Origin of the sequence: Microbacterium sp. UBA3486 (assembly GCF_002377845.1) — a bacterium.
GTDB lineage: Bacteria > Actinomycetota > Actinomycetes > Actinomycetales > Microbacteriaceae > Microbacterium > Microbacterium maritypicum_A.
In genome coordinates this window covers 1-56,148 of record NZ_DFQP01000085.1, presented here as the reverse complement: position 1 = coordinate 56,148, position 56,148 = coordinate 1, and the positions used below count along the sequence as shown (strand labels likewise).

Below are 56,148 nucleotides of genomic sequence, written 5' to 3'. Positions count from 1 at the left end.
CCGACGTCGGCCGACGAGATCATCATCACCTCCGGTGCTCTCAACGCGGTGAACCTGATCCTCACGGCGATCGGGCGGCGCGGTGAGCGAGCCCTGGTCGAGCAGCCGACGTTCCCTCACGCTCTCGAGGCGCTGAACCGCCACGGGTACCGGCTTCTCCCCACGCCGGTGGACGCCGACGGGTGGGACACGCGGCATCTGAACGAGACGCTGATGAGCTCCCGGCCTCATGTCGCGTATCTCATCCCCGACTTCCACAATCCGACCGGCGCGACCCTCCCCGACGACGAGCGGCCGCGCATCGTGACCACCGCGCGCAACGTGGGCACTCACCTCATCGTCGACGAGACGACGACCGAGCTCGACATCGACCGGGGCTGGGCACCGATTCCCATGGCCGCGGGCGGCCCCAACGTGATCACCGTCGGATCGATGTCGAAGATCGCATGGGGCGGGATGCGCATCGGCTGGGTCCGCGCGGAGCGTTCCGTCATCGCGCGGCTGCTCGCGGTGCGCCCCTCGTTCGAACTCGGTACGGCGCTGCTCGAGCAGTGCATCGCCGTCGAGCTGCTCTCCGACATGCCGGCGCTCAGCGCGCACGTCCGCCGGCGCCTGCGCGCGGGTCGTGGGGCGGTCGAGGCGGGTGTGGCCGGTATCCCCGGGTTCCGGATGCCGCCGACGCCCGGAGGCCTCTCCGCGTGGGTCGACATCGGCGCGCCACTGTCCACCTCGCTCTCCCTCGCTGCGCGCGAACGGCGCCTCGTTCTTCCGCCCGGCCCCCGCTTCACGACGGGCGGCGTGCTCGAGCGCCGGGTGCGCATCCCGATCACGCTCCCACCCGAGCGGATGGCGGAGGCGATGCGGCGATTGACCCTCGCCTGGGGAGACGTGCGCGAGGGAAGCGCATCGCGCACTGCGGAACTCCAACACTCCGCGGTCATCTGATCCGGATGACGAAGACGCCGCCCCGTTCCCGGGGCGGCGTCTTCGTGGGAGCGGGGATACGTCTTCTCAGCGTCCGGGATGACTCACCGGCATCCGATACTCACGCCTCCCCCGTTCCGGTCTGTGGTGTCGGCTCAGCCGACCTTGTGGAGCCAGACGACCCTGGCATCGTCACTCGCGTGACGGAAGGGTTCGAGCTCCTCGTCCCAGGCGGAGCCGAGGGCGATATCGAGCTCGCGCTGCAGCTCGACCGCGCTCCCGGCGGCGATCTCCATCGCGTAGCGGATGCGGTCTTCACCGATCACGATGTTGCCGGCGGCATCGGTCTGGGCGTAGTGGATGCCGAGATCGGGCGTATGCAGCCAACGGCCGCCGTCGCTGCGGGGTGTCGGGTCCTCGGTCACCTCGAAACGGAGGTGTTCCCAGCCGCGAATGGACGTCGCGAGAGCCGCTCCGGTGCCGACAGGGCCGTCCCAGTAGAACTCCGCGCGTCGTGCGCCGTCCAGGACGGGCTGCTCGGCCCAGTCGAAGTTCACCGCACGCCCGATAGCGCGACCCACCGCCCATTCGAGGTGCGGGCAGAGCGCGCGAGGCGCAGAGTGGATGAACACCACTCCGCGTGCGTAAGCCGTCGCCATGATCTCTCCGTTTCATCAGGTGCGTCTTCCCCAACGACCTGAACCACGAAGTGGCGAGAATATGCGGTTGTGCGCCCATTCTCGCCGAGATCCACAGAAATCACAAGCATGTCATTCCATGACGAAGGCCCCGGTCACGGGGACCGGGGCCTTCGGACCGCAATCGGTCGTGGATCTGACGAGGATCAGGCCTCGCTCATGGCCTGCTTGACCTGCTGGCCCTTGGCGGCGTAGTACGCCGCACGAGCGGCGTCCTTGCGCGCCTGCTCGGCATAGCCGAACTCCAGCGTCTCCTGGTCGACCTCATAGTTGGGCACATCGTCGGTGCCGTGGTACTTCTCGATGTAGGCGTCGAGCTCCGGGCCCGAGGTCCACGAGGTGATGAGGCAGTAGCGCGGCTCGGTGCCGTTGTGCGTGGCCGCGTGCCAGAGGCGCTGCGTGTCGACGATGAGCTGCGCACCGGCCGGAAGGGCGATGCGGTACTCGATGCTGGGGTCGGTGCGGTTCTCGCGCAGGACGAAGTAGCTGTCCTTGTCGTCCGTCAGGTTGAAGAAGCCGCGGACCACCCAGCCGGTGCCGTCGGGGTTCAGACGGTTGTTGTCATCCTGGTGCAGGTTGTAGAGGCAGTCGCCGTACGGGGTCGGCTGCAGCTCGATCACGCGGCAGCGGCCGACGTTGGCACCCGGCTCCTGCGCGCGGCGCGTCAGGTTCGGGGCCTTCTCGGTCTGCGAGTCGATCCAGACGCCGTCCTTGTCGGTGCGCGGCGGCTTGTGGTTCCAGAAGCCGTTGCACTCGATGTCACCGAAGGCACTGGCGAGAGGGGCGAAGCGGGTGTCACCCGACGACTTCCAGTCGTTGTACTCGATGTCGAGCCATTCCTTGGGGTCGAGCTCCTGGTTGTAGCTGTCGAGGACGACGAATCCCTTTTCCTCGAGGGCAGCGGACTTGATGTAACCCATGATCGAGTCATGTTCCTTTCATCGGGGGCCAGCACGTTTTAACAGGCCCTGATAAGGCAAGCCTAACAGCGTGGTCCGTGAGCCCTTCGGAGGTCGGCCGTGCATAACCGAATAGACTGATGGGGGCGCCCGGCGAGTCCTCGGCGCCCGTCGCTACGGGAGGACGAGACACCAGCATGAGCACCGCGACCAACGTCGAGGCGACAGCAGTCAACACGATCGAATGGCTCGCGGCAGGGAGCACGACCATCGTCGTCCCCGTGTATCAGCGGCAGTACCGGTGGGACATCGGCGGCTGCGAACGTCTCCTCTCCGACATCCGCGCGGTCGCCGGCGAAGACGATGCCCACCGTCACTTCATCGGCTCGATCCTGTCCGCCGAAGACGGCTCCGCAGCCGACTCCGACCTGATCCTCATCGACGGCCAACAGCGCATCACCACTCTCATGCTGCTGGTGGCCGCCCTGCATCATGCGATCCGCGATACCGACAGCGCCATGGCCGCAGCGCTCGAACGAGTGCTGGTGCGCTCCGACGCTCCGGACCGCACCAAGCTGCGCCCGCACGATGCCTGGGCCGACCTATACGAGTCCGTGGTCCTGGATCGACGCGATGACGCAGACAGAGAGTCGCGCTTCGACGACAACTACGCCTTCTTCCGCAGCCAGATCCACGTCGACGAGGTTCCGGCCATCTGGCGCGGGCTGCAGAAGCTCGAGCACGTGTCGATCACCCTCGGCGCACAGGCGAACGCGCAGCAGATCTTCGAGAGCCTGAACTCGACGGGCGAGCCGCTGCGCGACCACGAGCTCATCCACAACTACATCCTGATGGGCCTGAGCCACGCGGAACAGGTCGACGTCGAGGCCCGGTTCTGGGTTCCGATAGAACGGCACACCGGCGAGGCGATCGGTGCCTTCTGGCGGCATTACCTCGTACTCGTCACCGGACGCGAGGTCGCCGCGAACGGCGAGCACGGCGTGTACAGCGCCTTCCGGCAGTCGTTCCCGCGCGTCGACGTCGACCATCTGCAGGCGGACGCGGCCGAGTGGCGGCACTACGCCGAGATCTACGGCACCCTGCTGGATCCGTCGCGGGAGCAGGACCCGGAGATCGCGCGACAACTGCGCCACGTCAACACGTTCGGCCGCTCCTCTTACCCGCTCGTAATGAGCGCCTACAGCGATCATCTGCGCGGCGTGATCGACCGTGCAGAGCTCATCGAGACGTTGGAGTGGTTGCAGGCCCTCTTCCTCCGCCGCGCCCTCGTGAACCTGCCCGCGGAGAGACTCGTCGCCAGACTGTGCCGAGCGCGCCGCGACGGTCGCGATGCGCTCGCCCGGGCGTTCGCGCGCATCACGCCCTCCGACGAGCGCGTCAGCGCGGTCGTGAAGTACAGCGAGCTCCCCCACCCCGCGTATGTGCTGGGACGGCTCGAAGGTGTCGACGACGTCGACGACTTCGACGTCGAGCACATCGTCCCGACCGTACCCGGAGATGCGTGGTCGGGCGACGGGGAGCGATCGTGGATCGACTATTCCGAAGACGAGCAGAACAGCCACCGCGCCCTCGCTCCGACCCTCGGCAATCTGACCCTGCTCGAGCAGTCGCTGACGGAGCGGGTTTTCGGTGCCTCCTTCCCCGTCAAGCGCTCGGAAGCCTACGCGCACAGCTCCGTGCCGGCCACGCGCGATCTCACCGACCTCGGCTCCTGGAACACGGCGGCGATCACCCGCCGCACGATCGCGCTCACAGCCGACCTCATCCGCATCTGGGCCCGCCCCGCGCTGCCGGAGATCGATGACGACGGCCTGACGCCGATCCTCGATGCGGTCCGTCGCCGCGGATGGCCGACGGGCTGGGAGCGGGAGTTCGACTACGTCGAGTATCGCGGTGAACGCTGGGAGGTTCCCGACGTCAAGTATCTGTTCAACCGGGTCTTCCGTCGCGCCTGGACCGACACGAGAGAGGCCGCCCTGGCCTACTGCGCCGCGCACGGCGGTCCGATCTACCAGGACATGGCCTGGAAGGGACAGTGGGATGAGCTCGACGAGGGTCATTTCCTCTACATGGGCTGGGATTCCAACTACATGATGACCGCGGTGCAGGGCGTGCTCGAGGAGTCGGGCATCGCCTCGGAGGTCTTCGTCAAGTACTCCTATATCGGAAATGTGATGTGAACATGAGCACCATCGTCCGCACGCTGCAGGATCTCACCGTCGAAGAGCACACGCTCACCGTCCCTCTGGTGTGGGACGACCCGGCCGATCACCGCACCATCGAGATCTTCGCCCGCGTGGTCACCCGCGAAGGCGGCGACGCCCTCCCTTACCTGGTCTTCCTCCAGGGCGGGCCAGGGCATGAGGCTCCGCGCCCCTTCCACTCCTCGACATCGCCGGCCTGGCTCGACGAAGCCCTCGCCCACTACCGCCTGGTGCTTCTCGACCAGAGAGGGACCGGCCGGTCCACTCCTGTGGGGGACGGCGACCTCGAGCGCGGCTCGGCCGCCGTCGCCGAGCACCTCACGCATCTGCGCGCCGACGCGATCGTGCGCGACTGCGAGGCCGTGCGCGAGCACCTGGGCGCCACCACCTGGAGCGTGCTCGGACAGTCGTTCGGCGGCTTCACGACCTTGGCGTACCTCTCCACCGATGCCTCCTCCCTCGAGGACGTCTTCATCACCGGAGGCCTCAGCGCCGTGGGGCGGCACCCTGACGACGTGTATGCGCTCTGCTACGACAAGATGCGCGACGCCTCGGAACGCTACTACCGCCGTTTCCCAGAGCACCGCGATGTGATGCGACGGCTCGTCGAGCTGGCGGATGCCGGAGGCATCGTCCTGCCCGACGGAGAAGTCGTCTCCCGCTCACGCCTCCGATCTGTGGGATCGGCACTCGGCACCGACGATGGCTGGCAGACCCTGTGGTCGATTCTGGAGCGCGATCCCTCCTCAAACGCCTTCCGATACGACCTGATGCACGCGATGCCCTACGACGGCCGCAACCCGCTGTACTTCGCCTTCCACGAATCGAGCTACGCCGACGGGCACGCGACCCGGTGGTCGGCCGAGCGCACTGAACCCTCCGACTTCCGCGACGACCCCACGCTGTTCACGGGTGAGCACATCCGGCGCGAGTGGACCGAGACGGTGCCCGCATTCCGGCCATGGCGCGAGGTCGCCCTCGAGCTCGCCGAGTTCGAGTGGCCGAGCATCTACGACGCGTCCGCGATCGCCGGGTCGGAGGCGACCGGTGCGGCCGCGGTCTACGTCAACGACGTCTACGTGCCTTACGAGTTCTCTCTCGAGACGGCGAAGCTCATCCCGGGGGTGCAGCTCTGGCAGACGAGTGAGCACGAGCACAACGGTCTGCGTTCGGGACCGGTGCTGTCACATCTCATCGACCTCACGCACGGTCGCCGCATCCGCTGAACATCTCCTCCTGACGGAGGATGCTCTCGCCTCACCCGACGCCTACTCTGGAGCACATGGAACAGGGAGTGGGCGTGCTCGTCACGGTCGGAGTGCTGCTGCTCCTGGTCTCGGCGGTGATCGTCGTGATCGCCTTCGGCTTCTCGAGGGTGCCGATCGAGAAGAAGTACGAGACCAGTGGAGGGGGACTCGGCGGCGCATTCGACGCCGTCTGGTCTCCGTCTGCGCACGAGGCGGGTATCGAACGCGACCGCCAGACGCAGCGGACGGCCCCGGCACCATCGCCGGGCGATCCTCCGGACACGATCGACGACGGCCGGATCCGACTCGACCTCTGAGGCTTCGGGCACGGCTGCGAACGCAGCGCCCGGGGAACGAAGAAGGCCCCACGCTCGGAGGAGCATGGGGCCTTCTTCGTTGGCGATCGTTACTTGGACGAGCCGCCGAAGCCCTTGAAGCGCTGGTTGAACTTCTCGACGCGGCCGGCCGAGTCCATGATGCGCTGCTTACCCGTGTAGAACGGGTGCGAGGCCGAGGAGATCTCGACGTCGATGACGGGGTACTCCACGCCGTCCAGCTCGATGGTCTTGTCGCTCGACACGGTCGAACGGGTGAGGAACGTCTCGCCCGAACCGAGGTCGCGGAACACGACAGCCTTGTACTCGGGGTGAATGTCAGTCTTCATGGGATTCCTTAGTTGCTGCCCTGGATTGTGCCAGGGACGAGGGAAGTCTGCGGTGCAGAGAGCACCAAGGGTCGATTCTATCAGACCCGGATCAGGATGCTGCGCGGGCGGCGTAGCGGCCGTCCTCGCCGCTGAGCACGATCGGCATGCCGAACGTGTCGCTGAGAGCCTCGGCCGTGAGCGTCTCCGCGATCGGGCCCGCCGCGACCACGGCACCGTCCCGGATCAGCATCACGTGGGTGAATCCCACGGGGATCTCCTCCACGTGGTGCGTCACCATCAGCATGGCCGGGGTGGTCGGCGAGGACGCGTACCCGCTGAGGAGCGCGAGGAGCTCTTCACGAGAGCCGAGATCGAGCGAAGCCGTGGGCTCGTCGAGAAGCAGGAGCTCGGGGTCTGTCATGACGGCACGCGCGATCTGGACCCTCTTCTGCTCGCCGTCGCTGAGGGTGCCGAAGGTGCGGTCGGCCAGATGGTCGAGACGCCAGTCGCCGAGGACGCGGAGCGCGCGGCGCTCGTCGATGGCCTCGTAGCTCTCGTTCCAGCGGCCGAGCACGGAGTACGCGGCCGTGAGCACGGTGTTGAGAACCGTCTCGTCCCGGGGCACACGCTTGGCCATGGCCGACGAGGCGAAGCCGATGCGCGGGCGCACCTCGAACACGTCGGTGCGGCCGAGCGTCTCCCCCAGCACCGTCACCGTTCCCGACGTCGGGTGCATGAGAGTGTCGGCCAGCTGCAGGAGCGTGGTCTTTCCCGCGCCGTTCGGGCCGAGGATCACCCATCGTTGATCGTCGTCGACCTTCCAGGTCACGTGATCGATGATGTTGCGCCCCTCACGGCGCACGACGACGTCGGTGAATTCCAGAGCGCTCGGCATGCCTTCAGCCTATCGGCTCAGGCGGTCAGCTCCGCGTAGAGCGCGCGCGTCGTCTCGGCGATCGCCGCCCAGCTGAACTCCTCGCGCGCCCGCTCCCGTCCGGCCTCGCCGTACGCGCGTGCCCGATCCTGATCCATCGCCACCTCCGTGAGCACGGCGGCCAGATCCGCGACGTAGCGGTCAGGGTCCACCGGCGTGCCGGTGCCGTCCTGAACCTGCTCGATCGGGACGAGACGCCCGGTCACACCGTCGGCGACGACCTCGGGGATCCCGCCGGTCGCGGTCCCGACGACCGCCGCCCCGCACGCCATCGCCTCCAGGTTCACGATCCCGAGGGGCTCGTAGACGGACGGGCAGACGAACGTCGTCGCGGCCGTCAGGACCGCCGACAGCTCGTCGCGCGGCAGCATCCGCTCGATCCAGATCACCCCGTCCCGCTCCTGCTGGAGCAGTCGGACACCTTCTTGGACCTCCGCCATGATCTCCGGTGTGTCCGGCGCTCCGGCGCAGAGCACCAGCTGCACCTCTGGCGGCAGCAGACGCGCGGCCTGCAGCAGAAACGGCAGCCCCTTCTGCCGCGTGATGCGACCGACGAAGACGACCGACGGTCGAGCAGGGTCCATTCCGATCGATCGCAGGAACTGGTCGTCGCGTACCGGACGCCAGCGTTCGACGTCGATCCCGTTGTGGATCACCCGCACCTTCGCCGGGTCGACCTGCGGGTAACTGCGCAGGATGTCGGCACGCATCCCCGCGCTCACAGCGATCACCGCTGCGGCGTTCTCATAGGCCAGGCGCTCGATCCCACTGGAGACGGCGTAGCCGCCGCCGAGCTGCTCCGCCTTCCATGGTCGAAGGGGTTCGAGGCTGTGCGCCGTGAGCACGTGGGGGATGCCGTGCAGCTGCGAGGCGAGATGCCCGGCGAAGTTCGCGTACCAGGTGTGGCTGTGCACCAGATCGGCCTCGGCGATGGCCGACACGATCTCCAGATCCGTGCCGAGCGTCTGCAGAGCGGCGTTCGCCCCGGCGAGCTCGGAGGGCGTGCGGTAGGCGAAGGTGCCCGCCTCGTCACGGGGTGCGCCGAACGCACGGACCCGGACGTCGACGTGCTCCCTGAGGGCCGCGACGAGCTCGGCGACGTGCACGCCGGCACCGCCGTAGACCTCCGGCGGGTACTCCTTCGTGATCATTTCAACTCGCATGTCTGAACGCTAGTACAGCGACGATGATGGCATCTATGGTGGAGCCATGTCCGCTCCAAAGAAGGTCTTCGGGATCATCCTCGCCGGCGGCGAGGGCAAGCGCCTCATGCCTCTCACGGCCGATAGAGCGAAACCCGCAGTGCCCTTCGGCGGACAGTACAGACTCATCGACTTCGCGATCTCGAACCTCATCAACTCCGGGTTGCGGCAGATCGTGGTGCTGACGCAGTACAAGTCGCACAGCCTCGACCGACACATCTCGCAGACCTGGCGGATGTCGGCGCTCCTCGACTCCTACGTGACCTCCGTGCCGGCCCAGCAGCGCCTCGGCAAACGGTGGTTCTCGGGCTCCGCCGACGCGATCCTGCAGAGCATGAACCTCATCAACGACGAGAAGCCCGACATCGTCGTCGTGATCGGCGCCGACCACGTGTACCGGATGGACTTCCGCCAGATGCTCGAGGCGCACATCGAGTCCGGTGCCAAGGCGACCGTCGCCGGCATCCGTCAGCCGCTCGCGCTCGCGTCGCAGTTCGGCGTGATCGACGCCGACGCGGAGTCCGGACGGATCAAGCAGTTCCTCGAGAAGCCGACCGACATCGCGGGCCTCGAGGATTCGCCCCACGAGGTCCTCGCCTCGATGGGCAACTACATCTTCGACGCCGACGCGCTGATCGCCGCCGTCGAGGCCGACGGGGAGTCTCCCGTGTCCGGGCACGACATGGGGGGCGACATCGTCCCCTACTTCGTCGAGCGCGGCGAGGCCGGCTACTACGACATGAAGCAGAACGAGGTCCCCGGTTCTTCTCCACGCGACCGGTCGTACTGGCGGGACGTGGGGACGATCGACTCGTTCTTCGACGCACACCGGGACCTCATCTCGACGCTTCCCGTCTTCAACCTCTACAACATGGAGTGGCCGATCCACTCGCAGGCCGTCAACTCCCCGCCGGCGAAGTTCGTCAGGGACTCGGTCGGACGGATCGGCAACGCGATCGACTCGATCGTCTCCCTCGGCTCGGTGCTGTCCGGAACGCACCTGGAACGCAGCGTCGTCGGTCCGTGGACACTCGCCGGAGGAGGATCGACCATCACCGACTCGGTCGTGTTCGACCACGTGCACGTCGGCCAGGGGGCACGCATCCACCGGGCGATCCTCGACAAGAACGTGGTGCTGGCTGATGGAGCGACGGTCGGTGTGGACCGTGAACGCGACCTGGCGCGCGGCTTCACCGTCACGGAGTCCGGCATCACCGTCGTGGGCAAGGGCATCTTCATCGACCGCTGAGCACGTCACGCCGCACACCGACCCCTCGAGCGATCGCTAGGCTCGACGGGTGACCAGCGCGCGCTTCCTCGTCGTCCTCGATGCCGATTCCACCCTCATCCGCAACGAGGTGATCGAGTTGCTCGCCGACGAAGCCGGACGGCGTGCCGAGGTGCAGGCTGCCACCGAAGCGGCGATGCGCGGTGAGGTCGACTTCTCGACGAGCCTGCGCTCGCGGGTCTCGGCTCTGAAAGGTGTACCGGTGTCGGCCTTCGAGCGCGTCCGCGCGCGCATCGAGCCCACGCCCGGCGTGCGAGAGCTGACTGCGGCCGTCCACGACCGCGGCGGGGTGGTGGGCGTCGTCTCCGGAGGATTCCACGAGATCCTCGACAGCGTCGCGCCGGCCCTCGGCGTCGATCGCTGGCGAGCCAACCGCCTCGACGCCGCAGAAGGCGTGCTGTCCGGCCTGGTCGACGGTGACATCGTCGACGGCGCGGCGAAGGCATTGTCGCTCCGGGAGTGGGCGGCGGAACTCGGGGTCGCTCCCCGGGCGACCATCGCGATCGGCGACGGTGCGAACGACCTGCCGATGATGGCGGTCGCCGGTCTCGGTCTCGCCTTCAACGCGAAGCCCGCCGTTCGGGAGGCCGCGAGCCTCGTCATCGGCCCGCAGGACTTGGCGGAGGTCATCGCCCTGCTGCCGTAGGGGGAACGCTGTGGTGAAAGTCCGACGCCACCGCTAGCGTCAGCTCATGGACATCATCCTCGTCCCGGGACTCTGGCTCGATGCGTCCAGTTGGGAAGAGGTGATCCCTGCCCTCGAACAGGCTGGGCATCGCGCACATCCCCTCACCCTCCCCGGCCTCGGCGCGCCCGCCTCCATCTCCGCGGGGATCGGCATCGCCGAATGGATCGACGCCGCCGCCCATGCCGTGGACGCCCTGCAGGGACAGATCGTGGTGGTGGGTCACAGCGGCGGGGGCAACGTGGCATGGGGAGTCGCCGATGCCCGTCCCGAGCGCCTGAAGCGGGTCGTCTTCGTGGATACCGTGCCACCCCCTCCCGGAAGCGGCATCAGCGAGTTCGGGATCGTGGACGGGGTCGTGCCCTTCCCCGGTTGGAACTTCTTCCCGGACGAGGATGTGAGCGACCTCGACGACGCGACTCGAGCGCGCACGGCTCCCCTCACCCGCAGCGTTCCCGCGAGGGTGCCGACCGACGGCATCGTCCTGGAGAACCGCTCACGCCATCGGGTTCCGGTGACGCTGCTGATGGCTGGCCTCGATCAGGCGGCGTTCGACGAGATGATCGACGAGTGGGGTGCGTACGCCGACGAATACCGGTCGATCGATGACGCCGAGGTCGTGCGCATCGGCTCCGGCCACTGGCCGCAGTTCTCAATGCCCGAACGGCTCGGTGCGCTGATCAACGCGGCGATCGCGCGCTGAACACCGGTCTCGGGGTCAGTGCCCCATCCCGAGGCCGCCATCGACGGGGATGACCGCACCGGAGATGTACCCGGCGTCGTCGCCCGCGAGCCACGTCACGACGCCCGCGACCTCATCGGGGGTGGCGAAGCGTGCGGCGGGGATGCTCGCCTTGTACTGCTTCTGTGTCTCCTCAGGGAGCTCCGCGGTCATGTCGGTCTCGATGAACCCGGGAGCGACGACATTGGCGGTGATCCCCCGAGCGCCGAGCTCGCGGGTGATCGAACGGGCGAAGCCGACCAGAGCGCTCTTCGACGCCGAGTAGTTGGCCTGGCCTGCGGAGCCGTAGAGTCCGACGACGCTCGAGATCAGGATGATGCGGCCGAAGCGCGCGCGGAGCATCCCTTTCGAGGCACGCTTGACGACACGGAACGTGCCCCCGAGGTTCGTCGCGACCACACTGTCGAAGTCGTCCTCGCTCATGCGCATCAGCAGGGTGTCCTTGGTGATGCCCGCATTCGCGACGACGATCTCCACCGGGCCCAGCTGCTGCTCCACCTCGGTGAACGCCGCATCGAGCGCGGCCGCATCCGTGACATCCGCCCGGACCGTGAGAGTCCCCTCCGGCCCCTCGCCGCTGCGAGCGGTGACCGCGACGCGGTATCCGTCCCGCACGAAACGCTCCGCGATCGCGCGGCCGATACCGCGGTTTCCGCCGGTGACGAGGACGACGCGCTCAGCGCTCATGGGGACACTCCTGCTCTGGCCGGTGGCTCGGGGTTCCGAGCCGTCATCGATCCTACCGACGATGCCCGCGACGACCGTCGTGCCTCGTTTGACAGGTCTGGACGCTGCTGGGACTCTGTTCGAGACGAAAGGCTTCCTCGTGAGCGAAAACCACATCCCGTCTCCCGGTGCCGAGCCGCCGTTCACACCGCCACCGCCCCCGGTCCGGATTCCCGCAGCCCCTGCGTCCGCCGCTGCGCTTCCCGCGTACCCGATGCAGCCCCCGCCGCAGCCGACGCAGAGCTATCCCGGTGCCCCGCCCACCTATGCACCCCCCGGCGGACTCCCGCCCGCACAAGCGGCATACGCCCCGTACGCTGCACCGACCTACCCCGCCGTCGCGCCGCGTCCCACGAGTGGACTCGCCGTCGCAGCGCTGATCTGCGGAATCGCCGGGGTCGTCCTGTTCTGGGCCCTCATCCCGGTCCTCGCGTCGATCGCGGCGGTCATCACCGGTCACATGGCGCTCGGACAGATCAAGCGCGACCCCGGGATCGGCGGGCGCGGACTTGCCATCGCCGGCCTGATCCTCGGGTACGCGGTGATCGCGCTCAGTGCCATCACGCTCGTGGGCACCATCATCAGCTTCCTGTTCGTCGGCGCATTCAGCCTGCCTTTCCTCTTCTCGACCTGAGCGGGAGCAACGGCACGCCGGGAGGCTCGTACCGGCGTAGGCTTGAAGCATCGTGAAGAACGCGCGTCAAGTCCCGGCCGTCACCTCACTGCCGCAGTCTCCGCGGGATGAGGCAGACCATCGTGTGCGCCGTTACGTACTGACGATGTCCATCCGCATCGCGTGCTTCGCTCTGATGGTGCTGGTCCAGCCGTACGGGTGGTACACCTGGGTCTTCGGGATCTCCGCCGCCGTGCTGCCGTACATCGCCGTGGTCTTCGCCAACGCGGGCAGCGACAGCACCGAGACCGGTGCCGAGTCGCCGGTTCAGGAGTTGGCCGCCCCGGGGCCCGCACCGATCGAGAGCCAGCCCGCGACACCCCCGGTGTTCACGATCCACGAAGGCCCGAAGGACCGATGACAGACCTCGAATGCTCGCGTGCCGGTTGCCGGAGCGCGGCGACCAGACAGGTCGTGTGGCGCAACCCCCGCATCCATGCCGCCGATCGGGAGAAGATCTGGTTGGCGTGCGATGAGCACGTCGCCTACCTGCGCGACTATCTGGCGGCACGTGACTTCCCTGTCAGTGTTCGGGATGGGATCCCCGCATGAGCGGACGTCTGACCCGATGGGCCGTCTACGTGCTCATCGCGATCGGTTTCGCGGTCGCGTGCGTCTTCCTGTCGAACTGGCAGTTCGAGCGCAACGAGACCAGAGCCGCTCAGATCGAGCTCGTTGAAGAGAACTACGACGCGAAGCCTGTTCCCCTCTCCGACCTCATCGGGGAAGACGGTGCCCTCGATCCCTCCGACGAGTGGCGACCGGTGATCCTGCAGGGCGAATACCTCGCCGACCAGCAGCTCCTGGTGCGCAACCGCCCGCACGGCGGGACGAGCGCCTTCGAGGTGCTCGTGCCGTTCCGCGACGTCGATGGTCGCATCTTCATCGTCGATCGCGGCTGGGTGCCACCGGGTGACGGGGACGCGCCGGATTCGGTGCCAGCGCCGCCGGAGGGCGAAGCCGAGGTCACCGTGCGTCTTCGCCCGGGTGAGCAGGTTCCGGCATCGGGCCGTGGCGCGCCCGAAGGTCAGGTGCCGACCATCAATCTGCCGACCATCGCCGATCTCGTCGACGGTGACGTGATCACCGGAGCCTACGGACGGATGATCAGCGAGGACCCGGCCGGCACAGGGACGCTGGGGGGATTCGACTCCCCCACCGACGATCCGGGTCCGCACCTGTCGTATGCCATCCAGTGGATCCTCTTCGCGCTGATGGGCTTCATCTTCATCGGATACATCATCCGGACGGAGATCGTGAAGCACCGCGAGGAGGTCGAGGGAGTCCAAGCCCCCGTCAAGAAGTCGCGCCGCAAGGACCACGACGCCGACGTCGAGGACGAACTGCTCGACGTGCGGTGACTGTTCAGCCGGTGCTCGCTCGGTCCGACCATGGCATCGGGCGCTCCGGCAGCCGCGAGCTGTCGTCCGGAAGGTGCGGCAGTTCCTCGCCGCCGGCGCGGAGACAGAGCCAGCGCAGTTCGCCCGGACTGTCCGGTCGCGCCCGCCACGTGCGAGCGGCGCCCTGACCGACGCGGATCACGGTACCGGGGCCGACCGCGCGATCGTGCGGCATCGAAGCCACCATGGTGGGTGCGCCACTCGTCGAGCGACCCGATCTCGAGCACCTGATAACCGCTCATGTCCGCTCCCCTGCGACTCTATATCTCGCCACACCGGCGGCCTCGCCCGTCACGCTGCGGCTCCAGCCGCCCTCCGCGCGCTGAAAGACGATCCGGCTGTGGTTCCGGTCCGCCGATCCCTGCCAGAACTCGACGCGCGCCGGGACGATCCTCCAGAGCACCCATTCCCCCGGCGCGACACCGCGACGAGCGTCAGCCGACCGCGCGGCGAGATCTGCGGCGCTCTCCGCCTCGGACGCTTCCTGGATCATTCCCCGGACCCGCACGGCCCGTCGGAGCGGCTGCCACCAGAAGTTCAACGCCGCGGCAGGGCGTGCGGCGATCTGCTCGCCCTTGCGGGACGAGCGCGTCCCGGCGAACGCCCATCCTCGCGCGTCGACGCCCTTGAGGATCAGTGTCCTCGCATCCGGCACGCCGTCATCGTCGACCGTCGCCAGGGTCGCCGCGTGCGGTTCCGCGACCCCGCTCTCGGCGGCCTCCCCGATCCAATCGACGAAGAACGGCACGGGATCTTCGGGAAGCCCTGCGAGATCGAGCGGCGGCGCGACTCCGGTGAGGGAAGGCTGCGCACGCAACCAGTCGCTGATGTCTGACGAGGACGGGGGATGCGCGAACGGCATGCTCTCGACTATGCCATGGGTCCGCCCCGGGCAGGGCCGAGTGGTCAGGCGAGTTCGGCAGAGGCGGAACCCACCGGGAGCGGCCCCAGGAGGTCGATCAGCTCGCCGAGCGTCGAGACCCGGCGGGTGTCTCCCGCCCACTTCTGGTGCCCGCCGTCGAAATGGACGAACTCCGCGCCGAGATCGTCCGCGATCTCTCGATCGTGATTGGTGTCGCCGACGACGAGCACATCATGCGCAGCCATCCCGGATGTCGCCAGCCATCGCGAGATCACATCGTGCTTGGAGGCGCGGAAGGGATCGTCGATCGACAGCACCGCTTCGAACGCCTCGCCCAGGTCGTGCGGGGCCATCTGCCGAGCGAGGGCATCCGGAAGAGTCGCCGAAGCGAGGACCTGGCGGATCCCTCGCTCACGGAGCACCGCGAGCGTGGCCCGCACGTCGGAGTGGAGCGGCGCCTCGCCGACGCGCTGGGCGAGCAGGTCGAGATACGTGGTTGCGGCCGACACGAATCGGTCGTCCCCGAGTCCGAACGAGCGGTAGAAGTCCCGGATCGGGAAGCGGAAGACGGATCGGTACGCGTGCTCGTCGGCGAGCGGTTCGAGCGCGTGCTCCTCGAGCACGGCGTTCATGACCTGACGGCAGATCTCGGCATCGTCGAGCAGCGTGCCGTTCCAGTCCCAGCAGATCGCGCGGATGTGACCCAGCTCCATGTCCGTCACGATATCCCGGGCCGCCGACACGGAACCGACCCCCTAGGCGAGCTCGATGAGGTCCTGGTACTCCTGGCTCCAGATGTCCTCGACCCCGTCCGGCAGGATCAGCACACGTTCGGGGTTGAGTGACTGCACGGCACCGGGGTCGTGCGAGACGAGCACGACTGCTCCCTCGTAGTGCGCGAGCGCACCGAGGATCTCCTCGCGCGAGGCAGGATCGAGGTTGTTGGTCGGCTCATCGAGCAGCAGCAGGTTCGCCGACGACACGACCAGCGTCGCGAGCGACAGACGGGTCTTCTCACCACCGGAGAGGACGCCGGCGGGCTTGAGCACGTCGTCACCCGTGAACAGGAACGACCCGAGCACCTTGCGCGCTTCGGTCTCCGTGATGTGCGGAGCCGCCGAGACCATGTTCTCGAGCACCGAGCGGTTCACGTCGAGGTTCTCGTGCTCCTGCGCGTAGTAGCCGACCTTGAGGCCGTGCCCCGGCTCGAGCTGTCCCGTATCGGGCTGGTCGACGCCGGCGAGCATCCGCAGCAGGGTGGTCTTTCCTGCACCGTTGAGTCCGAGCACGACGACCTTGGAACCGCGATCGATCGCCAGGTCGACGTCGGTGAAGATCTCGAGCGAGCCGTACGACTTCGAGAGGCCGGAGGCCATCATCGGCGTCTTGCCGCAAGGAGCGGGCTTCGGGAAGCGCAGCTTCGCCACCCGGTCCTCCTGACGCACCTCGTCCAGTCCTGCGAGCAGCTTCTCGGCGCGCGCGATCATCTGGTGAGCAGCAGCGGCCTTCGAAGCCTTCGCACCGAAGCGGGCGGCCTGGAGCTGCAGGGTCGTCGCCTTCTTCTCGGCGTTCGCGCGTTCCTTCTTGCGACGCTCCTCATCAGCCACCCGCTGACGCAGGTAGTTCTTCCAGTTCATGTTGTATGTGTCGATGATCTGGCGGTTCGCGTCGAGGTAGAACACCCGGTTGACGGTCTCGCCGACGAGCTCCACATCGTGACTGATCACGATCAGCCCGCCCTTGTAGCCCTTGAGGAACTCGCGCAACCACACGACGCTGTCGGCGTCGAGGTGGTTGGTCGGCTCGTCGAGGATCATCGTCTGCGCGTCGGAGAAGAGGATGCGCGCGAGTTCGATCCGACGGCGTTGACCGCCGGACAGCGTCGACAGCGGCTGGTCGAGGATACGGTCGGGAAGCGACAGGTTGTTGGCGATGGACGCGGCTTCGGCTTCGGCCGCGTAGCCGCCCTGCGCCTCGAACTGCTCGGTGAGTCGGGCGTAGCGCTTCATGGCCTTGTCGGCCACCGCGGGGTCGTCGGAACCCATGGCGAGGGCCGCCTCGGTCATGCCGAGGTTGAGCTGACCGAGCCCGCGGGCATCGAGGATGCGCGTACGCGCGAGGTCTTCGGGATTGCCCGAACGAGGGTCCTGCGGCAGGTAGCCGAGTTCCCCGGAGCGGGTGACGCTTCCGCCCGACGGGAGCACGTCACCGGCGAGCACCTTGGTGAGCGTGGTCTTCCCGGCCCCGTTGCGGCCGACGAGTCCGATCTTGTCTCCGTCGGCGACGCGGAACGAGACGTTCTCCATCAGCAGGCGCGCGCCAACGCGGATCTCGAGGTCGTGCACGGCAAGCACAGCGGACGTCCGTTCTTTCGGGGAGGTTGTCGGCCGATCGGCCAGCCTCCCAGTATAAGCGGCGTCGCCGGGAGTCGCGCTCAGCAAGATCACTCCGAAGGGTGAGGGTTCCGATACCCGAGAGGGATGCCCGGCTCGGGGTCCGCTGCATAACGTACGGGAGTGGACATCCTCAACGAGCTCATCATGCAGGCGATCGCCTCGCCCTGGCTGTACCTGGTCCTGTTCGCCGTCACCGTCATCGACGGCTTCTTCCCCCCGGTTCCCAGCGAGACCGTGCTCGTCGCCGCGGCGGCGGTCACCGCCTCCACCGGCGAGGGAAACCTGGTGCTCCTCGGGCTCGTCGCCGCGATCGGTGCGGCGATCGGAGACAACCTCGCCTTCGTCATCGGGCGAGCGGTGGGCACGACGAGGTTCGCCTGGATGCGACGCCCCCGGGTGGCGGCGGCATTCGCTCACGCCCAGCGCGCACTCGACCGTCGGAGCGCGACGCTCATCCTCGGTGCCCGCTACATCCCGGTCGGTCGGGTCGCCGTCAACATGAGCGCGGGCGCTCTCCACTTCCCCTGGCGGCGCTTCCTCCCCTTGAGTCTCATCGCCGGGGTCAGCTGGAGCGTGTTCAGCCTCGCGATCGGTCTGCTCGCCGGCGCCTGGATCAAAGACCAGCCCCTGCTCAGCGCCGGGCTCGGCATCGTCATCGCCCTCGTCATCGGGTTCGTGATCGACCGGATCGCCGCGGCCCGTCGCCGCCGTGCGCCGGCGCCCCAGCTGGCAGGATGACAGTCATGGCACGACGCCGGGAGCGCACACCGCTCCGCCAACGGATCAACCGCCGCACCTCCGCCCTCGTGGCGCTGGGTGCGGCGGTCGTGGCGCTGTACGCGGTGCTCGTCCCGCTGCAGACCCTCCTGTACGGCACACCGCTGCCGCTGTCGTTCATCCTCGGAGCTGTGCTGTGCGCTTCGCCGCTCCTCGCGATCTCACGTCCTCGCTGGGCTCTCATCCTGTTCACGGCGAGTGCGTTCACCCTGCCGCTCACGGTCGTGCCGGAGCTGGCGATCCAGTCTCCCTGGCCGTGGTCCGTTCCGGCACTCCTCGTCTTCGTCCTCTTCGTCGGCGTCGTCACTTTCCTCCATGGGACGAGGATCGGTGCCTTCGCCCTGATCCTCGGGGCGATCGCCTCGCTTCTCGCCCCCGTGCTCCGGCCCGACATGGTCGCCCTCCCGGCGTCATCCGCCAGTGCGACCGCCGACCTGATCGTCACGACTGCAGTCGCCTCCGCGATGTTCCTCATCGCAGCGCTGATAGCCGGGCGGGTCCGCGTCGCCGCCGAGCTGACGCGCGAGAAGGAGCACAGCGCGCTCGAGGAGGCCAGGCGCGCGCTCGTCGAAGAGCGCACACGGATCGCCAGGGAGCTGCACGACGTCGTCGCCCACAGCATGTCGGTGATCCAGGTGCAGGCCTCGACGGCCAAGTATCGGATTCCCGAGCTCGGCACCGCCGCCATCACGGAGTTCGACGACATCGCCGCCACCGCCCGGACCTCGCTCACGGAGATGCGACGCATGCTCGGGGTGCTCCGCACGGAAGACCAGAGCGCCGAACTGGCCCCGCAGCAAGGTGTCGACGACATCCCCGCCCTGGTCGACAGCATCCGCCGCGCCGGTGTCGACGTCGGACTCGTCCTCGAGGGAACCGAAACTGCCTCCGCCACACCTGCTGTCCAGATCGCCGCGTTCCGCATCGTGCAGGAGGCACTGAGCAACGCCGTGCGACACGCACCCGGTGCGCGCATCGCCGTGCGCGTGCGCGCAGAGGCGCGCAGCATCCACATCCAGGTGCACAACGACGCACCGCCGCACCGCGCCGAGAGTCACGGCACCGGTTACGGGCTCCGGGGTATGCGGGAGCGCGCCGAGATCCTCGGCGGCAGTCTCTCCGCCGGCCCCGCGTCCGACGGAGGATGGGATGTCGACGCCGTCCTCCCCCTCGACGCCGCCCCGGCCGGCACGCCTTCATCCCCTTCCCCTGACAAGGAGAGCCTGTGACCATCAGCGTCCTCATCGCCGACGACCAGGCCATGGTTCGAGCGGGGTTCGCCGCGCTCCTCGACGCCCATGACGGCATCCGCGTGGCCGGGCAGGCGGCGAACGGTGCGGAAGCGGTCACCCTCGCCGCGCGTCTCGATCCCGATGTGATCCTCATGGATGTGCGCATGCCGGAGCTCGACGGGATCGAGGCGACGAGGCGCATCCTCGGCCCCTCCTATCCAGCCGCGCACGTACCTCGAATCCTGATGCTCACCACATTCGACATCGACGACTACGTGTACGACGCGCTCGAGGCCGGCGCCAGCGGCTTCCTGCTGAAGGATGCTCTACCGGAGGAGCTCGTGCACGCGGTTCGGGTCGTCGCGGACGGCGATGCGCTGCTCGCGCCCAGCGTGACGCGCCGCATGATCGAGCAGTTCGCCGGCCGCCGCCCCCGCGCACCGCGCTCGGCGACGGCTCTCGCCGAGCTCACGGATCGCGAGCGCGAGGTGCTCGTGCTCATCGGTCGAGGTCGTTCCAACACCGAGATCGCCGCCGATCTCTTCATCGCAGAGCAGACCGTCAAGACGCATGTCGGCAAGGTGCTCGCCAAACTGAGCCTGCGAGACCGCGTGCACGCCGTGATCCTCGCGTACGACACCGGACTCGTCGAACCGTCGTCCTGACTCACCCCGTCGTAGGGGGTCGTGACGGCACCCACGGGTGATGCCCTCGCCGGCACCACCTCCATAGTCTCCTGGAACACCGCTTCCGAGGAGGACTCATGGCCATCGTCCAGGCACCGCGCGCCGTCAGCACCACGGCTCCCCCACGCGCATCCCGCGACACCGGGATCGACTTCCTCCGGGCCCTCTGCGTCCTCGGGGTCGTGCTCCTGCACGCCATCATGGTCGGCGTCACCGTGACCGATTCCGGACCGGTCTTCGCCAATGCCAGCGACGGGACCGGATGGATCGCGCCGCTCAGCTGGTTCCTCCAGGTGATGCCCCTGTTCTTCGTCATCGGAGGGTTCTCGGGTCTGCTGGCCTACCGGCGGATGCATCAGCGCGGAGGCACGGCCATCGGCTTCGTCGCCGGCCGTGTGCATCGACTGCTGCGTCCGGCGATCTTCACGATCGCGGTCATCGCACTCGCACTCGCGCTGCTCACGGTCTTCGGCGTTCCCGCCGACCTCATCGCGACGGCGGGATTCCGATACGGGCAGCCGCTCTGGTTCCTGGGCGTCTTCCTGCTCTGTCAGGCTCTGCTCCCTCTTCTCGCCTCCGCCCACGAACGCGCACCGCTGCGCACGATCGGCGCGCTGGTGCTCGCCTCGATCACCGTCGACGTGCTGCGCACAGCCACCGGCATCGACGGGCTGGGGTTCCTGAACCTCGCTTTCGTGTGGATGACCCTCCAGCAGCTCGGGTTCTTCCTGGCCGACGGCAGCATCGACCGCCTCGCCAGGCGCGTACGCGCCACCGCCGGGCTCACGGCCCTCCTTCTGCTCGTCGCGACCTTCGCCTTCGGCATCTACTCCCCCGACCTCATCGCGAACATCAACCCGCCGACCGCGGCGCTCCTCCTCGTCGGAGTTGCGCACACCAGCCTGCTGTCACTGCACCGCGAGCGTCTCGAACGGTTCAGCCGTCGGCCGCGGGTCGCCGCGTTCACCGCCTTCGTGACGGTGCGCACCATGACGATCTACCTCTGGCACATGCCGGTACTGCTCCTGATGGCCGGTGTCACCGCGGTGTACGCACTCGTCGCCGGAGCCAGCCTGCCGGCGTTGGACAGCGCGGGATGGTGGGCCGGGCGTCCCCTCTGGCTGGCGACGGCTCTCGCTCTCACCGCTCTCGTCGCCGTCGCCTTCACGCGATTCGAGTCGCAGCCCGCGCCCTCGGCGACGACCTCGATGCACCGCATCGTCATCGGAACCTTGAGCGGCCTGGTCGGGATCGTGCTCCTTCTGGTGCTCGGCACCTCGGTATCGACCGCGCTGATCGCGATCGCGCTGATCGGCGCCGCGCTGCGACTCTCGTCGCTGTCGGCTTCTCAGCGACCGACACAGCGAGCACGAGTCGCAGTCAACGCGCCAGTGCCGGCCTGAGTCAGACGATGCCCCGGGCCGCCAGCGCTTCGCCGACGTCATCCGCGTGCCGCAATGCGAGCACCAGCAGCGGCACGACGGTGCGGATCCCCAGGCGCACATCGCGGGCCTGCTCGGCTTCGCGCACGCGTGCGGCGAACCCGGCGATCACCGGGACTGTCGTGAGGGTGAGCGATATCGTCAGCGCCACCGCCTCCGGATCGACCCCCATGCTGCGAAGCGGACGGAGGAGACGATGGAGCACCGCGAGAAGGTCCGACATCCGAGTGGTCAGGGTCAGCAGGCTCGCCAGGAGGAGCACCGCCACGACCCTCCCTGTGCTGATCCACGCGGCGACGGGCGACACGAAGATGAGCAGCGCCGCGGCGAGGACGAGGACGATCCAGCGCAGACGCCAGGCCTCCGTGACGAGCACACGGAACGGCAGTCCGCTCAGGCCGTACAGCCCCACGACGATCGCGAGCGAGACGCCGATGCTCAGCGAGTCGTGCGGATACAGCGAGAGCACGAGGGCGCCGACAGCCAGGGCCGCGAGTTTGAAGCCTGCCGGCGCTCGATGGATGAGCCCCGTTCCCGGACGGTAGAGCGGGATCATGCGCACGCCCGCCGGTAGGCGTCGATCACGCGCGCCGGCTCACCGGAGGCGGCGATCCTCCCGTCCTCGAAGAGCAGCGCGGCGTCGCAGCGGGCAGCGAGGTCGAGGTCGTGCGTGACCACCACCACTTGCGCCTGCTGTGCGAGCAGGAGGTCGCCGATGCGGCGGGCGTTCCGTAGATCCAGCAGCGTGGTCGGCTCGTCGGCGACGATCACGCGCGGTTGCGCGATGAGCACCGACGCCAGCGCGAGCATCTGCTTCTGCCCACCGGACAGCATCGATGCCGGGACCTCGGCGTGCGCGCCCAGTCCGTTCGTCTCGAGGGTCTCCTGGACGCGCGCGGCCACTTCCGCCTTCGGGCGACCGCGCAACGACAGCGCGAGATCCTCGGCCGGTGTCGGCATGAGGATCTGCGCATCCGGATTGGTGAAGACGAAGCCCACGAGGCGGCGCACCGCTGCACGCTCCTGCACGGTGTCATGTCCGTGCACACGCACGGTGCCGCTGTGGGGTGTGACGAGTCCGTTCAGCAGCCTCGCGAACGTCGACTTTCCCGAACCGTTCGCCCCGATCACGGCGATCGTGGAAGCCGTGAGCTCGACGCTGATGTCATGCAGCACCGAACGTCCGTCGAGTTGCACCGACACCCGCTCGAGCGTGATCGGAGCCCCGGCGACCTGAGGGCACCCCGTCATCTGATCTCCCCGTCACGGTCCTGAACACTGTTCACCTGAACGTCGTTCACTATAATCGGAGCATGAGTCCCGAGCACAATCCGGCACGTCACGACCGCGACAGCGTGGCCAGGCGCGCTCTCGCCCTGCTCGACGAGGTGGGACTCGCCGATCTCTCGATGCGGCGCATCGCCGCAGGGCTCGACGTGCAACCCAGCGCGCTCTACTGGCACTTCGCGAGCAAGCAGGAGCTGCTGGCCGAACTCGCCGACCGGATCACCGCATCGATCCCTCACGGGAGCACCGACGTCCTCACGACCGCGCGCGGCATCCGCGACGCACTCTTCGCCTACCGTGACGGCGCCGAACTGGTCCTCAGCACCTATGCGCTCCAACTCGGCTCGTCGCAGGCGCAGACCGCGCTGACCGATGCGCTCCGCGCGCAGGGAGCCCCCGATGCGGATGACCGTGGAGCCGCGATCCTGCATTTCGTGCTCGGACACGCAACGCTCGTCCAACAGCGCATGCATGCCGACAGCCACGGCGCTCTGCCCGACGCCGGCGCTCTCGACGTCACCGCCGGACTCGATGGCGTGTTCGACCTCGGGGTGACCGCCCTCGCGGGAGCCCTCAGCGCGCCGGCGCCTCCGCCGCGTGCCCGAGCCTGAGCCCGGGTACGACAGCCAACGCGACGAGAGCGATACAGAACGCGAAGACCGCGCTGAACGCCCCGGCCTCGCCGCCGAGCGTCGCGACACCGAGACCGGCGAGTGCGATGGCGACGGCCGATCCGGCCGCGTCCGAAATCGACAACGCGGAGGAGTTGAACCCCTGATTGGTCTCGTCCGAGTAGGCCAGGGTCAGGACGGTGAGGCGTGGATAGAGCAGTCCCATCCCGCCGCCGGCGAATGCCCAGCCCACCACCACGACGGCCGCCGAGACGTCGAACACGGCGGCGGTGAGCACGCACAGCATCGCGACCAGGAGTGACCCCAGGCTGATCGTCGTGATGCGGTGATTGCCGAGTCTCTCGCCGAACCGCCCCTGCAGGGCCGAGGCACCCGCCCACGCGAGGGCCGCGAGCATGAGGGCGACGCCCGCCCAGGTCGCGCTGAAGTCGAACTTCTTCATCAGCAGATAGGGGATGTAGGCCTCCGCAGCGAAGAAGGCTCCCGCCACGATTCCTCGCATGAGCACCACGCTGGGAAGCCCCAGCCCTGCCCGCAAGGTACGCCGCGGCAGCAGTGGCAGCACGGCGAAGCCGATCGCCAGCACGGCGCCGAGCGCCACCGGCCATCTGATCGAGGGGGTCATCTCGGCGGAGAAGCCGACGACGACGGCGAGGACCGCGACGACGACCGCGAGCAACAGGCGGACGATGAGCGTACGGCGATCCTGCGGCTCGCCACGCCCGAGGTCGACCCCACGGAGGCGGACGGCGATCATCAGGAACGCCGCAGCGGTGAGCACGGCCACGCCCAGGAAGGCCCAGCGCCAATCGAGATACTCGGCGACGGCGCCCGCCAGAAACGGACCGACCATGGACGGCACGACCCACGCCGCGGCGAAGGCGGCGAAGATCCGACCGTGCAGATGGGGCGGATACAAGCGTGCGACCACGACGTACAGTGCGACCGTCTGCCCTCCCGTCCCGAGCCCCTGGACGAGGCGTCCGACCAGGAACTGATGCATCGTGACGGCGAAGCCCGAGAGGAGCAGGCCGATGATGAAGAGCGTCACCGCGACGTAGAGGGCGCCGCGGGGGCCGCGGGCATCTGACCAGGCTCCGGTCGCGACCATGCCGATCACGCTCGTCGCGAGGGTTCCCGCGAAGGCCACGGCGAACAGGGCCTCACCATCGAGAGCCTCGCTGACGATCGGCATCACCGTCGTGACGGCCAGAGCCTCGATCGCCGCGAGGAAGATCAGCGCGACCGCGCCGAGAGTCACCCAGATCCGTTGGCGATCCCAGATCGTCGCGGCGTCGGCGGCGGTCATCGGCCGACGAGCGACGCGATGCGCTCGATGGCCTCGGTGAGGATCTCGGGGCTGGTGCCGAAGTTCAGTCGCACGTGGCCCGCGCCCTCCGCGCCGAACGACGGCCCGAAGTGCAGGGCGACCTTGGCGTCCTTGAGGATGCGCCGAGCGGGGTTGTCGCCCCACTCCAGTGCGGAGAGATCTATCCAGGCGAGGTAGCCCGCATCGGGGATGCGGTAGCGCGCGCCGGGAAGACGGGCGGAAAGAAGATCCTCAAGCAGCACGCGGTTCTCGTCGAGAGTGCGCAGCAGACCGTCGAGCCACTCATCGCTCTCCTCCGAGAACGCCGCGACGGCCGCGAGCAGCCCGAACTGCCCCGTTCGCCATTCGACCTCGACCGGAAGACCTCGGACGACGGCGCTGGTCGCGTCGTCGGCCGTGACCATGAGGGCGCACTTGAGCCCGGCGAGGTTGAACGCTTTGCTGGCGCTCACGACGGCGTAGCCCACCCGCTGCGCGGAGTCGCTCACGGACAGGAAAGGGGTGAACCCCGTGCCCGGCTGGGCGAGCGGAGCATGGATCTCGTCCGAGACGACCGCGACGCCGTATTCGTCGGCCAGCTCCGCCAGCGCAGCAAGACTGTCCCGATCGTGCACCGTGCCGGTGGGGTTGTGCGGGTTGCACAGCAGGATCGCCGTCGCACCGTCGTCGAACGCCGCGCGGATCCCGTCGATGTCGAGCTCCCAGCCGGTGCCGGTGTCGCGAAGCGGTACCCGTTCGACCTCTGCCCCGGCCTCGGCGACCAGATCATAGAAGGGCGGGTACACGGGCGGCGTCACGACGATCCGCTCCCCCGGCTGCGTCACGCGACGCAGGATCTCCACGATCCCCATGCTCACGTCAGCCGTGCTGCGCATCCGGGCCGGGTCGGGGTCCCACCCGTAACGTCGGCTCGCGAAGGCCGCGAACGACTCCGCGAGTGGCGTGCGTGACGCGACATACCCCGTGTCACCGATCTCCACCGCACGCTGCAACGCCGTCGAGATGGCCGGAGCCAACGGGAAATCGGTCTCCGCGACGAACAACGGCAAGACGTCGGCGGGGTACTCCCGCCACTTCTCGCTGCTGCGCTCGCGGAGTTCCGCAAGAGGCAGGGCCTTCACCTGAAGCATTGGTTCTCCCGAGGTTCCGACACGCGCCGTCGCGGTGCCATCCGATCCGACGCACGCCGATGATGCCTTCCGGCAATGCTCCTGCGGGGTCAGATAGCGAAGCCGAGGGCGCGCATCATGTCGCGTCCGTCATCCGTGATCCGCTCCGGGCCCCACGGTGGCATCCAGACCCAGTTGATCCGGAAGCGATCGACGACGCTGTCCAGAGCCTGGGCGGTCTGGTCCTCGAGGACATCCGTGAGCGGGCAGCCGGCGCTGGTCAGCGTCATGTGGATGACGAGAGCATCGTTCTCGTCATCCCAGGCGAGGTCGTAGATGAGGCCGAGGTCGACGACGTTGATCCCGAGCTCGGGGTCCATGACGTCTTTGAGAGCCTCGGTGACCGCGTCGTACTTCTCGTCCGTGAGGGTCGCTGTCATGCGATCAGCCTACGCCTCGATGGGGGCTGCAGGGTCGAGGAAACGGTCGTATCCCTCGTTCTCCAGCCGGTCCGCGAGCTCGGGGCCCCCCTCTTCGACGATCTTGCCCGCGACCACCACGTGGACGAAGTCGGGCCGGATGTAGCGGAGGATACGGGTGTAGTGCGTGATCAGCAGCACGCCGAGCCCGGTGGACTCCTTCGCACGGTTGACGCCCTCGGAGACGATCTTGAGCGCGTCGACGTCGAGGCCGGAGTCGGTCTCGTCGAGGATCGCGAACTTCGGCTTCAGCACCTCAAGCTGCAGGATCTCGTGACGCTTCTTCTCGCCACCGGAGAAGCCCTCGTTGACATTACGCTGCGCGAACTTCGGGTCCATGCGCAGGTTCGACATGGCCGCCTTGACGTCCTTGGTCCAGCCGCGGATCGCCGGCGCTTCGCCGTCGAGTGCCGTCTTGGCCGTGCGCAGGAAGTTCGTCACCGTGACGCCGGGGATCTCGACCGGGTACTGCATCGCGAGGAAGAGGCCGGCGCGGGCCCGCTCGTCGACGCTCATCTCCAGGACATCCTGGCCGTCGAACGTGATCGAACCGGAGGTCACCGTGTACTTGGGGTGCCCGGCGATCGTGTAGGCCAGCGTCGACTTGCCAGAGCCGTTGGGGCCCATGATGGCGTGGGTCTCACCCGTGTTCATGGTGAGGTTGATTCCGTTGAGGATCGGGGTGGTCCCCGCATCGGTCTCGACCGTCACATGCAGGTCGCGGATCTCGAGAACAGACATTCTTCAGACTTCCTTAATCACAGTCGGATCGATGAGCACGTCGTCGCCGTCGATCTGGACGACGTAGACGGGGACGGGCTCATATGCGGGGAGATTCTGGGGCTTGCCGGTGAGCAGCGAGAAGGCGGAGCCATGGGCCCAGCACTCCACGGTGTCACCCTCGACGAAGCCCTCGGACAACGAGATGTCGCCGTGGGTGCAGGTGTCGCCGATGGCGTGGATGACGCCCTCGCCGTCTTTGATCACCGTGATGGGGACGCCGCCCGGGTCCACGCGCAGCGGCATGTCCTGTTCGAGGTCGGCGACGCCGCAGACGCGCTCGGCGGTCATGCGCTCACCTCGGCGAGCTCCGTCTCGATCGCTGCCAGCAGTTCGGTCTCGAGGGCAGGGATGCCGAGGCGCTGCACGATGTCGGTGAGGAACCCGAGCACGACCAGACGTCGCGCCTCCTCCTCGGTGATGCCGCGAGCCTGCAGGTAGAACAGCTGCTCGTCGTCGAACCGACCGGTGGCACTCGCGTGTCCGGCACCGAGGATGTCACCGGTCTCGATCTCGAGGTTCGGGATGGAGTCGGCACGCGCACCCTCCGTCAGCACCAGGTTGCGGTTCGCCTCGTAGGAGTCGGTTCCGGTCGCGTCGGCGCCGATCAACACGTCGCCGATCCACACGCTGTGCGCGCCCTCACCCTGCAGCGCGCCCTTGTAGAGGACATCGCCCTTGGTGTGGGGTCCCTTGTGATGCAGGTAGACCTGACTCTCGAGGTGCTGCCCGGCATCCGCGTACGAGAGCCCGTACAGGTACCCCTCGGACCCGGCGCCCGTCAGTTCGACGCTCGGGTTGACGCGGACCACTCCGCCGCCGAAGCTGATCACGAAATGCCGGAGAGTCGCGTCTGCTCCGACCGTCGCCTGGTGAGCGGACGCGTGAACCGCGTCGTCTTCCCAGCGCTGGAGACTGACGACGGTGAGCTTGGCTCCGTCGCGCACGATGATCTCGACGTTCTGCGCATACTGCGCGGAACCGGAGTGCGCGAGCACGATGGTGCCGCGCGAATGCGGGAGAGCTTCGATGAGGATCTGTCCGAAAGCGCGCTTGTCTGCACCCTTCCCCTCGACGGGGACGATGATCGGCTCGTCGAGTTCGGCCTCAGCAGGGATCTGGATGTGCAGACCGCGGGGGCTGTGCTTCCACGCGAGGGCGCTCGGCAGATCCTCGGGGCGGAAGAACTCGCCGTACGGGCCTTTCTCGTCCGCAGACGGCTCGAGGAACGCTTCGGCCGCGCCGAGACCATAGGTCACCGCGTCCTCGTCTCCCTGCTCGTCGGTGAAGAGTCCGCCGAACTTCGCGACCGGCGTGTGCTTCCAGTTGACCTCGCGCCCGGTCGGGGTGCCGAAATCAGCGGGGTCGAAGGAGTGCGGGCGCTCCGAGCGGGTCTGCACGGGGACGAATCCCGCGGCGGCGACCTGTGCCGCCGGATCGATGTGCGCGCTCGCGGGCGCGTCGGTGTTCTGCGCCTCGGCGGGCGCTGTCGTCGAGGCCGTCACTAGCCGACCGATCCTTCCATGCCCATCTCGATGAGCTTGTTCAGTTCCATCGCGTACTCCATGGGAAGCTCCCGTGCGATCGGCTCGATGAAGCCGCGCACGATCATCGCCATCGCCTCGTCCTCGGGCATGCCGCGGGACTGCAGGTAGAACAGCTGCTCCTCGCTCACCTTCGAGACCGTGGCCTCATGGCCGAGCTGCACGTCGTCGACGCGGATGTCGATGGCCGGGTAGGTGTCGGAGCGAGACTTGGTGTCCACGAGCAGAGCGTCACAGCGCACCGTGTTGGCGGAGTGGTGCGCCGCTGCGTCGACGCGCACCTCACCGCGGTATCCGGCACGTCCGCCACCACGAGCGATCGACTTCGAGACGATCGACGACTGCGTGTAGGGCGCCATGTGGATCATCTTGGCGCCGGCGTCCTGGTGCTGACCGGGACCGGCGAAGGCGACGGACAGGGTCTCGCCCTTGGCGTGCTCGCCCATCAGATAGATCGACGGGTACTTCATCGTGACCTTGGAGCCGATGTTGCCGTCGACCCACTCCATGGTCGCGCCCTCGTACGCCACGGCGCGCTTGGTGACCAGGTTGTAGACGTTGTTCGACCAGTTCTGGATCGTCGTGTACCGAACGCGGGCGTTCTTCTTCACGATGATCTCGACGACGGCCGAGTGCAGGGAGTCCGACTTGTAGATCGGAGCCGTGCAGCCCTCGATGTAGTGGACATAGCTGTCCTCGTCGGCGATGATGAGCGTCCGCTCGAACTGCCCCATGTTCTCGGTGTTGATGCGGAAGTAGGCCTGCAGCGGGATCTCGACGTGCACGCCCTTCGGGACGTACACGAACGAACCGCCAGACCACACGGCGGTGTTCAGCGCAGCGAACTTGTTGTCTCCTGCGGGGATGACGGTGCCGAAGTACTCCTCGAAGAACTCGGGGTGCTCGCGCAGTGCCGTGTCGGTGTCCATGAAGATGACGCCCTGGGCTTCGAGGTCTTCGCGGATCTGGTGGTAGACGACCTCGGACTCGTACTGAGCCGCGACGCCGGCCACGAGGCGCTGACGCTCGGCCTCGGGGATGCCGAGGCGCTCATAGGTCTCGCGGATCTCGGCGGGAAGGTCTTCCCATGTCTGCGCCTGCTTCTCGGTGGAGCGGACGAAGTACTTGATGTTGTCGAAGTCGATCTCGCTGAGGTCTGCACCCCAGGTCGGCATCGGCTTGCGCCCGAAGAGCTGGTACCCCTTGAGACGGGTCTTCAGCATCCATTCGGGCTCATTCTTGAGGCTCGAGATCCCACGGACGACGTCTTCGGAGATGCCGCGTTTCGCGATGGCACCCGCAGCATCCTCATCGTGCCAGCCGAATTCGTACACCCCCAGACCGTCAAGCTCCGGGCGGTCGATCAGCACATCCGACATCCAACACTCTCCTCACAGGTCCCAAACGGTGTCATCCGCCCCGACACACCTGATCCCCGTCGAGTCTGCGGGAGCGGGTGCCGTTGGTGGGCCCTCATCACCGGCGCTTCCATCGCGCCTAAACTGTTGACGATGCTTCAGCGCTGTCAGCGCTCATCGCAACAATCCGATTCTACAGGTTCCGCCTGACAGACGGGCCATGCCCGCCACGTCCCGTGCGGTCCGGAGGACTTATGCCCGAGACGATGATCCCCACCAGCTCGACGACGCCGGCGGTCCCCGCCCGTTCCTCGTCCTGGGGGCGCGCGTTGACGGTCTTCGCGTGGTTGTCGTTCATCAGCGAGACCATCATCATCGGCACCGGCGGCGCCGTCCGTCTCACCGGATCGGGCCTGGGATGCTCGGACTGGCCCCTGTGCACGCCGGACTCCCTGGTGCCGATCCTCGAGGTGCAGGGCATCCACGGGATCATCGAGTTCGGCAACCGTCTGATGACCGGCGTGGTCGGGATCATCGCGCTGGTCGTGGTGCTGCTGGTGCTGCGTCTGTTCAGCGGGAAGCGCGGCCTCGTCAACGCGCTCTGGTTCGCAGCCGGCGGCCTCGTCGCCGCGGGTGTCGCCTACGCCGTCGCCGCTCCGTTCCACATCCCCGCCTTCCCGATCGCCTCCGGTGTCCTGCTCATCGCGGTCATCGCCGCGGCTGTCCGATCCGTGCGCACGACTCCCGCGAGACGGGACCTCGTCCTGCTCGCCTGGCTCACGCTGATCGGCGTGGTCGCGCAGGCGCTCGTCGGCGGCATCACGGTCCTCACCGGACTCAACCCGTTCATCGTGGGCTTCCACTACACCTCGTCGCTGCTGCTCGTGTGCATCACCGCGGCCTTCCTCGTGCGGTTGAAGACCTCCCCCGGACCGCGCGAGCGTGCGGTGCCCGCCTGGTTCGCCGTCGTCACGCACGTGACCGGCCTGGCTCTGGCGGTCACGATCGTGTTCGGCGTGCTCACGACCGGCTCCGGCCCGCACTCGGGCGACGCCGATGTGCTGCGTCACGGGTTCGACGCGACCGTGCTGGCACACGTGCACTCGTGGCCGGGCTACATCCTGGCGGCGCTAGTGCTGTTCCTCACGGTCGCGGCGTGGGTGCTGCGACTCGAGCCGCGCCGGTGGCTGCTCGTCCTCGTCCTCGCGATCCTCGTGCAGGTCGGCGTCGGCGTCTGGCAGGCCAGAGAGGGCCTCCCGCCTGTCCTCGTCGGCATCCACATGGTCTTGGCCTCGCTCTCCGCCGCGACCTACACCGTGGTCGTGCTGCACCTCAAGCGCACGGCCGCAGCCGCGGACTGACCCCGCACAGGCGATCCACAGGCGGCGCATCGTCGACTCATCAGGATGTCGGCGATGATGGTCCGCATGAACAAGTCACTCACACGAAGCATCGGATTCTGGCTCCTCCTGGTCGTGTCCCTCGCCACGACGGCGGTCGGCGCCTGGCTGATCTCCGGTCAGATCGGCACGATGACCACCACTCTGCTCGATGGCACCGCCACCGGCGTCGAGGTGTACGTCGGTCAGTCGCTCGTCGTGGTGGGTGCCGGCGTGCTCGCAGCCGGAATCGTCGGCATCCTGCTGACCCTCGGACTCGTCGCTGCACGTTCACTCGTCCCCACGCCCGCCCCGGCCGTCGTCGAAGCGATCGACTGGACCGTCGAGACCGACGAGACGCCCGCCCCCGTCGCGGTCGCCCCAGCGGTCGACACCACGCCGTCGACCGACGCCGCTCCTGTGTCCGACGACGTGGCGACCGACGCCGTTCCCGAGACCGCGGCCACGAATGACGTGGCCCGCACCGACGCGCCCGCGATCGACGCCGAGCCGGACAGCACTCCGCCGATCACCCGCTGATCGTCGGAACGGATGACGACGGAGCGGCGCCGAGGAATTCCTCGGCGCCGCTCCGTCGTCTCAGACGTAAACCGGGTCAGAACGGCAGCAGCGGGTCGACCGCAACCGCCACGAAGATCAGCGTGAGGTAAGTGATCGACGCGTGGAAGACGCGCATCGGACGCGGTTCGGTTCCGTGGACCGCACGGTTGTAGAGGCGGTGCGACTCGTAGATGAACCATCCGCCGAACACCGTGGCAGACACGGTGTACACCAGCCCCATGTTCGCGATCGGGATGAGGAGAAGCGAGCAGGCGACGGTGGCCCACGCATAGAGGATGACCTGGAGGCCGACCTGCGAGGCGTTGCGCGTGACGCCCAGCATCGGAACGTCGACGTCTTCGTAGTCGTCCTTGTACTTCATCGACAGCGGCCAGTAGTGCGGCGGCGTCCACAGGAAGACGAGGAGGAACAGGATGAACGCCGGCCAGTCGAGCGAACCGGTGACCGCGGACCATCCGATGAGCACCGGGAAGCAACCGGCGATCCCGCCCCAGATGATGTTCTGCTCGGTGCGGCGCTTGAGGATCATCGTGTAGATCACGACGTAGAAGAAGATGGCCGTCGCCGAGAGGGCCGCCGTGAGCCAGTTCGTCGTGACGAGGAGCCAGACGGTCGAGGCGACGGCGAGCGTCCACGAGAAGACCAGGGCGCCGCGCGGGCTGACCTCGCCGGTCACCAGCGGGCGGTTCTCGGTGCGGTGCATGTGCGCATCGATGTCGCGGTCGAGGTACATGTTGAAGGACGCCGCGGAACCGGCGCTCAGCGAGCCGCCGATGACGGTGGCCAGCACGAGCCACAGGTTCGGGAGTCCGCCCTGCGCCAGGAACATCACCGGCACCGTCGACACGAGCAGCAGCTCGAGGACACGCGGCTTGGTCAGCGTGACGTAGGCCTTCACCGTGCGACCGATGGACGACTTCCTCACGGTCTGATCAGACATCGTCGAGATCTCGATCGCCTCCTCCGCACGTGTGACCGGACAACCTCTCCAGTGTATGACACGGGATGACGTGTTCCGGCTCGCGGGCCCGCGTAGCGCAAGGCACGTCACCGCTATGCTGAAAACACTCGCGCGCCCGGCGATGTGCACACTTCTCCGTGATGATGCGGATGCGCCAGGGAATACGGGCGCCCTCGAAACTGTCGGAAAGGGCATGAACGTGTCGGAATTGCAGTGGGATGAGATCGATCGACGCGCGGTGGACACCGCTCGAATCCTGGCGGCCGATGCCGTGGAGAAGGTCGGTAACGGTCACCCCGGCACAGCCATGAGCCTCGCTCCGGCCGCGTATCTCCTCTACCAGCGGGTGCTGCGTCACGACCCGACCGATGTCGACTGGCTCGGTCGCGACCGGTTCATCCTCTCGGCCGGACACTCCTCCCTCACCCAGTACGTCGAGCTGTACCTCGGCGGCTTCGGTCTCGAGCTGGACGACCTCAAGGCGCTGCGCACCTGGGGCTCGCTGACCCCGGGCCACCCGGAGTACGGCCACACCAAGGGCGTCGAGATCACCACCGGCCCGCTCGGTCAGGGCCTCGCTTCCGCCGTGGGCTTCGCGTACGCCGCCCGCTACGAGCGCGGTCTCTTCGACCCCGAGGCTGCGGCCGGCACGAGCCCCTTCGACCACTTCGTGTACGTGATCGCCGGTGACGGCGACCTGCAGGAGGGCGTGACCAGCGAGGCCTCCTCGCTCGCGGGCCACCAGCAGCTCGGCAACCTGATCGCGATCTACGACTCCAACCAGATCTCCATCGAGGACGACACGAACGTCGCCTTCACCGAGGATGTGGCCGCACGCTACGAGGCCTACGGATGGCAGGTGCAGGTCGTCGACTGGAAGAAGACCGGCGAATACGTCGAAGACGTCGCCGAGCTGTTCGCTGCGATCGAAACCGCCAAGGGCGAGACCTCGAAGCCGTCGCTGATCATCCTCAAGACCATCATCGGCTGGCCGTCGCCGGGCAAGCAGAACTCCGGCAAGATCCACGGCTCCGCTCTCGGCGCCGACGAGCTCGCCGCGACCAAGAAGGTGCTCGGCTTCGACCCCGAGCAGAACTTCGTTGTCGCTGATGACGTGCTCGCACGCACCCGTGGACTCGCAGCTCGCGCCGCCGATGTCCGTGCCGCCTGGCAGGAGTCGTTCGATGCCTGGGCCGCCGCGAACCCCGAGAAGAAGGCCCTGCTCGACCGCCTGGAGGCGCACGAGCTGCCTGGCGACATCACGAGCGCGCTGCCCGTCTTCGAAGCCGGCAAGGAGGTGTCGACCCGCGCCGCGTCCGGCCAGGTCATCAACGCCCTCGCTGCCGAGCTCCCCGAGCTGTGGGGCGGTTCGGCAGACCTCGCCGAATCGAACCTCACCACGATCAAGGGCGCGCCGTCGTTCATCCCGGCGGAGTGGTCGACCCACGAGTGGTCGGGCAACCCCTACGGCCGAGTGCTCCACTTCGGCATCCGCGAGCACGCCATGGGCGCGATCATCAACGGCATCGTGCTCCACGGACCGACGCGCGCCTTCGGCGGGACCTTCCTGATCTTCAGCGACTACATGCGCCCGCCCGTGCGTCTCGCAGCGCTCATGAACGTGCCCAGCATCTTCGTCTGGACCCACGACTCGGTCGCCCTCGGCGAAGACGGTCCGACCCACCAGCCCGTCGAGCAGCTCGCGACGCTCCGCGCGATCCCGAACTTCACAGTCGTGCGACCCGCGGACGCGAACGAGACGGCGGCGACGTGGCTGGAGATCCTCCGCCGCCACGAGGGACCCGCCGGCATCGCCCTGACTCGCCAGAACATCCCGGTGTTCGAACGCGGCGAGGGCGCAGCCTCCGGCGACACCTTCGCGTCGGCCGACAACGCCGCCAAGGGCGCCTACGTCCTCGCCGAGGCCCCCAACGGCACCCCGGACGTCATCATCGTGGCCACCGGCTCGGAGGTGCAGCTCGCGGTGAACGCCCGGAAGGCACTCGCTGCGGAAGGCGTGAACGTGCGGGTCGTCTCCGCTCCGTCGTTGGAGTGGTTCGACGAGCAGGATGCGGAGTACCGCGAGAGCGTGCTTCCCGCCTCCGTCACCGCCCGTGTCTCGGTCGAGGCGGGATCCGTGCTCAGCTGGCGCGGCATCGTCGGCGACCGCGGCCGTTCGGTCGGCATCGACCACTTCGGCGCCTCCGCCGACTACAAGACCCTCTTCGAGAAGTTCGGCATCACCACCGAGGCCGTCATCGCGGCCGCCCGCGAGACCATCGCGGCCAACAGCACCAAGGAGAACGCATGAGCACCCCCACCGCACAGCTCGCCGCCGCCGGCGTCAGCATCTGGCTCGACGACCTCTCCCGCACGCGCATCTCCTCGGGTAACCTCGCCGACCTGATCTCGTCGCGCAACGTCGTGGGCGTGACGACCAACCCGACGATCTTCGCGAACGCGATCACCGACAAGAACGACACGTCGTACGACGCTCAGGTCACGGAGCTCGCCGCGTCCGGGGCCACTGCGGAGGAAGCGGTCTTCGCCGCGACCACCCAGGACGTCGCTGCCGCCCTCGACGTGTTCCGCCCCGTCTGGGAGGCATCGAACCACGTCGACGGCCGCGTCTCCATCGAGGTCTCCCCCGATCTGGCGCATGACACCGCCGGCACCGTGGCACAGGCCAAGGAGCTGTGGGCCAAGGTCGACCGCCCGAACCTGCTCGTCAAGATCCCGGCGACCAAGGCCGGTCTCCCCGCCATCGCCGAGGCGATCGGGGCGGGCATCAGCGTCAACGTCACACTGATCTTCAGCCTGGAGCGCTATGCCGAGGTCATCGAGGCGTACCTGACCGGCCTCGAGACCGCCAAGGCCGCGGGCATCGATCTGTCGACGATCCACTCCGTCGCCTCGTTCTTCGTGTCGCGCGTCGACACCGAGACCGACAAGCGCCTCACCGCGATCGGCACGGAGGCCGCTGAAGCACTCAAGAGCAAGGCAGGGCTCGCCAACGCACGCCTCGCCTATGAGTTGTTCGAGAAGACGTTCGCCGGCGAGCGTGCCACGGTTCTCCTCGACGCGGGCGCGAACCTGCAGCGTCCGCTGTGGGCGTCCACCGGCGTCAAGGACCCGGCCCTGCCCGACACGCTCTACGTCACCGAGCTCGTCGCCCAGGGTGTGGTCAACACGATGCCCGAGAAGACGCTCGAGGCCACGTTCGATCACGGTGTTGTCACGGGCGACACCATCACCGGTGGTTACGAAGAGGCCCGCGCCGTCTTCGCCGGGCTCGCCGAGGTCGGCATCGACTTCGCCGATGTCACCCAGGTGCTGGAAGACGAGGGCGTATCGAAGTTCATCGACTCGTGGCACGATCTGCTGACGCAGGTCGCCGAAGGACTGGAGTCGCAGCGATGACGTTCTCGATCCACACATCCGGTGCACCCCGCGCCGCGATCGATGAGACGGTACCCAGCCTCGTCCATGATCTGATCGCCTCGCGCATCACCGGCGGAGACGCGACTCTCTGGGGCCCCGCGGCCGAAGCAGAGGCCTCCGTGCGCCTCGGATGGGTGGAGGCCGTCTCGGTCTCCCGTCCGCTCGTCGCCGAGATCGTCGCACTGCGTGCCGACCTCGAGGCCAAGGGCGTCACCCGCGTCGTGCTGGCGGGCATGGGCGGTTCGTCGCTCGCGCCCGAGGTCATCGCGCAGACCGCGGGCGTCCCCCTCACGATCCTCGACTCCACGGCTCCGGGACAGGTGCTCGCCGCTCTCGACGAGGGCCTCGCCGACACCGTGCTCGTCGTCTCGTCGAAGTCCGGCTCCACGGTCGAGACCGACTCTCAGCGGCGCACGTTCGAGGCGGCGTTCCGCGACCTCGGCATCGACCCCGTCGAGCGCATCGTGGTCGTCACCGATCCCGGCTCACCGCTCGACGCCTCGGCTCGCGAGGCGGGTTACCGCGTCTTCAACGCGGACCCGAACGTCGGCGGACGCTACTCGGCGCTCACCGCCTTCGGCCTGGTGCCGTCCGGGCTCGCGGGGGTCGACATCGATGAGCTGCTGAACGAGGCCGAGGCCTCGCTGCTCGAGGTCGCCGTCGACTCGGCCGAGAATCCCGCCCTGCGCCTGGGCGCGGCGATCGCCGCGACGAACCCCCGCCGCGACAAGCTCGGGCTGATCACCGACGGCACGCACATCAAGGGTCTCCCGGACTGGATCGAGCAGCTCATCGCCGAATCCACCGGCAAGGAGGGCACGGGCATCCTCCCGGTCGTCCTGCTCCCGGTCTCCCCCGAGCTCGATCCCGTGCCCGCCGACCTGCAGATCGTCCGACTGGTCGACGATGCCAACGAATTCCACCTGCACGAGCGTCACGAGGGCGAGATCCTCGTCAGCGGAACGCTGGGCGCCCAGCTGATCGTGTGGGAATACGCCACGGCGATCGCCGGGCATCTGCTGCACATCAACCCGTTCGACCAGCCCGACGTCGAGTCGGCCAAGGTCGCTGCTCGCGGCCTCCTCGACGCGCGTCCGGAGCCGACCGCTCCCGCATTCGTCGAGAACGGCGTCGAGGTCCGCGTGTCGGATCCGGCTCTCGCCGTGTCCGGCAATGTCGAGGGCGTGCTCGATGCCCTCTGGGCCCAGCTTCCGGCAGACGGCTACGTGTCGATCCAGGCCTACGTCAACCGTCTCGAGGTGCCGCAGCTCCAGGGCCTGCGCGAGCTGGTCGCGGCAGACTCCGGAAGACCGACCACGTTCGGATGGGGGCCGCGGTTCCTGCACTCGACCGGGCAGTATCACAAGGGCGGCCCCGCGCAGGGCGTGTTCCTGCAGATCCTGGAGCGCACCGAGGTCGACCTCGAGATCCCGGACCGTCCCTTCACCTTCGGGCAGCTCATCCAGGCCCAGGCCGCCGGTGACGCTGCTGTGCTCGCCGAGCACGGCCGCCCCGTCGTCACGCTGACGATCACGGAGTCCTCCGACGACGTGCTCGCCCTCTTCGAAGCCGCACAGAAGTAACAGCAGGAGAGTCCCCCACCGATGTCTGTTCCCATCTCGCGCGGGCACAACCCGCTGCGTGACCCCGATGACCGCCGTCTCAACAGGATCGCCGGGCCCAGCGCCCTGGTGATCTTCGGCGTCACCGGAGACCTGTCACGCAAGAAGCTGATGCCCGCGGTCTACGACCTCGCGAACCGCGGCCTGCTCCCTCCCGGGTTCGCCCTGGTCGGATTCGCCCGCCGAGACTGGGAGGACCAGGACTTCGCGCAGGTCGTCTACGACGCTGTCAAGGAGCACGCTCGCACGCCGTTCCGTGAGGAGACGTGGACCCAGCTGCTGCAGGGCATCCGGTTCGTCTCGGGTGAGTTCGACAATCCGGACTCGTTCCGCAAGCTCCGCGAGACCATCGAGAAGCTCGATGTCGAACGCGGAACGATGGGCAACCATGCGTTCTACCTGTCGATCCCGCCCAAGGACTTCCCGCTGGTCGCCAAGCAGCTGAAGGACTCCGGCCTCGTCGGCGAGAACAGCGACGACGACGAGCGCTGGCGCCGTGTCGTGATCGAGAAGCCCTTCGGGCACGACCTCGAATCGGCGCGCGCACTCAACGCCGCGCTCGAGGTGGCCTTCCCGGCCGACTCGATCTTCCGCATCGATCACTACCTCGGCAAGGAGACGGTCCAGAACATCCTGGCGCTGCGCTTCGCGAACGAGCTGTACGAGCCGATCTGGAACCGCAACTACGTCGACCACGTGCAGATCACCATGGCCGAGGACATCGGTGTGGGTGGACGCGCGGGCTACTACGACGGCATCGGCGCGGCACGCGACGTGATCCAGAATCACCTTCTGCAGCTGCTGGCCCTCACCGCGATGGAAGAGCCGATCAGTCTCTCGGCGGAGCACCTGCGCGCCGAGAAGGAGAAGGTCCTCGCCGCAGTCCACGTTCCGGACGACCTTTCCCTCGCGACCGCGCGCGGTCAGTACGCGGGTGGGTGGCAGGGCGGCGAGAAGGTCACCGGTTTCCTGGAAGAGGAGGGGATGAACCCCGAGTCCACCACGGAGACGTATGCCGCGATCAAGCTCGAGATCGATACGCGCCGCTGGGCGGACGTGCCGTTCTATCTGCGCACGGGCAAGCGCCTCGGACGGCGCGTGACCGAGATCGCCGTCGTCTTCAAGCGCGCACCGCAGCACCTCTTCGGGCGCGGCAACGCCTCGGAGCTCGGACAGAACGCTCTGGTCATCCGCGTGCAGCCGGATGAGGGCGTGACGATCCGCTTCGGCTCCAAGGTGCCGGGCAACGGCACGAACGTGCGCGACGTGACCATGGACTTCGGATACGGTCACGCCTTCACCGAGGCGAGCCCCGAGGCCTACGAACGCCTGATCCTCGACGTCCTCCTGGGCGATCCGCCGCTGTTCCCGCGGCACGAGGAGGTCGAGCTCTCCTGGAAGATCCTCGACCCCGTGGAGAAGTACTGGGCAGCCGAGGGCGGTCCGGTCGAGCAGTACGCGCCCGGCTCGTGGGGACCGGCATCCGCCGACGACCTGCTGGCCCGCGATGGACGAGTCTGGAGACGCCCGTGATCATCGACCTTCCCGACACCACCGTCAGCCAGGTCGCGAAGCAGCTGGTCAAGGTGCGCGAAGAGGGCGGCGCCGTTGCCCTCGGGCGTGTGCTCACCCTTGTGATCGCCGCACGCAACGGCGTCGCCGAAGCGGCGATCGACGCGGCGAACGACGCCTCACGAGAGCACCCGATGCGCGTGATCGTGATCACGACGGGCGAGGGCGACTCTCGCCTCGACGCGCAGATCCGCGTCGGCGGAGACGCCGGCGCCAGCGAGGTCGTGGTCCTCCGCGCCTTCGGGGACGCCGCCAGCAACGAGGAGAGCCTGATCACCGGACTCCTGCTTCCGGATGCTCCCGTGGTCGCCTGGTGGCCCGAAGCCGCCCCCGTGGCACCCGCCCAGTCACCCCTCGGCAAGATCGCCCAGCGCCGCATCACCGATGCCGCGACGGCGACCGACGTCCGCGACCGGCTCGCCCTCCTCGGCGAGACCCACGCCCCTGGCGACACCGATCTGGCGTGGACCCGTCTGACCCACTGGCGCGAACAGCTCGCGGCCGTGCTCGACCAGCCGCCGTACGAGCCGATCACCGGCGTCGAGGTGCGCGGAGCCGCGGCATCGCCGTCGACCGCTCTGCTGGCCGCCTGGCTGCAGATGGCGCTCGACGTTCCGGTGCGCTGGTCGTACGAAGACCCCGAGCACTGGGCGGAGGGCATCAAATCGGTGCGCCTGACGCGCGAGTCCGGGGACATCCTCCTGGAGCGTCCCACTCCCGGCGTGGCCGTGCTCACGCAGCCCGGGCAGCCGAACCACGATCTGCACCTGCCACGACGCACTCTTCGCGAGTGCCTGGCGGAGGAGCTGCGTCGACTCGACCCCGACGTCCTGTACGGTCGAGTCATCACCGAGGGCTGGGAGAAGTTGGGTCCGCCCGAGACAGGAGAGTGACGTCGATGACGACATCGTCCGCCGAGAAGCGGGTCGTGGTGGAAGCCACGCCCGCCGCCCTCGCCACCCGTGTGGCCGACCGATTCCTCACGCGGGTGCGCGCGCGCACCCGCAACGGTCGGATCGCACACATCGCCCTCACCGGTGGTTCGATGGGTGGAGCGGTGCTGCGCGCGGCGTCCGAGCACCCCCGGGCGACCGAGATCGACTGGTCACTCGTGCATTTCTGGTGGGGTGACGAGAGGTTCGTGCCGCGCGACGACGTCGACCGCAACTCGCTGCAGTCACGACAGGCCCTCCTCGATCACATCCCGGTGCCCGTCGAGAACGTGCATGAGGTCGCGGGACCAGACAGCGGTCTGACATTGGACGAATCCGCGGCGGCCTACGCCGCCGAACTCGCGCGGTTCGGCACCGAGGAGCATGCCTGGCCCTCGTTCGCCGTGTGCTTCCTCGGCGTCGGTCCCGACGGCCACATCGCGTCGCTCTTCCCCGATCGGGAAGAGGTCACAGTGACGGATGCGGCCGTCCTCGCCGTGCGCGACTCACCGAAGCCGCCGCCCGAGCGCGTCACGCTGACCCGCCCCGTGCTCAATTCGTCGAAGCGCGTGTGGCTCGTGCTGACGGGTGCGGACAAGGCATCGGCGCTGGGGCTCGCTCTCGCGGGAGCGAGCTACACGAGCGTGCCCGCCGCCGGGGCCAAGGGGCGCAAGCGCACGGTGTTCTTCGTGGACGAGGCTGCGGCCGCCGAGGTGTCGGTCGACCTGATCGATCAGGCGTACTGAGTCCGTATCGCCACGGGCGACCGGCACACCTCCACGGACGAGCGGAGCGGCGCTAGGGCCGGTCGGCGGAGCCGTCGTACGGCGGCGGAGTCTCCGGGCTCACCGACCCGCTCGAGCGCTCAGGCGCCGCTGTGGAGGAGGAACTCGATGATGCTGCGCCCTCCGTCCCGCCCTGCCCAGCTCCACCAGGGGTGCTGCCGCGTTGGATGCCCAAGTCCTGGCTGTCGCTGAGCACCTGAGGATGGTAGCGGGCCAGGCCGACCACCCCCCACACGGCGATGGCTCCGGCGATCGCGAAGATCACGAGCACCCACCACGGTGCAGCAGCGGCCTCGCCCAGCACGACCATGCCGATGAGCACCGCGACGAGAGGGTCGACGACCGTGAGCCCGGCGATCACGAGGTCGGGCGGACCTGAGCTGTACGCCGTCTGGACGAAGTACGCACCGACCGCGGCTGCCGAGACGAGCGCGAGCACGCAGATGCCGGTGATCCACTCGAACTGACCTGCTTCGATGCGCTTGATGACCACCTTCGCGAGCGTGGCGACGAATCCGTAGAGGATGCCGGCGCCGATCACGTAGAAGAGCGCCCGCATGCGATGGCGCAGGATGAGCCAGCACGCGCCGAGCACGATGATCACGACCAGGAGGAGCGCCAGGATCACGAACAGCTCGCGATCGGTGACGTCCTGCTCGGTCGCGTAGATCGCCGCGAAGAAGACGAAGAGGAAGATGCCGCCCACACAGGCCACGATCGCGGTGAGCGACTGCTTGGTGGGCGAATGACCGGAGACGCGGGCGTTGAGCAGAGTGGTGATGACGAGCGCGATGGCGCCCAGCGGCTGCACCACGATGAGCGGTGCCTTCACGAGCGCGGCGAGCTGGCAGATCACGGCCAGCCCGAGCATGAGCGTGCCGATGAGCCATGATGGGCGGGTGAGAAGCCGCTTGAGCTGATCGAAGCTCAAGCCCGACGCGCCGTTGGCACCGCTGAGACGCTCGACCTTCTCGACCCCGCGGTGCTGGTACTGCGCTCCGAGCGACATGAAGACGGCACCGGCGAGAGCGAGGGGGATTCCGAGCAGAAGGCCCGGGTTCTGGAAGGCGCCGACGAGCTGATCGCCGACATCCTCGACCGCGTTCATCCATACCCCGGCATTCACAGTACGACCCTACCTGCCGACTGCCGCCGACTAGGGTTGTGACGTGGCTGTACTTCCGATTCGCATCATGGGCGACCCCGTCCTGCACTCCCCTGCTTCCCCCGTCGACGAGATCACGGAGGACATCCGCACCCTCGTGGCCGACATGTTCGAGACCATGGACACGGCGCCTGGAGTCGGCCTCGCCGCTCCACAGGTGGGCGTTCCCCTGCGGATCTACACCTACGCGTACGTCGATGACGACGACCAGCCCTGGCGTGGCGTTCTCATCAACCCCGTGCTCTGGATGGTGCCCCTCGAGCCCGGCGACCCGGACCCCGACCTCGAGTCCGAAGGCTGCCTCTCCTTCCCGGGCGAGCGGTTCCCGCTGCGGCGGTCGGAGCGGGTCCACGTGACGGCGACCGACCTGGAAGGCCAGCCGGTCTCGATCGACGTCGACGGCTGGCGCGCACGCATCATGCAGCATGAGTTCGATCATCTCGACGGCATCCTCTACGTCGATCGCCTCTCCGACGGCGACTGGAAGACAGCCCAGAAGATCGCCCGCAAGCGCGGTTGGGGCCGCCCGGGATCGAGCTGGATGCCCGGCGTCGACGATCTCGAAGGCTGAACCCCTCCCAGCCGAACCACAGGCTCTTCGAAGTTGCATCACAGACTCGCGTACGGCTAGCGTGTTCGCGGCGGGGGCTTTTCGCATGCCTCCACATCACGCTTCGGAGGGGAACCAATCATGATGAAGATGCGCACGCGACGCGCTCTGATGCTCGCAGGATCCGCAGTGGCACTCTCAGTCGCCCTGAGCGGCTGCAGCGCGCTCAACAGCCTTCTCGGCAGCGGCTCCGGCGACGCCAACCGCGATGAGGAGACCGGCCAGGTCACGGAGAGCGCGAACGTCGGCGTCTTCTCGGTGAAGCTGGGCGACTGCATGCTCGACACCGGCTCCGGCATGCTCACGGACGCCAACGTCCTCCCGTGCACCGACCCGCACGACCAGGAGGTGTACTACGAGATCACCATGCCCGACGGCGAGTTCTCCGACTCCGACGTCGACGCGGCGACGCAGGAGTGCATCGGCGATGCCTACACGACCTTCGTCGGTGTGGCCTACCAGGACTCCGCCCTCGACGTCACCACGCTCGTTCCCACCAAGGACTCCTGGGAGCAGAACAACGACCGCGTGATCCAGTGCATCATCTTCGATCCGGCCGGACAGACCACCGGATCGCTGGCCGGCGCCGCACGCTGACCGACCATCACCGAGGAGGGTCCCGCCAATCGGCGGGGCCCTCCTTCGTGCACGCGCGCATCAATCGTCAGAGGCACGTATCGCGAGCCAGGCGGCCACCCGGTCATCGGGATCGGCGAATGACAGCCCGATCAGGTCCTCGATCCGTCGGATGCGCGCTGCCAGAGTCTGCCGGTGGATGCGCAACCGCGTGGCGCTCTCGCCCCAGGCGCCGTTCGTGGCGAGGAACACGCGCAGGGTCTCGATGAGCTCGGTCCGCTGCTCGACGGCCCTCAGCGGATCGAGAAGCCGCGCGATCCTCTGCGTCTGGTCCGCATCCAACTGCCCGAGCACGAACGACACCGTCGGGATCGACGCATAGCGGACGACGCGCTCCCCTCCCGCGCGAGCCGTCTCGCAGGCTTGACGGGCTTCATCGACACTACGGGCGAGCGCATCCGTCGTGGCGGGCCGACCGAGCCCGAGATAGAGCGTCGAGGCGAAGGACCGCGCCCGATGCGCGATCTCCTCCGCATGTTCCTCGCGCACGACGCCGCGGATCAGACCACGCTGCGCGGCGAAGACATGCTCCGCCCCGAGCTCATCCAGCCACAGCGCCAGCAGATGCTCCACGTCCACGCCACTGGTGCGCGAGGTCAGGACGAATCCCACCAGGCTTCGTTCGTGCACGCCCCAGCGACGCAGGAGACGCGTCGCCTCCTCCCCTCCCTCGAGCACGGTCTCCAGCATCATGGATCGGCCGAGACGCTCGAGGTGGCTGCTGTCCCGCGTGCGCATCAGAAGATCGAGCAGTGCCGCGGCCTGCGAGCTGAGCTCCCTCCCCCGACCCGAGCTGTCGTTGCGGGGTGCGGTGACGAGTTGGGCGGTGATGTCCTGCCCCGGGCCGACCGGATGCACCTGGAGCGCGCGATGGCGCACGCGAACCGGGCGCCCCACGGCGACCGCCACGGCGTCGTCGATGTGCAGGCTTCCCGCTCCCGCAGTCGTGATCACCTCCCCGTGGCGGTCGAGGAGCACCGCCCATCCGTCGATCCGATGCGCGAGCTCGGCGATGACCCCCGTGATGCCGCTGCGGCGTGCGGCCAGGGTCAGCACCCGCATCGCCGAGGTGATCGCTCGGGCCTCGGCTGCCTGGTCGACGGCGAGCAGCGCCGTCAGCATCGGCGTCAGCAGCTCGCCCGACGTTCCTGCCCCGACGATCGCCGTGATGCCTCCGTCCTCGAGCAGACGTCGGAAAGAGGGCGTGTCCGCATCCGTGACGACGACCACGTCCCGGAGCAGGGCGACCCGCTCCGCATCGTCGGCGAGCCGGTCCAGTTGCCAAGCGTCGACGGTGACGAGAGTGGTGAAGAGACTGTCGGTCGGGGCGCCGAACACTTCGAGCGCGACGACGGAATTCACATGTCGCGAACTCGGAACGCGCCCGTGCAGCAGCTCCCCTTGGAGGTATCGCGCCACGGAGGCGACATCACGAGCCACCTCCTGATCATACAAAGTGTGAACACGTGCTCTGCAATCCACATATTTGTCGGATGCCTGCGGTCCCGCACTCTCCTAGCATCGTCGGCAGCCCCCTCCACCCGAAGGATGTCATGAAAGCTGTTGTCTTCCGCGATCCGCAGTCCCCGATCGAGTTCGTCGACGTCGACCTCGCCCCGCCGCGTGCAGGTGAGGTTCGAGTACGCATCGCCGCTGCCGGCGTGTGCCACTCCGACCTCCACGTCAAGCGCGGCGAATGGGATGCGGCCGCTCCCCTGGTCATGGGACACGAGGGTTCCGGTGTCGTGACCGAACTCGGTGAAGGTGTCACCACACTGGCCGTCGGCGATCACGTCGTCCTGAGCTGGGTGCCCCCGTGCGGTGAGTGCCGCTACTGTCGCGCCGGCCACGAGGCCCGCTGCCAGAAGGTCGCGACCGTGGTCGCTCCCCTCGGCGTGCTGTTCGACGGCACCTCGCGCCTCAGCCTCGACGGCGAACCGCTGCACCACTATCTCGGAGTCTCCTCGTTCGCGGAGGAGGTCGTCGTTCCCGCCTCGGGGGCCGTCAAGGTCCGTGACGATGCGCCGCTCGATGTCATCGCCGTCGTCGGCTGCGCGGTGGCCACGGGCGTCGGCGCCGTTCTCAACACGGCGGCGGTCGAGCCCGGTTCCACCGTCGTCGTGATCGGTTGCGGCGGCGTCGGCCTCAATGTCGTGCAGGGCGCGCGCCTGGCCGGCGCTGAACGCATCATCGCGATCGACGTGCGCCCGGAGAAGACGCAGATGGCGCTGCAGTTCGGCGCGACGGATCGCATCGATGCCTCGCTGGGCGACCCCGTCGCCCAGCTGCGCGAACTCATCCCGGACGGCGTGGACTACGCGTTCGACGCGATCGGCCGCACATCGACGACCGAGCAGTCGATCCAGATGCTCGGCCTCGGCGGTGCCGCCGTGATCGTCGGCCTCCCTCCCACGGGAGCCCGTGCCTCGTTCGAACCCCTCGTCCTCGCCGAGGCCGACCAGCGCATCCTGGGATCCAACTACGGCTCCGTGCGTCCCTCGATCGATGTCCCGGCGCTGGTGGACCGCTACATGGACGGCCAGCTCAAGATCGATCCGCTCATCTCCGGTCGACGCCCGCTCGCCGAGGCCGCTGCGGCGCTCGACGACCTCGAGACCGGCTCCGCGCTCCGCACGCTTCTCATCCCCTGACCGCACGCCACCCGCAGCCTCCACCCCATCCCCGGAAACCCGAATCCAGGAGAACCATGTCAGACACCGTCGTCGCCCCACCCGGCACGCCCACCGATGCCGGTCTTCGCACCGGCGTCATGAGCGGACCGGAACTCGCCGCCCAGGCCATCGCGAACATCGCCCCCAGCGCCGTCATCGCGTTCACCGCTGCGGCCATCTTCCTCGGTGCCGGCAACGGCACCATCTACGCCTTCGCACTCGCGACCATCGTCATCCTGTGCGTCGGTTACTGCGTTGTCGTGTTCGCCCGCAAGCACGCCTCTGCGGGATCGCTCTACACCTATGTCTCCAAGGGGCTCGGTCCGTTCGGCGCATTCCTCGCCGGCGTCACACTGCTGATCGGCTGCTTCGGCATCGCTGCGGCTTCGCTCAGCGGCTCCGTCAGTTACATGGCGCAGTTCCTCACCATGCTGGGCCTCCCCGCCCAGGGCCTCGGGTGGGACATCGGCCTCGCCGTCGTCCTCGGCGGCCTGGCGACGCTGTTCACGATCCGCGGGATCCGCCTGTCCGCCCGGGTCTCGCTCGTGCTGGAGCTCGTCTCGGTGGGAATCATCCTCGTTCTCCTCATCGCCGCGCTCGTGTGGGCCGGCCCCGCCGCGTGGGACCCCGCGCAGGTGCTCGCTTCCGGATCGTCGTTCCAGGGGGTCGCGTCCGGCATGGTCCTCGGCATCCTCGGTTTCGTCGGCTTCTCCTCCGCCGACGCGCTCGGTCGCGAGGCCAAGGAGCCGTACAAGGCCATCCCCCGCGCGATCATGTGGAGCGCCCTCGGTGTGGGGGTGCTGTACGTGTTCGCCGCCTACACCCAGATCACGGTACTCGGTGACGACCTCGCCACCTCGTCCAGTCCCCTGGAGAGCATGTCCGCACTGATCGGGATGCCCGGCTGGTTCGCGGCCGTGCTCACGTTCGGTGTCTCCGCGTCGTTCTTCGCCGTGGTCGTCGCTCCGCTCAACGTGATCGGTCGCATCGTGTACGTGATGGGCAAGGAGGGCGTCGTCGCCGAACGATTCGGACGCACCCACGAGCAGCATCTGACGCCGCACCGCGTCCTGATCATCGCCGGCGCTGCAGCCGTGGCGGTGGACATCGTGCTGCTGCTCTCGGGCGCCGTGACCGGCGAGATCCTCGTCTGGGTGAACACCTGGGGCACCTACGGCTACATGGTCGCCTACGCGCTCGTCGCGATCGCCTGTGTCGTCTACACGCAGCGCGCGAAGATGCGCAATGGACTCGTGAAGGTCTGCGCGACGGTCGCCGTCGTCACCATGGCCTACGTCTTCTTCGCGAACGTCTGGCCGGTGCCGGTCTTCCCCTACAACGTGATCCCCTACGTGTTCCTCGTGACGGTCGCCCTGGCCCTCACCCGGTACGCCTACCTGGCCCGCCGTCGGCCCGAGGTCATCGCCCGCATCGGCAACACCGAGACGAGCGCGATGGAGGGCGTCGGCTGATCCGACCTCCCTCGGACGAGAAGAGCCCCTTCCGATGAAGGGGCTCTTCTCGTACCTCGGCTGATCGACGTCGGCTCTTCGACGGTGCCTGCTCGACGGTGCCCGTTCGATGCACGGGAAAACGAGAGAAGCCCCCTCCGTGGAGGGGGCTTCTCTCGTTGGCTCCCCGGCTTGGACTCGAACCAAGAACCTGCCGGTTAACAGCCGGCTGCTCTGCCAATTGAGCTACCGAGGAATGTGCACCGCTGAGCGGGCAACTCGACAAGCTTAGCAAACTCCCGGACCTGTTCACGACACCGGGGCGCCGTTCGCGGATGCCGGGCGTGTCGGGGTCAGTGGCGCGAATCCGACTCCGCGTTCGGCACCCACAGCAGGTCCTTGCCCACGCCGCGCGCGACGACATGTCCGTTGCGGAGCATGAGCGTCTCGGCGTTCAGCTCGCGGATGAAGTCGGCGTCATTGGTGACGAGGAGAGCCGCCATCGACTGCTCCTTGCGACGACGGGTGATCGCATCGAACACGACCGGCCGCACCTCGAGGTCGAGATTCGCGAGCACCTCGTCGGCGATGAGCACCTTCGGCTCCAGGACGAACGACCGCGCGATCGCCACGCGCTGACGCATGCCGGCACTGAGCTCGTAGGGGAACTTCGCGGCTGTTCCGAGGGGAAGGTGCAGCTCGTCGAGCAGAGTGGCGACGCGGATCGAGAGCGCCTTCGTGTTCACCCGCCGCTCGCGCATGAGGATGGGCTCCGCGATCACCTCGTTCACGGTGAGTCGCGGCGGCAGATCGGCGCCGGCGCCCTGCGGTACGAATCCGGTGCGATAGGTGAGGATCCGATGCTTGCGACCCGGCCGACGCACGTCCACCCCGCACACCTCGGCGCGCCCGCCGACGACCTTGACCGAGGGATCGGTGGAACCGGCGAGAGCGGCGACCAGCGTCGATTTGCCCGAACCCGTGGGGCCCGCGACGCAGATGAGTCCGCCCGGCACAAGGGAGAAGGTGACGCCGTCGACGGCCCGAGTCGGGATCCCGTGTCCGATGCGGTCGATCACCAGATCGGAGCAATCGATCGCGTTCGTGGATTCGGGCCTGCGGGACATGACTCCATCCTGCCCTCTGGGCGATGCCGGTCCGCGTTACGACTCGGCGAAGCGCTGACGCTCTGCGTCGATGTCGCGCAGACGCATCCGCAGCGCGCGACCACCGTCGGAATCGGCGGGCACGCGCTGCACCGCACCGAGGAGCTCCTGCTTCTCGTGCTCGAGCTGGCGGAGCACGAGCCTGCGGGCGAGGTCGGCCACGGTGGCGACGGCTCGCTCTTCCGTCCGCTCCGGGAATGGAGTCATCAGCAGCTCCCCCGCGAGCGAGCGGTAGGGCTCGCGCACGCCGTTCACGGCCTCGGTCACCCAGCCGGCCCTGGTGCGGTCGGGAGCCGCGGCGACGGCCTCGCGCACGGCATCCAGTGCCGGGGTGCGGAACGGCGCCTCCAGAGCCCTGTTGAGGAGGGCCTGATCCACCTGGTGCCCGTACTGCAGGGCTCCCATCAGCGCATCGCGTTCGACCGCGACGTCGGGGCTTCGAGGCAGGGTCGCGAGAGTGACCGGAGCGACGAGGGGAGCACCGGTCACCGAGTCGATCTGCGGAGCCTCCCGACGAACCTGATGCGGTGCAGATCCCCCACGAGCCGCGCGTTCGACTTCACTGCGCACCTCGGTGGGATCCATCCCGAGCCGACGCGCCAGCACTCGCTCGTATCCCGGCCGGAGGAGCTGGTCACGGATCTCGGCCACGATCGGAGCCGCAGCCCGCAGAGCCCCGACCCGACCCTCGACCGTCGAGAGGTCGAAGCCACTCAGCTTGCGGTCGATCGCGAACTCGAACATCGGCTGCTTCGCGTCCATCAGTCCGCGAACCGCGGCGTCTCCGCGCTGAAGCCGCAGATCGCACGGGTCGAGGCCGTCGGGCGCGACGGCGACAAAGGTCTGCGCGTTGAAACGGTCGTCCTCCGTGAAGGCACGCAGCGCGGCCTTCTGCCCCGCCTCGTCACCGTCGAACGTGAAGACGACCTCACCGGATGCGTTGTCGTCACCCATCACCCGGCGCAGCACCTTGATGTGATCGGTGCCGAAGGCTGTTCCACATGTCGCGATCGCCGTCGTGAGACCGGCGAGGTGACAGGCCATCACGTCGGTGTATCCCTCGACCACGACCACACGGCGAGGGTCGCCGCGAGCGATGTCGCGCTTGGCGAGGTCGAGCCCGTACAGCACCTGCGCCTTCTTGTAGATGGGCGTCTCCGGGGTGTTCAGGTACTTGGGTCCCTGGTCGTCGTCGAAGAGCTTGCGCGCGCCGAATCCGATGGTCTGCCCCGAGACATCCCGGATCGGCCACACCAGACGCCCGCGGAAGCGGTCATAGACCCCGCGCTGCCCCGTGGAGACGAGACCGGCATTGCTCAGCTCCTCGCGGGTGAACCCCTGTGCGGTCAGCGCCTTGAGCATCCCGTCCCAGCCGCGCGGCGCGAAGCCGACTCCGAAATGCGCCGCAGCTCCGGCGTCGAATCCTCGCTCACCGAGAAAGCGCCGTCCGGCCTCCGCATCGGGGGTGAGCAGCTGTGCACGGAAGAACTCCGCCGCCGCGGTGTTCGCCGCGTACAGCCGGCTGCGGCCGCTCGTCTCGGGGGCTGCTCCCCCGTCTTCATAGTGCAGTGTGTACCCGATACGCCCGGCGAGACGCTCGACCGCTTCCGTGAAGCTGACGTGATCCATCTCCCGCAGGAAGGAGTAGACGTCCCCCGACTCCCCGCATCCGAAGCAGTGGTAGTACCCCACCTGCTGGCGCACATGGAAGCTCGGGCTCTTCTCATCGTGGAAAGGACACAGCCCCTTGAGCGAACCGACACCGGCCGACTTGAGAGCGACACGCTCCCCGATGATGTCGGCGATGTTCGTGCGCGCCTTCACCTCATCGACATCGGCCTGCCGGATCCGGGGCATCAGTGCGCCCTTTCGGCGACGGGCAGCCGCTCGGCGTGCGCCTGGGCGCCAGGGCGGGCGTGACGGGGAGTCCAGATCCCGACCTCGGCCGGATCGATCTCGCCGACGAGGCGGTTGTGCCAGTCGATCGCGCTCTGGTCGGTGAGGCTCGCGATCTGGTCCACCACAACTCTGGCGCGTTCGGCGTCGTTCTCCGCCGCGACGAAGTCCGCGGCGAACGCGGGCTCGAGCACATCGGACCCGGCGGACCACAGCGCGTCGGTCGACCAGAGGGCGTCGGCGAGTCTCTTCAGCACACGCCGCTGCTCCTTGTAGACGCCCTTGCGGGCTTCGATCGTGACGATCGCCTGCCCCATGATGCCCTTGAGCACGGCGATCTCGACCTCGATCACTCGCGGGACGACGACATGGGCGTTGTAGCGGACGAGTGCTGTCGTGCCGTAGGCCTCCGTGGTCGCGGAGACCGAGGCTCGGGCGAAGCGTCCGATCAGATCGCTCGTGAGGTTCTTGAGACGGGCCAGTGCCTGGCGGGAGCGGTCGAACGACGAGAGCCACATCGGCTGCGACGCGAGGCGGTAGAGCGCATCGGCGAGTTCATCGCGAGTGAAGTCATATCCCACCCACTGCTGGATCCGCCCGACGAGGGCGTCGTGCTGACGGGGGTCGGCGAGCTGAGCGACGTCGACATAGCCGTTCACGATGGCATCCTCGAAGTCGTGGACCGAGTACGCGATATCGTCGGAGAGATCCATGATCTCGGCTTCGATGCAGCGGAGACGCCCCGGCGCCCCTTCGCGCATCCAGCGGAAGACCGCCTCGTCCTCGGGGTACACCCCGAACTTCAGCCGACCGCCCGGGTCCGGCACCGGACTGTCGACCGTCCACGGGTACTTGCACGTGGCGTCGAGGCTGGCACGGGTCAGATTCAACCCCACGGAACGGTCGTCGTCGTCGAGGACCTTCGCCTCCAGCCGCGAGAGGATGCGCAGGGACTGGGCGTTCCCCTCGAAGCCCCCGATGGGCTCTGCCCACTCGTTGAGAGCTCGTTCGCCGTTGTGACCGAAGGGAGGATGCCCCAGGTCGTGGCTCAGGCACGCCGTGTCGACGACATCCGCCGAAACGCCGAGGGCGACAGCGAGTTCGCGCCCGACCTGAGCCACCTCGAGGGAATGCGTCAGACGGTTGCGGGCGAAATCCGCGGTGCTGGCGGGGCTGAGCACCTGCGTCTTCGCGGCGAGTCGGCGCAGCGCGGCGGAGTGCAGAACACGGGCACGATCGCGAGCGAAGTCGTTGCGCTCGGAACGATGGGTTTCGGCGAAGAAGCGTTCGGCGTCTCGCGCGTCGTAGCCGTCGGCGCGCAGGCCTGCCTTGGGGTCAACCGCCACTGTTCTCGATCTCCGCTCCACGCATCATCTCCGAGGTGTCGGATGCGATCTCCCGCGACTCCAACCACTTCTCCGGCAGGGCTGTGCGCTTCGGATGTCCTGCCCGACCGCGCTGCCCCTCGGCGTCCGCACCGGGATAGGGTGCCGTGTGATCGAGCCGGCCGAGGAGGTCGTCGATCTCGGCGAGGCTGGATGCCGTGGCGAGTCCGGTGCGGATGTCGCCCCCGACCGGGTAGCCCTTGAAGTACCAGGACACGTGCTTGCGGATATCCCGGCACCCGCGGTCCTCATCCTCGAAGAACTCGACCAGCAGCTCGGCGTGGCGACGGAAGGCGTTCGCGACGAAGCCGAGTGTCGCATCGACGGTCTTCCCCTCCCCACCGAAGGCCGTGGCCAGCTCGCCGAACAGCCACGGGCGTCCGAGGCAGCCACGCCCGACCACGACACCGTCGCAGTCGGTCTGCGCCATCATGCGCACGGCGTCGTCGGCCGACCAGATGTCGCCGTTGCCGAGCACCGGGATGCTCGTGACCGCCTGCTTCAGCTCGCCGATCGCATTCCAGTCCGCGAACCCCGAGTAGAACTCGCCAGCGGTCCTGGCGTGCAGCGCGACCGCGGCCGCCCCTGCATCTTCAGCCGCTCGCCCGGCATCGAGGAAGGTGAGGTGGTCTTTATCGATGCCCTTGCGCATCTTCACCGTGAGCGGGATGTCGCCTGCGGCTTTCACCGCCTGGTCGACGATGTCGGCGAACAGCTTCGACTTCCACGGCAGCGCCGCTCCCCCGCCGCGGCGCGTGACCTTCGGCACCGGGCAACCGAAGTTGAGGTCGATGTGGTCGGCGTGGTCCTCGGCGACGATGATGCGAACGGCCTCGGCGATGGTCTTCGGGTCGACGCCGTACAGCTGGATGGACCGTGGCGTCTCCGACTCGTGGTGGCGGATCAGTCGCATGGTGGTCTCGTTGCGCTCGACGAGAGCGCGCGAGGTGATCATCTCGCTGACGTACAGCCCGGCACCGTACTCACGGCACAGTCGCCGGAAGGCGGTGTTGGTGATCCCCGCCATGGGTGCGAGGACGACCGGCACGTCGAGATCGATCGGACCGATGCGAAGCGGGCGGGCAGGTGCGGTGGCGAGAGTCATGTCCCCTCTATTCTCCCAGACGCGGAGCCCAGGGGGATGCGGCGATCTAAGCTGTGAATATGACCGAATCCGCGCTCCGCACGATCCCGTTCACCGACGCGAAGGGCGAGGAGAAGACCCTCGACGATCTCGGCGCCGACGTGGTGCTGGTCGTGAACGTCGCCTCCAAATGCGGCCTGACGCCGCAGTACGAGCAGCTCGAGGAGCTGCAGCGTCTGTACGGCGACCGCGGGTTCACGGTCGTCGGCTTCCCGTGCAACCAGTTCTTCGGCCAGGAGCCCGGCTCGGTGGACGACATCCTCGAGTTCTGCTCGACGACGTACGGCGTCACGTTCCCGGTCAACGACAAGGTCAAGGTGAACGGCAAGAACGCCGCGGAGCTCTACAAGGCACTCAAGGAGACCCCCGACGCCGGCGGAAAAGCCGGACGGGTCGAGTGGAACTTCGAGAAGTTCCTCGTGCTGCCTGACGGGGACGTCCTGCGCTTCCGCCCGAAGCAGAAGCCGGACGCCCCCGAGATCGTCAGCGCCATCGAAGCCGCCCTTACCCGCTAGATCGAGCCGAGCGTCGGACCGGCACCGAACGGTCAGACGGCTGCCGTCTCCGTCCCGGCTTCTCCGCGCTTCGACCAGAGGTCGCGGAGCACGTTCTCGAACGCCGCCGGTGGCTGCGCCCCGCTGATGCCGTACTGGCCGTCGACGACGAAGAACGGCACACCCTGGATGCCGTAGGCACGGGCCTGGGCCTGATCCTGACGAACCGCCGGCAGGTACTGCTCGCTCTCGAGCGCCGCGCGAGCGCGATCTGCGTCGAGGCCGACCTCGGTCGCGAGCTCGACCAGGTCGTCGATACGGCCGACGTGCTTGCCTTCGGTGAAGTAGGCGGACATGAGCCGCTCCTCCAGCTCGTGCTGCAGGCCCTCGGCCTTCGCGAAGTGCAGCAGCTCATGAGCCTTGACCGTGTTGGTGTGCTGCAGCAGATCGAAGCGGTACTCGAGTCCCGCGTTCGCGGCGACACCGGTCACATTCGACAGCATCTGCTCGACCTGCTCGCGCGGCATGCCCTTGTGTCCGGCGAGGAAGTCGATCTCGTCGCCGTCGAAGTCGACGGGGGTGTCGGGCGAGAGCTCGAAGGAGTGGAAGGTGATGTTGACCTGCGGTGCGTCGTCGTCGGCGGCGACCGCTTCGAGACCCTTCTCGAGGTTGCGCTTGCCGATGTAGCACCAGGGGCAGGCGATGTCGGACCAGATGTCGATGGAGATGGGTTCAGTCACACTCCCATGCAACCGCATGCGCCTATGAGCTATTCCGAGGCAGCCACAGCCCGCGGGTAGGCTTCTCGGATGCTCTCCCCGACGACCCGCTGCCGTTCCGGCCGGAGCGGGTTCTGGTGGCGGGCGTCTCCGGCTCGGGAAAGACGACCCTGTCGCGGCGTATCGGCACGATGTGGAGCCTGCGCCACGTCGAGATCGACGGTCTGTTCCACGGACCGAACTGGACTCCTCGCCCCGAGTTCCTCGACGACGTGCGCGCCTTCGCGTCCGACGACCGTTGGATCACCGAGTGGCAGTACACGAGCAAGGGCACGGATGCGATCCTCACGCCGCGCGCGCAGCTCGCCGTCTGGCTGGACTATCCCCACCGCGTCGTGCGCGCCCGTCTGATCCGGCGCACGCTCGCCCGCGGCATCCTGCGACTCGAGCTCTGGAACGGGAACCGCGAGAAGGGACCGTGGAACCTGCTGAACCGCGATCCCGAGGAGAACATCCTCGCGTGGCAGACGGCGACGCTCCACAAATGGAGCGAGCGGTTTCCGGCCCTGCAGGAACACTTCCCCCACCTCGTCGTCGTGAGGCTGCGCCATCCGCGGGAAGCCGAGAGGTGGCTCCGGGCTCAGGCCGAGGCCTCCGGCGAGTCGATCGCGCCGCCGAAACGACGATCGCGCGACAGGTAGATACCGATGGCGCGCCACAACTCCTCACGCGAGAAATCGGGCCAGAGGGTGTCGAGGAACACCATCTCGGCGTAGGCCGACTCCCACAACAGGAAGTTCGAGGTGCGTTGCTCCCCCGAGCTGCGCAGGAACAGGTCGACGTCCGGCATGTCGGGCACATACAGGTTCCGGCGGATCATCTTCTCGGTGATCGCCTTCGGCTTCACCCGCCCGGTGGCGACGTCCTCGGCGATCGCCCGCATCGCATCGACGAGCTCCACCCTGCCGCCGTAGTTGACGCACATGGTGAGGGTGAGCACGTCGTTGCCGCGGGTGAGCTGCTCGGCGTGCTGGAGCTCCTTGATGACGCTTCCCCACAGACGCGGCTTGCGTCCGGCCCAGCGGATCCGCACGCCCCATTCGTTGAGCTGATCACGGCGTCGGTGCAGCACGTCGCGGTTGTACCCCATCAGGAAGCGGACCTCCTCGGGAGAGCGCGCCCAGTTCTCGGTCGAGAACGCGTACACGGAGAGATGCTTCACCCCGGCCTGGATCGCGCCGGCGACCACGTCGAGAAGCACCTCCTCCCCTGCCTTGTGACCTTCGATCCGGTTGAGACCCCGGCGGTTGGCCCAGCGGCCGTTGCCGTCCAT

At 67.9% G+C, this 56,148-nt stretch carries 57 protein-coding genes and 1 tRNA gene (1 of these 58 only partly in view); 30 read left to right on the top strand and 28 right to left on the bottom strand.

Features of this window, described 5'->3' with window-relative positions:
* Positions 1–945: the 3' portion of a PLP-dependent aminotransferase family protein gene (locus B2869_RS13185; RefSeq protein ID WP_292767383.1), read on the top strand. It extends 459 nt beyond the left edge of the window; the window shows 945 of its 1,404 coding nt (coding positions 460–1,404); its start codon lies beyond the left edge, outside the window; the stop codon is at positions 943–945.
* Positions 946–1,079: 134 nt separating this feature from the next.
* On the opposite strand, the gene B2869_RS13180 is transcribed toward B2869_RS13185, so the two are convergent.
* Both B2869_RS13180 and B2869_RS13175 read right to left on the bottom strand, forming a co-directional pair.
* A complete protein-coding gene (locus tag B2869_RS13180; protein WP_292767380.1) occupies positions 1,080–1,583 on the bottom strand; it encodes a DUF3145 domain-containing protein in 504 nt (167 codons plus the stop codon).
* 185 nt (positions 1,584–1,768) lie between these two features.
* Positions 1,769–2,542, bottom strand: coding sequence for a hypothetical protein (locus B2869_RS13175; protein ID WP_021200730.1), 774 nt, complete (start codon positions 2,540–2,542; stop codon positions 1,769–1,771).
* A 176-nt stretch (positions 2,543–2,718) separates the two neighbouring features.
* On the opposite strand from B2869_RS13175, the gene B2869_RS13170 reads away from it, so the two are divergent.
* From B2869_RS13170 to B2869_RS13160, 3 genes are read left to right on the top strand one after another with little or no spacing between them, the layout of a single operon-like run.
* Positions 2,719–4,722, top strand: coding sequence for a DUF262 domain-containing protein (locus B2869_RS13170; protein ID WP_292767377.1), 2,004 nt, complete (start codon positions 2,719–2,721; stop codon positions 4,720–4,722).
* 2 nt (positions 4,723–4,724) lie between these two features.
* A complete protein-coding gene (locus tag B2869_RS13165; RefSeq protein WP_373695376.1) occupies positions 4,725–5,972 on the top strand; it encodes an alpha/beta fold hydrolase in 1,248 nt (415 codons plus the stop codon).
* Positions 5,973–6,028: 56 nt separating this feature from the next.
* Positions 6,029–6,310 carry a hypothetical protein gene (locus B2869_RS13160; RefSeq protein ID WP_021200733.1) on the top strand — a complete coding sequence of 94 codons (282 nt, stop codon included), beginning with the start codon at positions 6,029–6,031 and terminating at the stop codon, positions 6,308–6,310.
* An 89-nt stretch (positions 6,311–6,399) separates the two neighbouring features.
* Here the strand turns inward: B2869_RS13160 and B2869_RS13155 are convergent, their stop codons facing one another.
* The 3 genes from B2869_RS13155 to glgA form a co-directional block, all read right to left on the bottom strand.
* Entirely contained in the window at positions 6,400–6,657 is a 258-nt protein-coding gene (locus tag B2869_RS13155) for a type B 50S ribosomal protein L31 (protein ID WP_021200734.1), read from the bottom strand.
* Positions 6,658–6,748: 91 nt separating this feature from the next.
* Positions 6,749–7,534: an ABC transporter ATP-binding protein gene (locus B2869_RS13150; RefSeq protein WP_021200735.1), complete on the bottom strand. Its 786-nt coding sequence runs from the start codon at positions 7,532–7,534 to the stop codon at positions 6,749–6,751.
* Positions 7,535–7,551: 17 nt separating this feature from the next.
* Complete coding sequence (gene glgA / locus B2869_RS13145) at positions 7,552–8,736, bottom strand: glycogen synthase (protein WP_292767368.1); 1,185 nt, start codon at positions 8,734–8,736, stop codon at positions 7,552–7,554.
* Positions 8,737–8,782: 46 nt separating this feature from the next.
* Between glgA and glgC the strand changes: the two genes are divergently transcribed.
* The 3 genes from glgC to B2869_RS13130 are packed head-to-tail and all read left to right on the top strand — an operon-like array spanning position 8,783 to position 11,451.
* Entirely contained in the window at positions 8,783–10,024 is a 1,242-nt protein-coding gene (gene glgC / locus B2869_RS13140; protein WP_021200737.1) for a glucose-1-phosphate adenylyltransferase, read from the top strand.
* A gap of 49 nt (positions 10,025–10,073) precedes the next feature.
* Positions 10,074–10,709: a phosphoserine phosphatase SerB gene (serB, locus tag B2869_RS13135; RefSeq protein ID WP_136024279.1), complete on the top strand. Its 636-nt coding sequence runs from the start codon at positions 10,074–10,076 to the stop codon at positions 10,707–10,709.
* A 46-nt stretch (positions 10,710–10,755) separates the two neighbouring features.
* The gene (locus tag B2869_RS13130) at positions 10,756–11,451 is read left to right on the top strand and encodes an alpha/beta fold hydrolase (protein ID WP_292767361.1); all 696 of its coding nucleotides are present in this window, start codon (positions 10,756–10,758) and stop codon (positions 11,449–11,451) included.
* Between the two features lie 15 nt (positions 11,452–11,466).
* Here the strand turns inward: B2869_RS13130 and B2869_RS13125 are convergent, their stop codons facing one another.
* Positions 11,467–12,177 (bottom strand): beta-ketoacyl-ACP reductase, encoded by a 711-nt coding sequence (locus B2869_RS13125; protein WP_017830420.1) that lies wholly within the window; start codon positions 12,175–12,177, stop codon positions 11,467–11,469.
* Between the two features lie 139 nt (positions 12,178–12,316).
* On the opposite strand from B2869_RS13125, the gene B2869_RS13120 reads away from it, so the two are divergent.
* From B2869_RS13120 to B2869_RS13105, 4 genes are read left to right on the top strand one after another with little or no spacing between them, the layout of a single operon-like run.
* The gene (locus tag B2869_RS13120; RefSeq protein WP_292767358.1) at positions 12,317–12,850 is read left to right on the top strand and encodes a DUF4190 domain-containing protein; all 534 of its coding nucleotides are present in this window, start codon (positions 12,317–12,319) and stop codon (positions 12,848–12,850) included.
* Between the two features lie 52 nt (positions 12,851–12,902).
* Positions 12,903–13,250, top strand: a complete 348-nt coding sequence (locus tag B2869_RS13115) for a DUF3099 domain-containing protein (protein WP_029265042.1) — start codon at positions 12,903–12,905, stop codon at positions 13,248–13,250.
* A complete protein-coding gene (locus tag B2869_RS13110; RefSeq protein ID WP_081859644.1) occupies positions 13,247–13,441 on the top strand; it encodes a hypothetical protein in 195 nt (64 codons plus the stop codon). The genes B2869_RS13115 and B2869_RS13110 overlap by 4 nt, the downstream gene beginning before the upstream one ends.
* A complete protein-coding gene (locus tag B2869_RS13105; protein ID WP_292767350.1) occupies positions 13,438–14,250 on the top strand; it encodes an SURF1 family protein in 813 nt (270 codons plus the stop codon). The genes B2869_RS13110 and B2869_RS13105 overlap by 4 nt, the downstream gene beginning before the upstream one ends.
* A 277-nt stretch (positions 14,251–14,527) precedes the next feature.
* On the opposite strand, the gene B2869_RS13100 is transcribed toward B2869_RS13105, so the two are convergent.
* Genes B2869_RS13100 through abc-f form a run of 3 tightly spaced genes read right to left on the bottom strand, consistent with a single transcriptional unit; the run spans position 14,528 to position 17,505 of the window.
* A complete protein-coding gene (locus B2869_RS13100; protein ID WP_051667814.1) occupies positions 14,528–15,151 on the bottom strand; it encodes a pyridoxine/pyridoxamine 5'-phosphate oxidase in 624 nt (207 codons plus the stop codon).
* A 44-nt stretch (positions 15,152–15,195) separates the two neighbouring features.
* A complete protein-coding gene (locus B2869_RS13095; protein ID WP_292767346.1) occupies positions 15,196–15,864 on the bottom strand; it encodes an HAD family hydrolase in 669 nt (222 codons plus the stop codon).
* Positions 15,865–15,906: 42 nt separating this feature from the next.
* A complete protein-coding gene (gene abc-f, locus B2869_RS13090; protein WP_029261766.1) occupies positions 15,907–17,505 on the bottom strand; it encodes a ribosomal protection-like ABC-F family protein in 1,599 nt (532 codons plus the stop codon).
* Between the two features lie 162 nt (positions 17,506–17,667).
* Here abc-f and B2869_RS13085 point away from each other — a divergent pair, with 162 nt between their 5' ends.
* The 4 genes from B2869_RS13085 to B2869_RS13070 all read left to right on the top strand — a co-directional run bounded on the left by B2869_RS13085 (position 17,668) and on the right by B2869_RS13070 (position 21,645).
* Complete coding sequence (locus tag B2869_RS13085) at positions 17,668–18,285, top strand: DedA family protein (RefSeq protein ID WP_021200747.1); 618 nt, start codon at positions 17,668–17,670, stop codon at positions 18,283–18,285.
* 5 nt (positions 18,286–18,290) lie between these two features.
* Positions 18,291–19,553 carry a sensor histidine kinase gene (locus tag B2869_RS13080; protein ID WP_036330957.1) on the top strand — a complete coding sequence of 421 codons (1,263 nt, stop codon included), beginning with the start codon at positions 18,291–18,293 and terminating at the stop codon, positions 19,551–19,553.
* The gene (locus B2869_RS13075; RefSeq protein WP_292767334.1) at positions 19,550–20,221 is read left to right on the top strand and encodes a response regulator; all 672 of its coding nucleotides are present in this window, start codon (positions 19,550–19,552) and stop codon (positions 20,219–20,221) included. The genes B2869_RS13080 and B2869_RS13075 overlap by 4 nt, the downstream gene beginning before the upstream one ends.
* Before the next feature lie 98 nt (positions 20,222–20,319).
* The gene (locus B2869_RS13070; protein ID WP_292767330.1) at positions 20,320–21,645 is read left to right on the top strand and encodes an acyltransferase family protein; all 1,326 of its coding nucleotides are present in this window, start codon (positions 20,320–20,322) and stop codon (positions 21,643–21,645) included.
* Position 21,646: 1 nt separating this feature from the next.
* On the opposite strand, the gene B2869_RS13065 is transcribed toward B2869_RS13070, so the two are convergent.
* Together B2869_RS13065 and B2869_RS13060 are read right to left on the bottom strand one after the other, a co-directional pair.
* Positions 21,647–22,240: a CbiQ family ECF transporter T component gene (locus B2869_RS13065; RefSeq protein WP_136024284.1), complete on the bottom strand. Its 594-nt coding sequence runs from the start codon at positions 22,238–22,240 to the stop codon at positions 21,647–21,649.
* Entirely contained in the window at positions 22,237–22,935 is a 699-nt protein-coding gene (locus B2869_RS13060) for an energy-coupling factor ABC transporter ATP-binding protein (protein WP_029260243.1), read from the bottom strand. Before B2869_RS13060 ends, B2869_RS13065 begins: the two co-directional genes overlap by 4 nt.
* A gap of 62 nt (positions 22,936–22,997) precedes the next feature.
* Here B2869_RS13060 and B2869_RS13055 point away from each other — a divergent pair, with 62 nt between their 5' ends.
* The gene (locus B2869_RS13055) at positions 22,998–23,582 is read left to right on the top strand and encodes a TetR family transcriptional regulator (protein ID WP_292767324.1); all 585 of its coding nucleotides are present in this window, start codon (positions 22,998–23,000) and stop codon (positions 23,580–23,582) included.
* On the opposite strand, the gene B2869_RS13050 is transcribed toward B2869_RS13055, so the two are convergent.
* The 7 genes from B2869_RS13050 to sufB all read right to left on the bottom strand — a co-directional run bounded on the left by B2869_RS13050 (position 23,545) and on the right by sufB (position 30,224).
* Positions 23,545–24,912 (bottom strand): MFS transporter, encoded by a 1,368-nt coding sequence (locus B2869_RS13050; protein ID WP_292767321.1) that lies wholly within the window; start codon positions 24,910–24,912, stop codon positions 23,545–23,547. The two genes, B2869_RS13055 and B2869_RS13050, sit on opposite strands and share 38 nt — an antisense overlap.
* A complete protein-coding gene (locus B2869_RS13045) occupies positions 24,909–26,063 on the bottom strand; it encodes a MalY/PatB family protein (protein WP_029265031.1) in 1,155 nt (384 codons plus the stop codon). Before B2869_RS13045 ends, B2869_RS13050 begins: the two co-directional genes overlap by 4 nt.
* Positions 26,064–26,152: 89 nt before the next feature.
* Positions 26,153–26,482, bottom strand: coding sequence for a metal-sulfur cluster assembly factor (locus tag B2869_RS13040; RefSeq protein ID WP_021200756.1), 330 nt, complete (start codon positions 26,480–26,482; stop codon positions 26,153–26,155).
* Positions 26,483–26,491: 9 nt separating this feature from the next.
* Positions 26,492–27,262 carry a Fe-S cluster assembly ATPase SufC gene (gene sufC, locus B2869_RS13035; RefSeq protein WP_021200757.1) on the bottom strand — a complete coding sequence of 257 codons (771 nt, stop codon included), beginning with the start codon at positions 27,260–27,262 and terminating at the stop codon, positions 26,492–26,494.
* A 3-nt stretch (positions 27,263–27,265) separates the two neighbouring features.
* On the bottom strand, positions 27,266–27,592 hold the full coding sequence (locus B2869_RS13030) for a non-heme iron oxygenase ferredoxin subunit (protein ID WP_017830403.1): 327 nt from the start codon (positions 27,590–27,592) through the stop codon (positions 27,266–27,268).
* Entirely contained in the window at positions 27,589–28,806 is a 1,218-nt protein-coding gene (gene sufD / locus B2869_RS13025; protein WP_029265030.1) for a Fe-S cluster assembly protein SufD, read from the bottom strand. The genes B2869_RS13030 and sufD overlap by 4 nt, the downstream gene beginning before the upstream one ends.
* Positions 28,806–30,224, bottom strand: coding sequence for a Fe-S cluster assembly protein SufB (gene sufB / locus B2869_RS13020; RefSeq protein WP_021200759.1), 1,419 nt, complete (start codon positions 30,222–30,224; stop codon positions 28,806–28,808). The genes sufD and sufB overlap by 1 nt, the downstream gene beginning before the upstream one ends.
* A 245-nt stretch (positions 30,225–30,469) precedes the next feature.
* Here sufB and B2869_RS13015 point away from each other — a divergent pair, with 245 nt between their 5' ends.
* Together B2869_RS13015 and B2869_RS13010 are read left to right on the top strand one after the other, a co-directional pair.
* Positions 30,470–31,564 carry a COX15/CtaA family protein gene (locus tag B2869_RS13015; RefSeq protein WP_292767307.1) on the top strand — a complete coding sequence of 365 codons (1,095 nt, stop codon included), beginning with the start codon at positions 30,470–30,472 and terminating at the stop codon, positions 31,562–31,564.
* 66 nt (positions 31,565–31,630) lie between these two features.
* Positions 31,631–32,122 carry a hypothetical protein gene (locus tag B2869_RS13010; RefSeq protein WP_292767304.1) on the top strand — a complete coding sequence of 164 codons (492 nt, stop codon included), beginning with the start codon at positions 31,631–31,633 and terminating at the stop codon, positions 32,120–32,122.
* A gap of 76 nt (positions 32,123–32,198) precedes the next feature.
* Here B2869_RS13010 and B2869_RS13005 read toward each other — a convergent pair whose 3' ends face one another.
* Entirely contained in the window at positions 32,199–33,104 is a 906-nt protein-coding gene (locus B2869_RS13005) for a heme o synthase (protein ID WP_136024288.1), read from the bottom strand.
* A gap of 220 nt (positions 33,105–33,324) precedes the next feature.
* Here B2869_RS13005 and tkt point away from each other — a divergent pair, with 220 nt between their 5' ends.
* The 6 genes from tkt to pgl are packed head-to-tail and all read left to right on the top strand — an operon-like array spanning position 33,325 to position 41,438.
* Complete coding sequence (gene tkt, locus B2869_RS13000; protein WP_292767300.1) at positions 33,325–35,436, top strand: transketolase; 2,112 nt, start codon at positions 33,325–33,327, stop codon at positions 35,434–35,436.
* Positions 35,433–36,545, top strand: coding sequence for a transaldolase (gene tal / locus B2869_RS12995; protein WP_292767297.1), 1,113 nt, complete (start codon positions 35,433–35,435; stop codon positions 36,543–36,545). The genes tkt and tal overlap by 4 nt, the downstream gene beginning before the upstream one ends.
* The gene (locus tag B2869_RS12990) at positions 36,542–38,149 is read left to right on the top strand and encodes a glucose-6-phosphate isomerase (protein ID WP_292767294.1); all 1,608 of its coding nucleotides are present in this window, start codon (positions 36,542–36,544) and stop codon (positions 38,147–38,149) included. Before tal ends, B2869_RS12990 begins: the two co-directional genes overlap by 4 nt.
* 21 nt (positions 38,150–38,170) lie before the next feature.
* A complete protein-coding gene (zwf, locus tag B2869_RS12985; protein ID WP_021200766.1) occupies positions 38,171–39,721 on the top strand; it encodes a glucose-6-phosphate dehydrogenase in 1,551 nt (516 codons plus the stop codon).
* Positions 39,718–40,653: a glucose-6-phosphate dehydrogenase assembly protein OpcA gene (locus B2869_RS12980; RefSeq protein ID WP_029260234.1), complete on the top strand. Its 936-nt coding sequence runs from the start codon at positions 39,718–39,720 to the stop codon at positions 40,651–40,653. The genes zwf and B2869_RS12980 overlap by 4 nt, the downstream gene beginning before the upstream one ends.
* Before the next feature lie 5 nt (positions 40,654–40,658).
* Positions 40,659–41,438 (top strand): 6-phosphogluconolactonase, encoded by a 780-nt coding sequence (pgl, locus tag B2869_RS12975; RefSeq protein ID WP_029260233.1) that lies wholly within the window; start codon positions 40,659–40,661, stop codon positions 41,436–41,438.
* A 52-nt stretch (positions 41,439–41,490) separates the two neighbouring features.
* On the opposite strand, the gene B2869_RS12970 is transcribed toward pgl, so the two are convergent.
* The gene (locus tag B2869_RS12970; RefSeq protein WP_292767403.1) at positions 41,491–42,585 is read right to left on the bottom strand and encodes a DMT family transporter; all 1,095 of its coding nucleotides are present in this window, start codon (positions 42,583–42,585) and stop codon (positions 41,491–41,493) included.
* Positions 42,586–42,646: 61 nt separating this feature from the next.
* On the opposite strand from B2869_RS12970, the gene def reads away from it, so the two are divergent.
* Together def and B2869_RS12960 are read left to right on the top strand one after the other, a co-directional pair.
* A complete protein-coding gene (gene def / locus B2869_RS12965; RefSeq protein WP_292767287.1) occupies positions 42,647–43,213 on the top strand; it encodes a peptide deformylase in 567 nt (188 codons plus the stop codon).
* Positions 43,214–43,381: 168 nt separating this feature from the next.
* Positions 43,382–43,849: a septum formation family protein gene (locus B2869_RS12960; protein ID WP_231479813.1), complete on the top strand. Its 468-nt coding sequence runs from the start codon at positions 43,382–43,384 to the stop codon at positions 43,847–43,849.
* Between the two features lie 60 nt (positions 43,850–43,909).
* On the opposite strand, the gene B2869_RS12955 is transcribed toward B2869_RS12960, so the two are convergent.
* Positions 43,910–45,328: a PucR family transcriptional regulator gene (locus B2869_RS12955; RefSeq protein ID WP_292767284.1), complete on the bottom strand. Its 1,419-nt coding sequence runs from the start codon at positions 45,326–45,328 to the stop codon at positions 43,910–43,912.
* 113 nt (positions 45,329–45,441) lie between these two features.
* Here B2869_RS12955 and B2869_RS12950 point away from each other — a divergent pair, with 113 nt between their 5' ends.
* Positions 45,442–46,539: an alcohol dehydrogenase catalytic domain-containing protein gene (locus B2869_RS12950; protein WP_021200773.1), complete on the top strand. Its 1,098-nt coding sequence runs from the start codon at positions 45,442–45,444 to the stop codon at positions 46,537–46,539.
* A gap of 56 nt (positions 46,540–46,595) precedes the next feature.
* Positions 46,596–48,032, top strand: a complete 1,437-nt coding sequence (locus B2869_RS12945; protein ID WP_292767279.1) for an APC family permease — start codon at positions 46,596–46,598, stop codon at positions 48,030–48,032.
* Between the two features lie 159 nt (positions 48,033–48,191).
* On the opposite strand, the gene B2869_RS12940 is transcribed toward B2869_RS12945, so the two are convergent.
* From B2869_RS12940 to dusB, 5 genes are all read right to left on the bottom strand, one after another.
* Positions 48,192–48,267 (bottom strand) — tRNA-Asn (locus B2869_RS12940).
* Positions 48,268–48,364: 97 nt separating this feature from the next.
* Complete coding sequence (locus tag B2869_RS12935) at positions 48,365–49,138, bottom strand: ATP-binding cassette domain-containing protein (protein WP_292767276.1); 774 nt, start codon at positions 49,136–49,138, stop codon at positions 48,365–48,367.
* 36 nt (positions 49,139–49,174) lie between these two features.
* Positions 49,175–51,034 carry a DNA primase gene (gene dnaG / locus B2869_RS12930; protein WP_292767273.1) on the bottom strand — a complete coding sequence of 620 codons (1,860 nt, stop codon included), beginning with the start codon at positions 51,032–51,034 and terminating at the stop codon, positions 49,175–49,177.
* Complete coding sequence (locus B2869_RS12925; protein WP_096359506.1) at positions 51,034–52,419, bottom strand: deoxyguanosinetriphosphate triphosphohydrolase; 1,386 nt, start codon at positions 52,417–52,419, stop codon at positions 51,034–51,036. The genes dnaG and B2869_RS12925 overlap by 1 nt, the downstream gene beginning before the upstream one ends.
* Positions 52,409–53,563, bottom strand: a complete 1,155-nt coding sequence (gene dusB, locus B2869_RS12920; protein WP_021198588.1) for a tRNA dihydrouridine synthase DusB — start codon at positions 53,561–53,563, stop codon at positions 52,409–52,411. The genes B2869_RS12925 and dusB overlap by 11 nt, the downstream gene beginning before the upstream one ends.
* 59 nt (positions 53,564–53,622) lie before the next feature.
* Between dusB and B2869_RS12915 the strand changes: the two genes are divergently transcribed.
* Complete coding sequence (locus B2869_RS12915; protein ID WP_021198587.1) at positions 53,623–54,117, top strand: glutathione peroxidase; 495 nt, start codon at positions 53,623–53,625, stop codon at positions 54,115–54,117.
* A gap of 32 nt (positions 54,118–54,149) precedes the next feature.
* Here the strand turns inward: B2869_RS12915 and B2869_RS12910 are convergent, their stop codons facing one another.
* Positions 54,150–54,836 (bottom strand): DsbA family oxidoreductase, encoded by a 687-nt coding sequence (locus B2869_RS12910; protein ID WP_292767264.1) that lies wholly within the window; start codon positions 54,834–54,836, stop codon positions 54,150–54,152.
* A gap of 116 nt (positions 54,837–54,952) precedes the next feature.
* On the opposite strand from B2869_RS12910, the gene B2869_RS12905 reads away from it, so the two are divergent.
* Positions 54,953–55,516 carry an AAA family ATPase gene (locus B2869_RS12905; protein ID WP_318391083.1) on the top strand — a complete coding sequence of 188 codons (564 nt, stop codon included), beginning with the start codon at positions 54,953–54,955 and terminating at the stop codon, positions 55,514–55,516.
* Here the strand turns inward: B2869_RS12905 and B2869_RS12900 are convergent.
* Positions 55,456–56,148 (bottom strand): isoprenyl transferase (locus tag B2869_RS12900; RefSeq protein WP_292767261.1); only part of this gene is annotated, 693 nt, incomplete at its 5' end. The genes B2869_RS12905 and B2869_RS12900 overlap by 61 nt on opposite strands.

Bases quoted from the DNA above. Each gene is read 5' to 3' on its own strand.
- B2869_RS13180 (WP_292767380.1), bottom strand. From the start codon at position 1,583: ATGGCGACGGCTTACGCACGCGGAGTGGTGTTCATCCACTCTGCGCCT.
- B2869_RS13175 (WP_021200730.1), bottom strand. From the start codon at position 2,542: ATGGGTTACATCAAGTCCGCTGCCCTCGAGGAAAAGGGATTCGTCGTC.
- B2869_RS13170 (WP_292767377.1), top strand. From the start codon at position 2,719: ATGAGCACCGCGACCAACGTCGAGGCGACAGCAGTCAACACGATCGAA.
- B2869_RS13165 (WP_373695376.1), top strand. From the start codon at position 4,725: ATGAGCACCATCGTCCGCACGCTGCAGGATCTCACCGTCGAAGAGCAC.
- B2869_RS13160 (WP_021200733.1), top strand. From the start codon at position 6,029: ATGGAACAGGGAGTGGGCGTGCTCGTCACGGTCGGAGTGCTGCTGCTC.
- B2869_RS13155 (WP_021200734.1), bottom strand. From the start codon at position 6,657: ATGAAGACTGACATTCACCCCGAGTACAAGGCTGTCGTGTTCCGCGAC.
- B2869_RS13150 (WP_021200735.1), bottom strand. From the start codon at position 7,534: ATGCCGAGCGCTCTGGAATTCACCGACGTCGTCGTGCGCCGTGAGGGG.
- glgA (WP_292767368.1), bottom strand. From the start codon at position 8,736: ATGCGAGTTGAAATGATCACGAAGGAGTACCCGCCGGAGGTCTACGGC.
- glgC (WP_021200737.1), top strand. From the start codon at position 8,783: ATGTCCGCTCCAAAGAAGGTCTTCGGGATCATCCTCGCCGGCGGCGAG.
- B2869_RS13130 (WP_292767361.1), top strand. From the start codon at position 10,756: ATGGACATCATCCTCGTCCCGGGACTCTGGCTCGATGCGTCCAGTTGG.
- B2869_RS13125 (WP_017830420.1), bottom strand. From the start codon at position 12,177: ATGAGCGCTGAGCGCGTCGTCCTCGTCACCGGCGGAAACCGCGGTATC.
- B2869_RS13110 (WP_081859644.1), top strand. From the start codon at position 13,247: ATGACAGACCTCGAATGCTCGCGTGCCGGTTGCCGGAGCGCGGCGACC.
- B2869_RS13105 (WP_292767350.1), top strand. From the start codon at position 13,438: ATGAGCGGACGTCTGACCCGATGGGCCGTCTACGTGCTCATCGCGATC.
- B2869_RS13100 (WP_051667814.1), bottom strand. From the start codon at position 15,151: ATGCCGTTCGCGCATCCCCCGTCCTCGTCAGACATCAGCGACTGGTTG.
- B2869_RS13095 (WP_292767346.1), bottom strand. From the start codon at position 15,864: ATGGAGCTGGGTCACATCCGCGCGATCTGCTGGGACTGGAACGGCACG.
- B2869_RS13080 (WP_036330957.1), top strand. From the start codon at position 18,291: ATGGCACGACGCCGGGAGCGCACACCGCTCCGCCAACGGATCAACCGC.
- B2869_RS13070 (WP_292767330.1), top strand. From the start codon at position 20,320: ATGGCCATCGTCCAGGCACCGCGCGCCGTCAGCACCACGGCTCCCCCA.
- B2869_RS13065 (WP_136024284.1), bottom strand. From the start codon at position 22,240: ATGATCCCGCTCTACCGTCCGGGAACGGGGCTCATCCATCGAGCGCCG.
- B2869_RS13060 (WP_029260243.1), bottom strand. From the start codon at position 22,935: ATGACGGGGTGCCCTCAGGTCGCCGGGGCTCCGATCACGCTCGAGCGG.
- B2869_RS13055 (WP_292767324.1), top strand. From the start codon at position 22,998: ATGAGTCCCGAGCACAATCCGGCACGTCACGACCGCGACAGCGTGGCC.
- B2869_RS13050 (WP_292767321.1), bottom strand. From the start codon at position 24,912: ATGACCGCCGCCGACGCCGCGACGATCTGGGATCGCCAACGGATCTGG.
- B2869_RS13045 (WP_029265031.1), bottom strand. From the start codon at position 26,063: ATGCTTCAGGTGAAGGCCCTGCCTCTTGCGGAACTCCGCGAGCGCAGC.
- B2869_RS13040 (WP_021200756.1), bottom strand. From the start codon at position 26,482: ATGACAGCGACCCTCACGGACGAGAAGTACGACGCGGTCACCGAGGCT.
- sufC (WP_021200757.1), bottom strand. From the start codon at position 27,262: ATGTCTGTTCTCGAGATCCGCGACCTGCATGTGACGGTCGAGACCGAT.
- B2869_RS13030 (WP_017830403.1), bottom strand. From the start codon at position 27,592: ATGACCGCCGAGCGCGTCTGCGGCGTCGCCGACCTCGAACAGGACATG.
- sufB (WP_021200759.1), bottom strand. From the start codon at position 30,224: ATGTCGGATGTGCTGATCGACCGCCCGGAGCTTGACGGTCTGGGGGTG.
- B2869_RS13015 (WP_292767307.1), top strand. From the start codon at position 30,470: ATGATCCCCACCAGCTCGACGACGCCGGCGGTCCCCGCCCGTTCCTCG.
- B2869_RS13010 (WP_292767304.1), top strand. From the start codon at position 31,631: ATGAACAAGTCACTCACACGAAGCATCGGATTCTGGCTCCTCCTGGTC.
- B2869_RS13005 (WP_136024288.1), bottom strand. From the start codon at position 33,104: ATGTCTGATCAGACCGTGAGGAAGTCGTCCATCGGTCGCACGGTGAAG.
- tal (WP_292767297.1), top strand. From the start codon at position 35,433: ATGAGCACCCCCACCGCACAGCTCGCCGCCGCCGGCGTCAGCATCTGG.
- B2869_RS12990 (WP_292767294.1), top strand. From the start codon at position 36,542: ATGACGTTCTCGATCCACACATCCGGTGCACCCCGCGCCGCGATCGAT.
- zwf (WP_021200766.1), top strand. From the start codon at position 38,171: ATGTCTGTTCCCATCTCGCGCGGGCACAACCCGCTGCGTGACCCCGAT.
- pgl (WP_029260233.1), top strand. From the start codon at position 40,659: ATGACGACATCGTCCGCCGAGAAGCGGGTCGTGGTGGAAGCCACGCCC.
- B2869_RS12970 (WP_292767403.1), bottom strand. From the start codon at position 42,585: ATGAACGCGGTCGAGGATGTCGGCGATCAGCTCGTCGGCGCCTTCCAG.
- B2869_RS12950 (WP_021200773.1), top strand. From the start codon at position 45,442: ATGAAAGCTGTTGTCTTCCGCGATCCGCAGTCCCCGATCGAGTTCGTC.
- B2869_RS12945 (WP_292767279.1), top strand. From the start codon at position 46,596: ATGTCAGACACCGTCGTCGCCCCACCCGGCACGCCCACCGATGCCGGT.
- B2869_RS12935 (WP_292767276.1), bottom strand. From the start codon at position 49,138: ATGTCCCGCAGGCCCGAATCCACGAACGCGATCGATTGCTCCGATCTG.
- dnaG (WP_292767273.1), bottom strand. From the start codon at position 51,034: ATGCCCCGGATCCGGCAGGCCGATGTCGATGAGGTGAAGGCGCGCACG.
- dusB (WP_021198588.1), bottom strand. From the start codon at position 53,563: ATGACTCTCGCCACCGCACCTGCCCGCCCGCTTCGCATCGGTCCGATC.
- B2869_RS12915 (WP_021198587.1), top strand. From the start codon at position 53,623: ATGACCGAATCCGCGCTCCGCACGATCCCGTTCACCGACGCGAAGGGC.